The organism is Streptomyces sp. NPDC005485 (assembly GCF_040606085.1).
Taxonomy (GTDB): domain Bacteria; phylum Actinomycetota; class Actinomycetes; order Streptomycetales; family Streptomycetaceae; genus Streptomyces.
On sequence record NZ_JBEXDZ010000022.1, the window covers coordinates 1 to 57,671 of the forward strand.

Below are 57,671 nucleotides of genomic sequence, written 5' to 3' on the forward strand. Positions count from 1 at the left end.
GTGTTAGCGGGCGTCCGGCGGGGAGAGGGGTTTTTTGAAAGACCTGTGCGGGACTTTCAAAACACCCCCTGGGCCGCCCACGCCGCCCCCGTAAGCTCAGCTGCCCGCCAGCAGCTCGTCCGCGTCCATGATCCGGTAGGCGTAGCCCTGTTCGGCCAGGAAGCGCTGGCGATGGGCGGCGAAGTCCTGGTCGATGGTGTCGCGCGCGACGACGGAGTAGAAGTGCGCCTGGTGGCCGTCGGCCTTGGGCCGCAGCACCCGTCCCAGCCGCTGAGCCTCCTCCTGCCGCGACCCGAACGTGCCCGACACCTGGATGGCGACGGTCGCCTCCGGCAGGTCGATGGAGAAGTTCGCGACCTTGGACACGACCAGCACGCTGATCTCGCCCTCCCGGAACGCGTCGAAGAGCTTCTCGCGCTGGGCGTTGGGCGTCTCGCCCTTGATCACGGGTGCGTTCAGGTGCTCGCCCAGCTCGTCGAGCTGGTCGATGTACTGCCCGATGACAAGGGTCTGCTGCCCCGCGAACTTCTTCACCAGCGCCTCGGTCACCTTCCGCTTGGTCGCGGTGGTGGCGCAGAAGCGGTACTTCTCCTCGGTCTCGGCGGTGGCGTACGCGAGCCGCTCGGACTCGGTGAGATTCACCCGGACCTCGACACAGTCGGCGGGCGCGATATAGCCCTGCGCCTCGATCTCCTTCCACGGCGCGTCGAACCGCTTGGGTCCGATGAGCGAGAAGACGTCCGACTCGCGCCCGTCCTCGCGCACCAGCGTCGCCGTCAGCCCCAGCCGCCGCCGGGCCTGCAGATCGGCGGTGAACTTGAAGACCGGCGCGGGCAGCAGGTGCACCTCGTCGTAGACGATGAGCCCCCAGTCCCGGGAGTCGAACAGCTCCAGGTGCGGGTAGACGCCCTTCCGCCGGGTCGTCAGCACCTGGTACGTGGCGATGGTGACCGGGCGGATCTCCTTCTTCGTCCCGCTGTACTCGCCGATCTCCTCCTCGGTCAGCGACGTCCGCTTCACCAGCTCGTGCTTCCACTGACGGGCGGAGACGGTGTTGGTGACCAGGATGAGGGTGGTCGCCTTGGCCTGCGCCATGGACCCGGCGCCGACGAGGGTCTTCCCCGCGCCGCAGGGCAGCACCACGACCCCGGACCCGCCGTGCCAGAAGTTCTCCACGGCCTGCTTCTGGTAGGGACGCAGCGCCCAGCCGTCCTCGGCCAGCTCGATCGGGTGCGCCTCGCCGTCGACGTACCCCGCGAGGTCCTCGGCGGGCCAGCCCAGCTTGAGCAGCGTCTGCTTGATCTGCCCGCGCTCGGAGGGGTGCACGGCGACGGTGTCGGCGTCGATACGGGCCCCGACGAGCGGCGCGACCCGCTTGGAGCGCAGGATCTCCTCCAGCACGGGCCGGTCGGTGGTCGTCAGCACGAGGCCGTGCGTCGGGTGCTTGCTGAGGGTCAGCCGGCCGTAGCGGTCCATCGTCTCGGCGATGTCCACGAGGAGGGCGTGCGGTACGGGGTAGCGGCTGTACTGCACGAGCGCGTCCACGACCTGCTCCGCGTCGTGGCCCGCGGCGCGCGCGTTCCACAGCCCGAGCGGCGTCACCCGGTAGGTGTGGATGTGCTCCGGCGCCCGCTCCAGCTCGGCGAACGGCGCGATCACCCGACGGCACGCGTCGGCCTGCTCGTGGTCGACTTCCAGGAGCAGGGTCTTGTCCGACTGGACGATGAGCGGTCCGTTCACGTACGTATCCCTTCCGCACGGGCCAAACCTCCAGTGTGCCGTATCCGGGGGCGGGGCGGGGTCAGAGCTCCACGGGGGTCGTCTTCCACCAGGTGACCAGGGCCGAGGCGTCCGGGTCCTCGGCGACGACCGCGACGAGCTGGTCGTCGAAGGACCAGGCGATGCGGTAGACGCTGTCCGTCCAGTAGCAGGACACGTTGCCGGTCTCGACGCCGTCGTGGTTCCAGAGGTCCGAGTAGTTCTTGTACGTCTCGCAGGTGCCCGTCTCGGAGACCGTGAACTGCGACCTCGTCCCGACCACCCACTCACGCAGGCCGTCGGCGTCGTCGAAGGAGAGGATGAGCGGGTCCCTCTCCGGGCCCCCGGCCGAGGCGCAGTTGACGGCCACCGAGGCGTAGGCGCCGGGTGCGGCGTGGTAGCAGCCGGAGAGGTCGCCGCCGGTGACCCGGGCGGCCAGATCCTGTTCGGCGGTGCTCAGGCCGGAGTCGTCCGGTGAGTCGTCGTCGGCGGGTTGCGGAGCGGTCGACGTGGGGTGTTCCGGAGGCTTGCTCTTGGGTCCGGGGTCCGGCGCCGTGGTCCTCGGCCGGGAGGTCGTGACGCCCGGCACGGTCGGCGTGTGGGATGCGGCCGGGTCGTGCCTGAGCATCGGAGGCAGCGTCGCCGCCAGCACGGCGCCGACGGCGGTGATCAGCGCCGCCCAGATCGGAATCCACACCGCCCTCCGATGCCCGCCTCCGCCTCCGCCCCCGCCGCTGCCTCCGCCCCCGCCACTGCCCGGTCCCGGATCGCTCATCACGGCTCCGCCCCCTGCCGTCCCCCGATGACGCAAACGCATCCGTGCGTATGCGCTCAAACCGGGATAGCACAGGAAGCCGTGATCGATACAGCCGCTTTGTCTCTTTTCCGGTCCAGCCCGGAAACAGGCTCAGGCCCTAGTCGTCGGCGAGCTCCGCCACGCCCGTCACCCGGTGCAGCGGATACGTGCGGACCTCGTCCGCCGTGTGGTCGTACGCCGTCACGAAGCCGCCCTCGACGCGGATGGGGGCGATCACGCGCTGGCTGGCGGCGCCCTCGGCGTTGACGTAGCCGATCCAGACGGCCTCGCCGGTGAGGACGGCGGCCTGCATGGTGGCGAGGGTCTCGGCGGAGCTTGTGCGGGGGAGGTTGCCGTTGCCGGCGGGGGTCGCGTCGGCGGACGGCTTGCGCGGGGCCGTGGAGGCCAGGTCACCGGCGCGGATGGCGCGGAGCGCGGCGCTCAGGAGCGTGCCGTCGGGCGTCGGCGGGCCGTCCGGGACGGGCTCGGGGGCGGTGCGCGGCGGCGTGCGGTGGGCGTGCGCCCGGGTGATCAGTACGTCACCCTGCGCGGACTCGGCGGCGGGCGCGAACCCCATCGCGCGCAGACCGTCGAGCAGCGCACCCGGGTCGGCCTGGGCGGCGAGGACGGTGGGCGCGAGGCGGCGCAGGCGCAGCCCCTGGGAGCGCTTGTCGGCGAGGATCTCGTTCAGCAGGGAGTCGTCGTCGCAGCGGACGTACGCCGAGGCCGCCCCGATCCGCAGATGGCCGTGCTTGCGGGCCACGTCGTCGATCAGATAGGCGAGCGGCTGCGGGACGGGCGTGCGCGAGTGTGCGTTCAGGAAGGCGTGCAGGTCGGACGCCGAGCGCCCGGCGTCCAGCGCCCGCCGTACCGACCCCGGCGTGAACCGGTACACCGTCGCGCCCCCCTTCGACTCGACGTCCGCGAGCACGCCGAGGACCTCGGCGAGGGGCCGCTCCAGAGGGCCCGGCGCGACCGCGGTGAGGTCCGCCTGGAGGAGGACGTGGTCGAGGGGGTCGGGGAGAAGCGGGGCGAGCAGCCGGGCCGCCCGCGCGGCGGCCAGGGCCTGCTCGGCGGGGGTGCGGGGCACCTCGCCGGGGAGCGGGGCGGGGTGGTGGTGCCTGGGGACGGGGAGTTTGTCGCCGGGACCGGCGGCGGGGGCCGCCGGTCGGGGGTCGGGGCCGGGTGCTCCCAGCAGTGCCCGGCCGTGCGAGGACAGCGCGCCCCGGCCGGTCACGCCCAGCGACTCGGCCTCGGACAGGGTCCAGCGGGCGAGGCGGGCGCGCAGGTCGTCACCGGCGTCGGCGGTCGTGGCGGGGGACTGGCCGGGGCCGCGCAGGGGGTGTTCCCAGCGCAGCCGGGCCAGAACGGAGTTCGGGGTGGCGGCGGCGCCCTCCGGGAGGCTCGCCAGGAGCGCGAGGACACGGTGGCGGACCTCGGGAGCCGCCGAGCGGTCCAGACCCGGGCCGAGCGCCGACAACGTACGGTCCTTCGTGTCCCGCCCGCCGATCAGGCCCGCCGTGCGGGTCGCCGCCAGCCAGGCCGCGGCGAGCCGCGTCCAGCGCTCGGCGGGGGGCAGCTCCAGCCACTCGTCGTACGCGGGGGTCGCCGCGTACCGCTCGTCGGCGTCGCCGTCCGATGCCAACAGGCCTGCCGCGTAGGCGAGTTCGACCCAGAACGCGGCGACCGGCTCCGACACGTCCAGTGCCACCGCGGTCCGCTTCAGATCACGCACGCTGAGCCCGCCCGCGCGCAGCACGGCCGGACCGCCCTCGTGCCAGTCCTTCAGCAGCTCCTCGACCGTCGCGAGCGCCGTGTACGCCTGGCCGGCCGCCGACGCGTCCACAACCTGTGGACGGTACGTCGCCGCGGGCTCGACGGACGGCGCCACCGGCTCCGTCTCCCGGTGCGCGCGGCCCGCCCGCAGGTGCAGGGCGACCTCGCGGGGCAGTACGACCGTGCCGGGCGCGGTCGGCAGCAGCAGCCCGCGGTCGATCAGCCAGCGCAGATGGCGCGCCGGGTCCGCCGTCACCTGGCCGTACGGCGGCCCCCAGACCAGCCGCGCCAGCACGTCCACCGCCTCCGGGGGCGCGCCGTCCAGCAGCTTCGCCATCCGCCGACGGTCCCTGAACAGGCCGGTCAGCGACGCCACCGCCGACACCGCGTCGTGCGTCGTCGTCAGCCCGGCCGCGGCCACGATCTCCTGGATACGGCCCGGCGACATGCCCGCCGTCGCCTCCGCCACCGTCGGCCCGAGGCCCGTCGGGGACGGGTGCTGCGGCGACGGCGCCAGCAGCTCCCGGGCCGTGCGGACAAGGCGCAGACGGTCGTCCGCGCCCCAGACGAGGGCCTGCTCGCGGAGCGTGCCGAGAGCGCGGGGGAACGCCGCCCCCACCGCCGGGTCGGCGTCGTCGCCCGCCATCAGGCCGAGCAGTTCGCCGTACGTCGCCGGGTCCGCGGCCACGGCGAGCGCCTCCGCCGTCTGCAGGGCGAACCGGTCCAGCCGCTCCAGGGCCCGGACGACCGACGCGCGGGTACCCGCGCGGGTCGCGAGCTGCGTGAGGTCCGTGGGGACGGGGGTGATGAGGTCCGGGCGGCTGCGCAGAAGAGCCGACAGCGAGGCGTCGTCCCGCGCGCGGAGGGCTTCCGCCAGGGAACGCGGCGCGTTCCCCGCGCCCGCGGGATCCGTCGGGGCCTGCTCGTCGGTACTCATCCGCTCCACGGTAGCGGGTGGGGGGCCGCTGCCGGCCGCTGTGGGCAATCGTTCCGCCGGGCGGGACAGGTGGCCGCAGCCGTCGGCGCCGGGTGCCGTTCGTGACGAAGGTCCCCGCAAACGGGGCCGGACGGGGGCGGGTCGCGCAGCCCCGTGCCCCCGCCGCGAGGGGAGCCTCACGCGGTACCGTCAGGGAACGGGGGGAATCAACGTGGCGGCCCCGGAGGGGACTTCGTGGGGATTGAGAGCGATCAGCTCGTCTTCGACTATCTGAGCCGGGTCGGAGACCTCGCTCAGCAGCGGCAGCTGCCGTCCGCGACACGGATGCGGCTGGTGTCGGAGCTGCGCAACGAGATCGACCGGCGCCGGTCGAAGACACCCGTCGACAGCCCCGCCGCGGTCCGCCGTATCCTCGCCCGCCTCGGCTCGCCGGACGAGATCGTCACCGCCGCGGGCGGCACCGCCGGGCCCGCGTCGGAACCCCGGGCCACCGTGCCCACCCAGCGCGCCGACGAACCGGGCAGCCGGCCCAAGGGCTTGCGCCGCGTCGTCCCGAGGCCGCGCCCCGCGGAGGCGGACCCCGTGGAGTCCTCCCGTGACATCCCCTCCCCGCCGCACCTCGCGGGGACCCACGAACTCGGCGACAGCGCCGCGCAACCGGACTGGTGGCGGCTGGACGACAGCCCCTTCGGTGTCGGCGACAGCGTCCCCGGCTTCGTCGGAGGCGTCGAGATCCCCGAGATACTCAAACCGCCGCCCCCACCGGAGAAGGCCGAGCCGCCCGCCGACGAGGACGACCGGGACAGCCGCGTCGAACGCGGCGTCGCACCGGGCGTCGAAGCCGACGCCGAACCCGGGCTCCGAACCCGCCGTTTCCGCCTCCGGCTGCGCCCCGGCGCCGGCTGGAGCAACCCGCTCCTCCTGCTCGCCGCCGCGCTCCTGGTCGCGGGTGCCGTCCTCGGCAACCCGATCGCGCTCGGCTTCGGCTGGGTCATCGCCTACGCCTCGCGCCGGCTGAGCGTCGCCGAGTCGAAGTGGGCGGTGCTCGGTCTGCCCGGGCTGGCCGCGACGGCCGGGATCGTCTGGCTGTGGGGGAGGCAGGACGGCCGCTGGGGCGACCCCATCGCCGAGGGGCACATGAGCGACGCGATCTCCGAGACCTGGCCGTGGGTCCTGCGCGGCGCGGCGACCGCCTCCGCCCTGTACCTGATCTGGCGCTCCCAGCGGCAGCGCTGAGCGATCACCCCACGAGGGTCCGGATGCAGGAACAAGGGCCGGGATAGGTGCTGGGCACAATGAACCCATGACATCGCGCGCGCTGACCGTCGGCTTCGACCTCGACATGACCCTGATCGACTCCCGCCCCGGCATACACGCCTGTTACCAGGCGCTTTCCGCGCAGACCGGGACGTACATCGACTGCGACCTGGCGGTGACCCGGCTCGGGCCGCCGCTGGAGGAGGAGCTCGTGAACTGGTTCCCGGCCGAGCGGATCGCCGACATCGCCACCCTCTACCGTGCGATGTACCCCACACACGCCATCACCGGCACGCTCGCGCTGCCCGGCGCCCGCGAGGCCGTCGCGGCGGTGCAGGCGGCGGGCGGCCGCGCCGTCGTCGTCACCGCCAAGTACGAGCCGAACGCCAAACTGCACCTGGAACACCTGCGCATCGACGCCGACGCGGTCGTCGGCAACCTGTGGGCCGAGCGCAAGGCGGAGGCGCTGCGCGCGCACGGGGCGAGCGTCTACGTCGGCGACCACACCGGCGACGTACGCGGAGCCCGCACCGCCGAGGCGTACTCCGTCGCCGTGGCCACCGGCCCCTGCGACGCGGCGGAACTGCGCGCGGCGGGCGCGGACGTCGTCCTCACGGACCTGACCCAGTTCCCGGCGTGGCTGGAGGATTACACCCGCTAGGTGCGGGTCCCTAGGAACGGGCCGTCGTACGGGCGCGGCGGCGGCCCGCGGCGATCGACCGGAGCACCCCCGCCCCCGCGAGCAGGAAGCCGACGCCCATCAGCATGCTCAGTCCGAACATGTATGTCGGAAAGGGCGTCGCGTCGAGCAGCAGCGGGGCCACGGTGACCAGTGTGGCCACGGCGCCGAGGAAGAAGACGACGGCACCGGCACGGATCAGCCGGTCACCGGGTTCGACGGAATTCGCTTGGGTTTTGTCACGCACCCGACCAGGGTAGTTCCCTGCCCGAAGGAACAATCCGGCGACGCCTTGTCACCGGCCCCCGGACCATTAGCCTTGGTACCGGCGGGTCCGACGACCCGCTGCAGTGCTGTCCGGAGCCGTTTCCGGACAGTTCCTCCCGCAGTTTCAGAGCAGTTTCCGACGAGTACGAGGACGAGGACAGACGTGCCTACCGGCAAGGTCAAATGGTTCAACAGCGAGAAGGGCTTCGGCTTTCTCTCCCGCGACGACGGCGGCGACGTCTTCGTCCATTCCTCGGTCCTGCCCGCCGGAGTCGAAGTTCTCAAGCCCGGTCAGCGGGTGGAGTTCGGCGTGGTCGCCGGCCAACGCGGTGACCAGGCACTCTCGGTGGTCCTGCTGGACCCGACCCCCTCGGTGGCGGCCGCGCAGCGCCGCAAGCCGGACGAACTGGCGTCCATCGTCCAGGACTTGACGACGCTTCTCGAAAACATCACGCCAATGCTGGAGCGGGGCCGCTACCCCGAGAAGGCCTCCGGCAAGAAGATCGCGGGCCTGCTGCGCGCGGTCGCCGACCAGTTGGACGTCTAGCCGGGAAAACTACGGGAAATCGAGCGCATTCGGGCCGAGGGGCGGCACCAGCCCCTCGGCCGCCGCACGCGTGAGCAGTCCCCGGATGGCGGCGTAGCCGTCCACGCCCAGGTCGGCGGTGAACTCGTTGACGTACAGGCCGATGTGCTGGTCGGCGACGCTCGGGTCCATTTCCTGGGCGTGTTCGAGGACGTAGGGGCGCGAGGCCTCCGGGTCGTCCCACGCCATGCGCACCGACGTGCGGGCGGCCTCGGCCAGCGCCGTCAGCCGCTCCCGTCCCAGGGACCGCTTGGCGATGATCGCGCCGAGCGGAATGGGCAGCCCGGTCGTCCGCTCCCAGTGCTCGCCCAGGTCGGCGAGCTTGTGCAGCCCGTAGTTCTGGTACGTGAACCGGGCCTCGTGGATGACGAGTCCGGCGTCGACCTTCCCGTCCCGCACGGCCGGCATGATCTCGTGGAACGGCATGACCACGATCTCCCCGACCCCGCCGGGCACGGTGTCCGCGGCCCAGAGCCGGAAGAGCATGTAGGCGGTCGACCTCTCGCTCGGCACGGCGACCGTACGGCCGGCGAGGTCCGCGCCCGCCTCCCGCGTCAGCACCAGGGGGCCGCAGCCCCGCCCCAGCGCGCCGCCGCAGGGCAGCAGCGCGTAGGTGTCGAGGACGTACGGCAGCACGGCGTACGACACCTTCAGCACGTCGAACTCACCGCGCTCCGCCATGCCGTTGGTGATGTCGATGTCCGCGAACTCGACGTCCAGCGCGGGCGCGCCGGGCACCCGGCCGTGCGCCCACGCGTCGAAGACGAACGTGTCGTTGGGGCACGGCGAATACGCGATCCGCACGGGCTCGGTGTCAGTGAGGGGGCTCATATGGGTTCCAACTCTCCAGTACGGGCGCGAGCTTCCCGAATGCCTCGGTGAGTGCCGCGAAGGCCTCGCCGATGCGCCAGGCGGCGCGGTCACGCGGACCGACGGGGTTGGACACCGCGCGCAGTTCCAGCACGGGCACCCCGTGCGCGGCGGCCGCCTCGGCCACCCCGAACCCCTCCATCGCCTCCGCGACGGCGAGCGGATGGCGGGCCCGCAGTGCGGCGGCGCGCTCGGCGGTGCCGGTCACGGTGGAGACGGTCAGTACGGCGCCGGCACGCGCTCCGGTGGCGGCGGCGACCTCCCGTACGAGTGCATTCGGCGGACGGTGGCTGACGGTCCCGAACCCGAGCGCGGTCACGGGCACGAACCCGTCCGCGGTGTCGGCGCCGAGATCGGCCACGGTGATGTCGTCGGCGACCACGAGGGAGCCCACGGGCGCTTCGGGCGCGAAGCCGCCGGCGATCCCCGCGCACACCACGAGGCCGTACGGCGTGCCCGACAGGGCGGCCGCCGTGAGGGCGCCGGCGGTGGACGCGGCGGCGAGCGCGGGCCCCACTCCGGCGGCCAGCAGGTCCCAGCCGCCCGTCCGGTGCAGCGTGGTCCCGGGCAGCGGCACCTCGACGACCGGACCGGCGAACGCCCGAGCCACCGCGTCCCGTTCGGGCGGGACGGCGGTGGCTACGAGGATGCGCACGGGTACGGGCACAGGCACGGCAGGGACCGGGGGCGGATCAGGCGTCCGCGTTCTCGAGCTTGAAGTTCCACACGCCGTTGAACTTCGTGCCGGCCTTGTTCTGCTGGACGATGCTGATGTACAGCGTCTTCGGGGCGGCCTGGCCCTGCTGGTCGGCGAAGAGGTCGACGCCCTCGAAGGCGTAGTACGTCTTCTTGTACGGGTTGGTGGCCTGCTGCCCGTTGATCCACAGGGCCCAGCCGTCGTCCGCGATCTTCGGGTCGACACCGATGCGCAGCGTCTCGCCCTGCGAGACCTTGATCGTCTCGGACGCCTTCTTGCGGGCGCACGCGGTGGCCTTGGCACGGCCGAGGTCGTCGCCGTCGTCGTAGCACTTCGCCTCGGCGCTCACCGAGTTCTTGCCGACCGTCACCGTGGCGCGCGGGGTCGGCTTGTCGCAGGCCGACAGGACGAGGAGTCCGGCGCTGACGGCACCGGCGGCAGCCAAGGCGCGACGGCGGCGCGCAGAGACCCGGTTCGATAGCGCCTGCGGCGCGGGCTGTGAGGTCATGCGCGCAGGCTATCGGGCGCCCGCGGTGCCACCCCCACGTGGGGTACGGCGTGCCGTGAGGTCACGCCACCCGGGCGTGTCCCGTCCCCCCGTGGCGGGCCGCGGCGAGCAGCCCGCGGACCGTGGTGAGCCACCCCACGGCGACGATCGCGGCGGCCACCGAGAGGCCCAGCGGGCCGTTGAGGGGAAGCGCGATACCGATCCCGCCGCCCAGCACCCACGCCACCTGGAGCAGCGTCTCGGAGCGCGCGAAGGCCGACGTACGCACCAGTTCGGGCACGTCCCGCTGGATCAGGGCGTCCAGCGACAGCTTGGCGAGGGCCTGCGAGAACCCGGCGACCGCCGTCAGACAGGCCACCAGGAAAGCCCCGAAGAAGATCGCCGCCGTGATCGCCGCGCCCAGCACGAACGCCATCACCGTCACGACGATGATCTCCGGAGCGCGCGACTTCAGCGCCGCCCCCACCGCCGTGCCCAGCGCGTTGCCCACGCCCGCCGAGACGCCCACTATCCCGAGGGAGACCGCCGCGCTCGCGCCCGAGAGCGGGTGCTCGCGCAGCAGGAAGGCAAGGAAGAAGATCAGGAACCCGGACAGGCAGCGCAGGGCCGCGTTGGCGGCGAGCGTGTGCGTGACCGCCGTACCGACCGTCCGCAGCCCGGGGCGCTTCTGCGATTTCCGGTGCGGCCCGTGCAGATGCTCCTCGTCCGCGGCGAGCAGCGCCCGGTCCTCACCCTTGGCGGAGTCGACCTTCGGCGGCAGCGAGAACGACAGGAACATCCCCGCGACGAAGATCGCGAAGGCGCCGTAGAGCGGATAGCGCGGGCCGAGCGACTGCAGCCCCGCTCCGATCGGCGCCGCGATCCCGGTGGCCAGCAGCCCGCCGAGCGTCACTCTGGAGTTCGCCTTCACCAGAGAGAATTTGGGTGGCAGCAGCCGCGGTACGACCGCACTGCGCACGACGCCGTACGCCTTCGAGGCGACCAGCACCCCGAGCGCGGCCGGGTAGAGCTGGATGCTTCCCGTCACCACCGCGCTGGAGAGGATCAGCGCCAGCAGCGCCCGCGCCAGCATCGCGGCGGCCATCGCGGCCCGGCGGCCGTGCGGGAGGCGGTCGAGGAGCGGGCCGATGACGGGGGCCAGCAGTGTGAAGGGCGCCATCGTGATGCCGAGGTAGAGCGCGACGCGGCCGCGGGCCTCGTCGGTCGGCACGGAGAAGAACACCGTCGACGCGAGGGCGACGGTGATCATCACGTCCCCCGCGCCGTTCACCGCGTGCAGCTCGATCAGTTTCCCGAGCCCCGACTCACCCGCTCCGTGCGCATGTGTCGCCTTGCGGATGCCGCGCGCCGTGCCGGTCACCGGGAAGTGCAGGGCACGGCCGACCGCACGGACCGACCCGCTCATCCGGCCCGCTCCGCTGTTCCGGCTGTTCCCCTTGGCTCCACCGATTCCGGTGGCTCCCTGGGGCGACCTCGCGCCTGCCACTCCGCCATAGTGCCCCGATAACGGCGTAGGTAGTGCACTTACCGCGTGTCTAGGGGCCGAGTGGCGTCGCCGAGCGAGGGAAAACACGGCGCGAAGCGCCGAAACGTCCGCCTCCAGGCATCGGAAAGGCAACGGCAGCGCACGCCGGTGTGGGCCCAGGGGCCAGGAGAAGGTAGCGTGCGTAACGCGCCCGCGGCGGTTGTTCTCGGCCGCGCGCCTCTCGGCCATCCCGCAGAATGGATGGCGTAGGTGCGCCCGAGTGCGATCGGGGCGCGGACGTCGACGCGGCCCACCGGTCCGCTCCGTCCGCACCCCCGCCGAGGAATGGCGCACCCGTGAGACGGCGTAGGAGAGAAGCGATACCTGTGAGCGCAGCGACAACGCGAAGCCGCACCCCTGACCGCCTGTGTGCAGAGGCAGTCGACCTGGCGCGCACCGCAGCCGAGGAGGCTGCCGCACCCGGCGTGGTCGGCGAGCACGTGGGGCTGGTCTCCGAAGGGGACCGAGTTGTCACGCACTACTTCGAGTGCAAGGAACTCGGCTACCGGGGCTGGCGCTGGGCCGTGACGGTCGCCCGCGCCTCCCGCGCGAAGATCGTCACCCTCGACGAGACGGTGCTGCTGCCCGGCTCCGACGCCCTGCTCGCCCCCGAATGGGTGCCGTGGAGCGAGCGGCTGCGGCCCGGGGACATGGGACCCGGCGACCTGCTGCCGACCGACGCGGAGGATCTGCGGCTGGAGCCCGGGTACTCCGGAGAGGACGAGCCCGCGCCGAACTCCGCGGTCTCCGAGGACATGGCCGAGCTGGTGGAGGCGGAGGACGCGGAGGTCACCGCGGGGACGCCCGCGAGCCTGCCCATCGCGCCGCGCCGCGGTTCGATCGCGGCCGTCGCCGAGGAACTGGGCCTGCGCCGTGCCCGTGTGCTGTCCCGGTACGGGCTGCATGTGGCGGCCGACCGGTGGGAGGAGTCGTACGGCCCCAAGTCCGCGATGGCCCAGGCGGCGCCCGCGACGTGCGTCAGTTGTGGGTTCCTCAATCCGATCAGGGGCTCGCTCGGGCAGGCGTTCGGTGTCTGCGCGAACGAGTTCTCACCGGCGGACGGCCGGGTGGTCTCCCTCTCCTACGGCTGTGGCGGGCACTCGGAGGCAGCGGTCATGCCGACGCCTCCGCGGCCGGCCCCTCCGGTGATCGACGAAACCCGAGTGGACCCCTTCCCCCTCCGGCCCTCCCCGGACTCCGGCTCGGTCACGCTGACGGACGACTCCTCCGCGGAACTCGGGCACTCGTAGCCGGCGGAGCCTCGTCACTGCGGGCAATCGTGCCGCCAGGGGCGGCACGGGTGGGCGCAGCGGCACCCCGTGAACGCCGGGCTGCGTGACCCACCCCCGGCCGGCACCAACCCCGGGTGACAAGGAAACAAGGAGTCCCCGGGGTTTGCCCGCCCACCCCGGCGGGACTGTCCGCAATATCGCACCCCGCACGGGGAAGGCGACCCGAGGGTCGCTGGTGGCGCACGGTACCTTCATGCGGCGGCGCCCCGGCGGCAGCGAAGTCGCGGTCGCGCCACGCGAGAGGGAGAGTGAGTTGTGAGCAAGTTCGTGCGGCCGGCGGCCGAGGGCGCGGACCCGTTCGGGACGGCGCGTCTGCGACGTGGTGTGCTGGACGCCTGGGCCACCAGCCCGGCCCGCTTCCGCGAGGACGCCAACGCCGAGGAGGACCTCGTACTCGGCGGCTACCGGGACCGCCTGGTCGTCGAACTCGCCCAGAACGCCGCCGACGCCGCAGCCCGCGCTGGCGTCCCCGGACGCCTGCGCCTCACCCTCCGCGACGGCGTCCTGGCCGCCGCGAACACCGGCGCCCCCCTGGACGCGACCGGCGTCGAGTCCCTCTCCACCCTCCGCGCCTCCGCGAAACGGGACGCCCCCGAGGGCGCCGTCGGCCGCTTCGGCGTCGGCTTCGCCGCCGTACTCGCCGTGAGCGACGAACCCGCCGTGGTGGGCCGCCACGGCGGCGTCCGCTGGTCCCTCGCCGAAGCCCGCGCACTCGCTGCGGACACGGCCCGGCACAGCCCCGGGCTCGGCGACGAGGTCCGCCGCCGCGACGGCCATGTGCCGCTGCTCCGGCTGCCGTTCGCGGCCGAGGGCACCGCCCCGGACCCGTACGACACGGTCGTCATCCTGCCGCTGCGCGACACCGCCGCCGAGGATCTCGCCGAACGGCTCCTGGAGCGGATCGACGACGCCCTGCTGCTGGCGCTGCCCGGCCTCGAAGAGGTCGTCGTCGAGGTCGGGGACGCCGAACCCCGTACGCTGCGGCGCCACGAGGAGGGCGAAGGCAACGCCGTCCTCGTCGAGGACTCCCGCGACGGCGACACCCGCTGGCGCACCGTCTCCCGCCACGGCGCCCTCGACCCCGCCCTGCTCGCCGACCGCCCGGTCGAGGAGCGGCTGCGCCCGCACTGGTCGGTCACCTGGGCCGTACCGGTCGACTCCGACGGATCCCCGGCCCGGCCCCGCACCAGCCTGGTCGTGCACGCGCCCACGCCCAGCGACGAACCCCTCGGCGTCCCCGCGCTGCTCATCGCCTCCCTCCCGCTGGACACCACGCGCCGGCACGCCGCCCCCGGCCCGCTGACCGACTTCGTGGTGCAGCGCGCGGCCGACGCGTACGCCGAACTCCTGGCCGCCTGGCGGCCGGTGGGCACCGGGATCATCGACCTGGTGCCCGGGCCGCTGGGGCAGGGCGAGCTGGACGGCGCGCTGCGCCAGGCGATCCTGGACCGGCTGCCGCGCACCGAGTTCCTGCCGCCCGCCGTCGCCCCCGGCGACGACGCCGACCTGCCCGAGGTCCTGCGCCCCCGCGACGCGGAGGTCGTCGAGGGCGCAGGGGCCGACACCGTGCGCGTCCTCGCCGAGGTGCTGCCCAGCCTGCTGCCCGCCGGGCTCGAACGCCGGGTGGAACTGCGGACGTTGGGTGTCGCCCGGGTCCCGTTGACCGAGGCCGTCGACCGGCTGGCCGGTCTGGAGAAGGAGCCCGGCTGGTGGTGGCGGCTCTACGACAGCCTCGCCGGAGTCGACCCCGACCGGCTGACCGGGCTGCCCGTACCGCTCGCCGACGGGCGTACGACGATCGGGCCGCGGCAGGTCCTGCTGCCCACCGCCGACGACAGCCAGGCGGCCCCCGAGGCGCTCGCCCGGCTCGGTCTCAAGGTGGCCCACCCGGACGCCGCCCACCCGCTCCTGGAGAAGCTGGGCGCCCTTGCGGCCACTCCCCGCGCCGTCCTGACCACCCCGCAGGTGCGGGCCGCCGTGGCCGCCTCCCTCGACGACGAGGGTGCGAGCTGGGACCAGGACGGTCCGGACGCCGAGGAGTTGGCGGAGACCGTCCTCGCCCTCGTACGGGACGCCGGTCTCGATCCGGGTGACGAGCCCTGGCTCGGCGCTCTCGCCCTCCCGGACGAGGAGGGGGAGTTGGTGCCCGCCGGTGAACTCGTGCTGCCCGGCAGCCCCTTCGCCCAGGTCATGCGCGAGGACGAACTCGCCTTCGTGGAGAGGGAATGGGCCGAGCGCTGGGGCGAACAGCCCCTTGCCGCCTGTGGTGTTCTCGCCAATTTCACACTTGTTCGCGCCACCGACGTCGTCCTCGACCCGGACGAACTGGAGCCGCGCGACTCCGACTTCGCCGAACCCGACGACGCCGGGCTCCTCGACGCCGTCGACGTGTGGTGCGAGGACGTGCTCGACCGGCTGCCGGACACGCCCGTACCGCCCGTCGCCACCGAGATCGTCGCCGTACGGGATCTCGATCTCGTGGACGACGACCGCTGGCCGCAGGCCCTGGCGCTGCTCGGGCAGCCGCCGCTGCGGGACGCCCTCACCCAGCCGGTGCGCATCCTGCTGCCGGACGGGACCCATGAGGTCGTCCGGTCCTACACAGCCTGGTGGTTGCGCGATCACCCCGTGCTCGACGGGCGCCGTCCGGCGGGGCTGCGGGCCGCGGGCGGCGATCCGCTGCTGCACGGGCTGTACGACGCCGCCGACGCCTCCGGCTTCGACGACGAGCAGGTCCTGCGGGCGCTGGGCGTCCGCACCTCCGTGGCCGCCCTCCTCGACGAGCCCGGCGGCGCCGCCGAGCTGCTCGACCGGCTCGCCGACCCGGACCGTCCGGTGACCGCCGCCCAACTTCACGCCCTGTACGGCGCGTTGGCCGACCTCGACCCCGAACAGGTGACGCTGCCCGACGAGTTGCGGGCCGTCGTCGACGGGGAGATCGTGGTGGTGGACGCCCGCGACGCCGTGGTCGTGGACTCGCCCGACCTCCTCCCGTTCACGGCCGGCACGCCGCTGCTTCCCGTACGGCCCTCGCGGGCCGGCGATCTCGCCGAGCTGTTCCAGGTGCGGCGGCTGAGCGAGTCGGTGACCGGCGAGGTGACGTCGCAGGGCGCCGAGCACGACGTGCCGGAGTCGGTGCGGGTGCTGCTCGGGCCGTCGACGCCTTCGTCGTACGTCGAACACGAGGAACTCCTCGTCGACGGCACCGAACTCGACTGGCGCCGTACCCGGGACGGGGTCCTGCACGCCGCCACCCTGGAGGGCGTCGCCGCCGGACTCGCCTGGGCGGCCGGGCAGTGGCCCCGCCGCTTCGAGGTCGCCGCCCTGCTGGAGGACCCGTCCCGGACGGAGGAACTCGCGCGGGACCGCTGGTTCGACTGAGACTGAGACTGAGACTGAGACTGAGAGCGAGGGGGAGCGGGGTCGGTGCCCTGAGTGCTCTCGGGTCGGCCGGGTTCCCTCCGGCCGTCGGGTTTTACCAGGCTCGCACATTTTCTTTACCAGCCGTACAACCATTCGCATGCGTCATGAATCTGATCACCTGAGTCAACCGACTCCGCGATCACTTGTGCCCCGACGTGCACACGAGCCGCAGGGAACGACCACGGCCGGGGCCCCTTCCTCTTGGGGAACGCATGCGCATACGAGCCACCGTGGCCGTCGCCTCCGGCGCTCTGGCCCTCTCCGCCCTCGCCGTCCCGGCCGCGCAGGCCACCGGGTCGGACGGCGGGTCCGGCGACACCAGGATCACCAAGGTTGTCGTCGACGGTGACAACAAGGCCTCCGTGGGTGTCTCCGACCCCAGGACCATCAAGGTCAGCGTGACGGCCACCGACGACTCGGGCATCGCGGGCGCCGAGTCGTTCTCGATGACCGGCCCCGGCTACGGGTTCCTGGAGACCGGCAGGCCGACCTGCACGGCGTCCAGTTCGACCACCTCCACCTGCACCGCCTCGGTGCTCGTGGACCCGAAGACCGACTACCTCAGCAACGCCTCGGCGGGCACCTGGTACGTCGACGCGTGGATCGACGCCAACGACGGCGACTACATCTGGAAGGAGAAGGCCGGGTCCTTCAACTTCCAGCGTGCCTCGAAGCTCACGGTCAACGCCTCGCCGGAGCCGGTGGCCAAGGGCAAGACCCTCACGGTCACGGGCAAGCTGTCCCGCGCCAACTGGGAGACGCTCACCTACAAGGGCTACACCAACCAGCCGGTCAAGCTGCAGTTCCGCAAGGCGGGCACCAGCACCTACACGACCGTCAAGACCATCACGTCCAACTCCACGGGCGACCTGAAGACCACCACCACCGCCAACTCCGACGGCTACTGGCGCTTCAGCTTCGCGGGCACCACGACCACCCCGGCCGTCAGCGCCACGGGTGACTACGTCGACGTGCGCTGACCCGGGCGACGCGCGGATCGGTACCGGCCCCGGGATCTCCCGGGGCCGGGCGTTTCCCGGGAGCTCGTCAATGTTTCGTCATACACACATAAAATCTGCATCGTCCGTACAACCAGTCACATGCGTCACTGATCTGATCACGTGAGCCAACAGGCTCAACGATCACTTGGGCCCCCCGCCGATGACGAACCGTGAGGAACGACCAGCGCCGGGGCCCCTTTCTCCACTTGGGGAACGCATGCGTATACGTGCCACTGTGGCCGCCGTCTCCGGCGCCCTGGCTCTCTCCGCCTTCGTCGCTCCGGCCGCGCAGGCCGACAACGCCGCCCCGTCGTACAAGGCGGAGGCCTCGAAGGTGCTCGGCACCTCCGGCAGGACCACGTTCGGCGCCACCACCGCCGCGGACGACCTGGGCGTCACCTTCTCGAACTTCAAGATCGCGAGCGCGGTCAAGGTCGGTACGACCAACGACGTCTCCACCACGGTCACCTACACGCTGACCCACGGTGCCGACTACGTCCTCAACTCGGACGACTACGACAACGGCCCGCTCATCTACAAGGGTTCGTCCGACGACCCCGACAACATGCTGTTCGGCACCAAGCCGGCCACCTGCACCGCCACCTCGTCGACGACCGCCAGCTGCAAGGGCCTCGTCGACATCCACCCGGCCGACGGCGACCTGGTGAACTCCGACGCCGGCACCTGGTCGGGCGGCGCCGTGGCCATCCAGTACAGCAGCGACGACAGCTCGGTCTCGTTCGGCCTCGGCACCACCAAGGTCCAGCGCTACTCCAAGCTGACGGTCAACGCGGGCCCGGAGCCGGTCGTCAAGGGCAGGACCATCACCTCCACCGGCAAGCTCTCGCGCGCCAACTGGGAGGACAACAAGTACCACGGCTACACCAACCAGCCGGTCAAGCTGCAGTTCCGCAAGGCGGGCACCAGCACCTACACCACCATCAAGACGGTGACGTCGGACTCCACCGGCAACCTGAAGGCCACCGCCACCGCCGTCTCCGACGGTTACTGGCGCTTCAGCTTCGCGGGCACCACGACCACCCCGGCCGTCAGCGCCACGGGTGACTACGTCGACGTGCACTGACCTCGCCGGCAGGACTGGGCAGGTCCAGGCGGGACTAGGCAGGAAAGCGGCGGTCGACCCACTTCCACAGGAACTCCAGGGCGACCGCCGCCACCGCCGCGATGCCGACCGCGACCCACGGCATCGTCACGCCGACCAGCTTCAGCGCGAAGAAGTGCTGAAGCCCCGGCACCACCAGCACCACCAGGAACGCGGCGCCCATCGAGGCGACCAGCAGGACGCGCCACCAGGTGTACGGCCGCGCGATGATCGCCAGGACCCACATGGAGATCAGGAAGAGCGTGAGTGTCGCCGCGCTGGTCTCCGCGCCCAACGCGCCCTTGCCCGTGTAGGAGTGACGGGCGATCAGATATGTGACGAAGGTCGCGATCGCCGCCACGACGCCGCCCGGGATCGAGTAGCGCATCACCCGCCGTACGAAGTGGGGTTTGGCGCGCTCCTTGTTGGGGGCGAGGGCCAGGAAGAACGCCGGGATGCCGATCGTCAGGGTCGACAGCAGCGTCAGGTGGCGGGGCAGGAAGGGGTACTCGACCTGCCAGCACACCACCAGGACGGCCAGCAGCACCGAGTAGACCGTCTTCACCAGGAAGAGGGTCGCGACCCGGGTGATGTTGCCGATGACCCGGCGGCCCTCCGCGACCACCGAAGGCAGCGTCGCGAAGCTGTTGTTGAGCAGCACGATCTGCGCGACCGCCCGGGTGGCCTCCGAGCCCGAGCCCATCGAGACCCCGATGTCGGCGTCCTTCAGGGCCAGTACGTCGTTCACGCCGTCGCCCGTCATCGCCACCGTGTGGCCGTTCGACTGGAGCGCGCCGACCATGTCCCGCTTCTGCTGCGGGGTGACCCGCCCGAACACCGTGCCCTCGTCCAGCGCGAGCGCCATCTCCCGTTGCTCGGCGGGCAGCCGGCGGGCGTCGACCGTCTCGCCGACGAGCCCCAGCTTGCCCGCCACCGCGCCCACCGAGACCGCGTTGTCGCCGGAGATCACCTTGGCCTTGACGTCCTGCTCGGCGAAGTAGCGCAGGGTGTCCGCCGCGTCCGGGCGCAGCCGCTGCTCCAGCACGACCAGCGCGGTGGGCCGGGCGGCCGCCTTGACCTCGGGATCGTCGAGGTCCTTCGAGGTGCGGGCGAGCAGCAGCACCCGTAGTCCCGCCTCGTTGAGCCGCTCCGTCTCGGCGAGCGCCGTGTCCCCGGCGGCCAGCAGCACGTCGGGCGCGCCGAGGAGCCAGGTGCTGTTGTCCCCGTCGCCCTCGCTGAAGGACGCCCCGCTGTACTTGCGGGCCGAGGAGAAGGGCAGCGACTCGGTGCACCGCCACTCCTCGCTGTCCGGGTAGGCGTCGATGATCGCCTGGAGCGAGGCGTTCGGCCGCGGGTCGGACTCGCCGAGCGCGCCGAGGACCCTGCGTACGTAACTCTCGTCGGCGCCCTGGAGCGGCCGCAGCTCGGTGACGTCCATGCCGCCCTCGGTGAGCGTGCCCGTCTTGTCGAGGCAGACCGTGTCGATGCGGGCGAGGCCCTCGATGGCCGGCAGTTCCTGGACCAGGCACTGCTGGCGGCCGAGCCGGATCACCCCGATCGCGAAGGCGACGCTCGTCAGCAGCACGAGCCCCTCCGGGACCATCGGGACGATGCCGCCGACCGTCCGCGCCACCGCGTCCTTGAAGTCGTGTCCCTTGACCACCAGCTGGCTGATGACCAGGCCGATCGCGGTCGGGATCATCATCCACGTCACGTACTTGAGGATCGTGGAGATACCGGTCCGCAGCTCCGAGTGGACCAGCGTGAAGCGGGAGGCCTCCTCGGCGAGCTGCGCCGCGTACGCCTCCCGGCCCACCTTCGTCGCCGTGAACGCGCCGCCGCCCGCGACCACGAAGCTGCCCGACATCACCTGGTCCCCGGGATGCTTGACGACCGGGTCGGCCTCACCGGTCAGCAGCGACTCGTCGATCTCCAGCCCGTCGGCCTCGACGCACTCGCCGTCCACGACGATCTTGTCCCCTGGCCCGATCTCGATCAGGTCCCCGAGGACGATCTCCGAGGTGCTGATCGCCTGGGCGATCCCGGCCCTGCGCACGGTCGGCCTCGCCTCGCCGATCACCGCGAGCGAGTCCAGGGTCTGCTTGGCCCGCCACTCCTGGATGATGCCGATCCCGGTGTTGGCGATGATCACGTACCCGAACAGGCTGTCCTGGAACGGGGCCACGAACAGCATGATCAGCCAGAGCACCCCGATGATCGCGTTGAACCGGGTGAAGACGTTGGCGCGGACGATCTCCGACAGCGAGCGGCTGCTGCGCACGGGGACGTCGTTGACCTCGCCGCGCGCGACCCGCTCGGCCACCTCGGCGGCCGACAGGCCCGTGGCCGGCCCGGTGGCGGGGTCGGGCAGGGGTACGGGATGCACAGGATCGAGTTCGGCGCCCGCGTCTATGTGCGTCATGGAACTGACGGTACGTGCGGAAATACGGCTTCACCTGCCGAGTGCCCCAAAGATCCGACCAGGGGAGGAGGGGAGTCGGCGGATGTGATGCCGTAGGCGTAGGGGAAGGTGCCTAGTCCGCAGCAGGGGAGGAGTCGGCGTCCGCCGCGGCGGCGGCCCGCTTGAGCGCCGCGTCGCGTCCGCGGACGTACCAGACGCCGATCAGTCCGAGACCCCCGCCGGCCAGGCAGGTCCACAGCCACCAGGTGTGCCCGTGGTCGTCGAACCAGCCGTAGAACGGCAGCTGCACCAGAAAGAGGACGAACCAGAGGATGGTGCCGCCCGTGATGGTGGCGACGACGGGGCCCTCCAGGGGCTCCGGCGCCTCGTGCTTGGGGGATCCCGAAAAGAACACGGCCATGTGCACAGCTTACGAGGACGGCATCGATGCTCTCTCCGAGGCCCGCGCGGCTCTCCCCGAGGCCCGCGAGACCCCTGTACAGGCCCCGTATACCAACGGTCTACGCGCGGAGATAGCGAATTCCGACTCATATGTTCATACTGAAACGGTCTGAGTATGGCCACTTGTGTTCGTACGAAACACCAACGGAAACCCGGGGGAAACCTGTTGGTGACCGAACGGCAGCCAGAATCGATCAAGTTCCCGCCCGGTGCGCCGTCCCGCCCCGCGCCCGTACGGCCACCAAGGCCCCCGCACGTATGAGGTCCCGCATGTCCACCTCGGCCACCACCAAGGCCTCCGCCCCCGAGCAGCCGGATCCCCGGCCCGCACAGGGCGCGCTCGACCGCTACTTCAAGATCTCCGAGCGGGGCAGCACGCTGCCGCGCGAGATCCGCGGCGGCTTCGCCACCTTCTTCGCGATGGCCTACATCATCGTGCTCAACCCGATCATCCTGGGCAGCGCGAAGGACATGTACGGGCACCACCTCGACAACGGCCAGCTGGTCACCGCGACCGCGCTGACCGCGGCGTTCACCACGCTGCTCATGGGTGTCATCGGCAACGTGCCGATCGCGCTCGCCGCCGGACTGGGTGTGAACACGGTTGTCGCGCTCCAGCTCGCGCCGCGCATGTCCTGGCCGGACGCCATGGGCATGGTCGTCCTCGCCGGCTTCATCGTGATGCTCCTGGTCGCCACCGGTCTGCGCGAGCGCGTCATGAACGCCGTGCCGCTCGGCCTGCGCAAGGGCATCTCGATCGGTATCGGCCTGTTCATCATGCTGATCGGCCTCGTCGACTCCGGCTTCGTCTCCCGCATCCCGGACGCCGCGCAGACCACGGTCCCGCTGCAGCTCGGCGCCGACGGCCACCTCAACGGCTGGCCCGTCCTGGTCTTCGTCCTCGGCACGCTGCTCACGCTCGCGCTGATCGTCCGCAAGGTGCCGGGCGCGATCCTGATCTCCATCGTCACGATGACGGTGCTTGCGGTCGTCATCAACGCCGTCGCGACGATCCCGTCCTGGGGTCTGACGACCCCCAAGTGGCCCGGCAACCCGGTCGCCACCCCCGACTTCGGGCTCGTCGGCAAGGTCAGCCTCTTCGGCGGCTTCGACAAGGTCGGCGTCCTGACCGGCACCCTCTTCGTCTTTACCGTGCTGCTGTCGTGCTTCTTCGACGCGATGGGCACGATCATGGGCGTCAGCGACGAGGCCAAGCTGACGGACGCGCAGGGCAACATGCCCGGCATCAACAAGGTCCTCTTCGTCGACGGCATCGCGGTCGCCGCCGGCGGCGCGAGCTCCTCGTCCGCCACCACCTGCTTCGTGGAGTCCACGGCCGGTGTCGGCGAGGGCGCCCGCACCGGCTTCGCGAACGTCGTCACCGGCGGTCTCTTCGCGATCGCCCTCTTCCTGACCCCCGTCGCCACCATGGTCCCGTCCCAGGCCGCCACCCCCGCGCTGCTCGCGGTCGGCTTCCTGATCCTGTCCAACTCGGTCCGTGAGATCGACTGGGCCGACTACACCATCGCCATCCCGGCCTTCGTGACGATGGTGATGATGCCGTTCACCTACTCGATCACCAACGGCATCGGCATGGGCTTCATCACCTTCGTGGTGCTGCGCCTGGCCGCCGGCCGCGGCCGCGAGATCCCGGTCGCGATGTACGTCGTGGCCGCGGTGTTCGGCTTCTACTACCTGATGCCGGCGCTGGGTCTGACCTGAGCCGCACGGGGGCTGTGACCCGAGCCCCCCGGGGCCCCGGGCTCACGTGACCCCGTAGAACTTCTCCGTCTCCTCGACCGCGGTCTGGAACCGCTCGTCGAAGTCATCGCGAATGAGCGTCCGGACGACATAGTCCTGGACGCTCATTCCTCTTTTGGCGGCATGGTGTCGGAGCCGTTCGAGCAGCTCCCCGTCTATCCGCAGGCTGAGCACGCTGGTCCCCATGTCCTGAGGGTCGCCGGGCCCTGCCGGTCGGTGCGTCACTTTCTGCCATCGGATCACTCATACGGGTGACTGGGCGGTTCAGTGGTGCGAGTCACGGGCATTTCAGTGGTGTCGCGGTGGTCTTTAGTCAGAGTAATGAGTTAAGCTAAAGAACATGCCTGACCTCACCCATGGCGACGATGCTGCCGCCGTGAACTCTTTGCGCTCCGCAGTGATGCGCCTGTCGCGTCGACTCAAGCACCAGCGGGTCGACGAGTCGCTGAGCCCCACCGAGATGTCGGTGCTCGGCACCCTTGCCCGCTGCGGCACCGCCACGCCGGGCGAGCTCGCCCGCAAGGAGCACGTACAGCCGCCGTCGATGACCCGCATCGTGGCGCTGCTGGAGAGCAAGGGCCTGGTCAGCCTTGAGCCGCACCCCGAGGACCGACGCCAGAAGGTCGTCACGCAGACCGAGCGGGCCGAGGCGATGCTCGAGGAGAGCCGCCGCAAACGCAACGCGTGGCTGGCCGGCGTCGTCGAGGCCCTCGACGAGGACGAGTGGGCGAAGCTCCGCGAAGCCGCTCCCGTTCTGGAGAAGCTCGCGCACCTGTAGCCGCACGCGCGAATCGTCACGCGCGCCACTCGTGCACCCGTGGTCAGTCGGTCAGCCAGTCAGCACACGCAAGGAGGCGAGCCCTTTTGAGTACGGGACCCGGAGCAGACTCCGCCCCCGCACCAGCCACCCACGACTCCCCGCCCACCGGCGCCCGCGCCACGATGTTCAGCTCGCTGAAGATCCGTAACTACCGCCTGTTCTTCCTCGGCCAGGTCGTCTCCAACACCGGCACCTGGATGCAGCGCATCGCCCAGGACTGGCTGGTGCTGAGCCTCACCGGCTCGTCCGCCGCCGTCGGCATCACCACCGCCCTGCAGTTCCTGCCGATGCTGCTCTTCGGCCTCTACGGCGGTGTCCTCGTCGACCGGCTGCCCAAGCGGCCCACGCTGCTGGCCACCCAGACCGCCATGGGCGTCACGGGCCTCGCGCTCGCCGCCCTGACCCTCTCGGGCCACGTCCAGGTCTGGCACGTCTACGTCGCAGCCTTCGCCGTCGGCCTCGCCACGGTCGTCGACAACCCCGCCCGCCAGTCCTTCGTCGCCGAGATGGTCGGCCCCGGGCAGCTCCAGAACGCCGTCAGCCTCAACTCGGCCAACTTCCAGTCCGCACGCCTGGTCGGTCCCGCCGTCGCGGGCCTCATGATCACGGGCGTGGGGACCGGCTGGGCGTTCCTCTTCAACGGGCTGTCCTTCGTCGCCCCCATCGTCGGCCTGCTGCTCATGCGCGCCCGCGACCTGCAGGTCGTCCAGCGCGCCCCGCGCGGCAAGGGCCAGCTCCGCGAGGGCCTGCACTACGTGGCGAGCCGCCCCGAGCTGATCTGGCCGATCGTCCTCATCGGCTTCATCGGCACGTTCGGCTTCAACTTCCCGGTCTGGCTCTCGGCGTACGCGGACGACGTCTTCCACGTGGGCGCCGGCGGGTACAGCCTCTTCAACACGCTGATGGCGCTCGGCTCCCTGGCGGGCGCACTGCTCGCCGCCCGGCGCGGCACGGCCCGCCATCGCGTGCTGATCGCGGCGGCCCTGGCCTTCGGCGTCCTGGAGGTCGTCGCCGCCCTGGTCCCGTCCTTCTGGCTGTTCGCGCTGCTCATGGTGCCGATCGGCATGTTCGGCCTGACGGTCAACGTCACGGCGAACACCTCGGTCCAGATGACCACCGACCCCGCCATGCGCGGCCGCGTCATGGCCCTGTTCATGATGGTCTTCATGGGCGGTACGCCGCTGGGCGCACCCCTGGTCGGCTGGGTCACCGACACCTACGGCCCGCGCGTCGGCTTCATCCTCGGCGGCCTGGTGTCGGCGGCGGCCGCGGTCACCGTCGGCCTGGTCCTGGCCCGCGTCGGCGGCCTGCGTCTGGCGGTCGGCTGGAACCACGGACACCCGCGGGTCCGCTTCGTGCCGAAGGAACAGCGGGAGCAGCAGCAGCGGGAGCTGGCGACGGCGGTCTGACGTCGCGGAGGGCCTCACGGACGGCGTCACCCTCGCCCGGTGATCCAATCCCTGGAAGGGTGACGTCCCATGAGACTCTTCGCCGCCGTGCTGCCCCCGCAGGACGTGATCGCCGAACTCGCCCCGGTGGTCGCCGCGTTGCGGCGGCTGCCCGGCTCGGACGGGCTGCGCTGGACCGGCCTGCCCGGCTGGCACTTCACGCTCGCCTTCTACGGCGAGGTCGACGAGGAGGTCGTACCGGAACTGTCGCTGCGGCTGGAGCGGGCGGCCCGGCGCACGGAACCCTTCGCACTTGCCGTGCGGGGCGGTGGGCAGTTCGGTCACGGGCGGGCGCTGTGGGCGGGCGCCCGGGGCGACCTGGACGCGCTGCGGCTGCTTGCCGACCGGGCGGAGGCGGCGGCGCGCAAAGCGGGCGTGCCGATGGGTGAGCACCGGCGCTACAAGCCCCACCTGACGGTGGCCCGCAGCCGCGAGGCCCTCGACGCCCAGCCGTACGTCGAGGCCCTCGACGCCTTCGCCGGCCGCACCTGGACGGTGAGCGAGCTGTGCCTCGTCCGCAGCCGCCTGCCGAAGTCGGGGGTGCCGGGGGAGCAGCCCCGCTACGAGACGGTCGCCCGTCAGCCGCTCGGGGCGGCCGGTTAGGCTCGACCATGTGAACCCGAAGACCCGTAACCGGATCATGGCCGGTGTGCTCGTGCTGATGTTCGTCGTGGTGGCGCTGGCCGCGGCGGTCAAGTAACCGCCGACCGCCGCGCCCCGCCTGCCCGGTCCGGACTACCAGGCAAACGCTTCCGGGGGCGGCCCCGGACCCGGGCTGTGCTGTCCCGGGGCGATCCCCGGGCCCCCGGCCGGGCTACCAGGCAAACGCTTCCGGGGGCGGCCCCGGACCCGGGCTGTGCTGTCCTGGGGGCGACCCCCGGACCTCCGGCCGGGCTACCAGGCAAACGCTTCCGGGGACGGCCCCGGCCCCGGGCTGTGCTGTCCCGGGGGCAACCTCCGGACCCCCGGCCGAACTACCAGGCAAACGCCTCCGGAGACGGCCCCGGCCCCGGGAAGATCTCGTCCAGCCCCGTCAGCAGTTCCTCGGTCAGCTCCAGCTCGACGGCGCGCAGGGCGGAGTCGAGCTGCTCCGCGGTGCGCGGGCCGACGATGGGGCCCGTGACCCCGGGCCGGGTCAGCAGCCAGGCCAGGGCCGCCTCGCCGGGCTCGATGCCGTGCTTGTCGAGCAGGTCCTCGTAGGCCTGGACCTGCGCGCGTACGGCGGGGTCGGCGAGCGAGTCCGCGGTCCGGCCGGAGGAGCGGCGTCCGCCCGTGACCTCCTTCTTGATGACCCCGCCCAGCAGCCCGCCGTGCAGCGGCGACCAGGGGATGACCCCGAGGCCGTACTCCTGCGCGGCCGGGATGACCTCCATCTCGGCGCGCCGCTCGGAGAGGTTGTACAGGCACTGCTCGCTGACGAGCCCGATGGTGCCGCCGCGCCGGGCGGCGATCTCGTTGGCCTGGGCGATCTTGTAGCCGGGGAAGTTGGACGACCCGGCGTACAGGATCTTGCCCTGCTGGACGAGGGTGTCGATCGCCTGCCAGATCTCCTCGAAGGGAGTGCTCCGGTCGACGTGGTGGAACTGGTAGATGTCGATGTAGTCGGTCTGGAGGCGCTTGAGCGACGCGTCCACCGCCCGCCGGATGTTCAGCGCCGACAGCTTGTCGTGGTTGGGCCAGGCGGCACCGTCGCCGGCCATGTTGCCGTACACCTTCGTGGCAAGGACCACCTTGTCGCGGCGGTCACCGCCCTGGGCGAACCAGTTCCCGATGATCTCTTCGGTACGGCCCTTGTTGTCGCCCCAGCCGTACACGTTCGCGGTGTCGAAGTAGTTGATGCCGGAGGCCAGCGCCGCGTCCATGATGGCGTGGCTGTCGGCCTCGTCGGTCTGCGGACCGAAGTTCATGGTGCCGAGGACGAGTCGGCTGACCTTGAGTCCCGTGCGTCCGAGCTGCGTGTACTTCATGGTCCCCCAGCCAACGGCTTGGAGTGCGCTCCAGGCAAGGGCGGAGGGGATCAGTCGCGGGGGAAGTCAGCGGTCTTGAGGGTGAGACCGACGACTGTGTCGGTCAGGTCGATGTCCTTGCCGAAGTCGACCGTCGTCCTCGTGATGTAGTCCCCTTCCTTGGGCTGGGTGTATACGTAGCACGTGCCTTTGTAGGGATCGGCGATGACGTACACGGGGACTTCGGCGGTGGCGTAGGCCTTCTTCTTAGGGCCGTAATCGTTGGCCGCAGTGCCCTTGGAGATGACCTCGGCGACGAACTCGACGTCTTCGTGGCGCCAGCGGCCCTTCTCCGTCTTGGTCGCGCTCTCCCTGACGGCCGTCACGTCGGTGGCGAAGCCGTTGAGATGGCCCGGGTAGTCGATCCGGACGTCGGACTTCAGCCGCTTGCGGGGGTACTTGGTCCGCAGCTGCTCGATGATGTCCAGGATGATTTCCCAGTGAGTGTCCCGCTGTGGCGACATGTAGACGGTCCCCTCGACGATCTCGACCTTGTATCCCTCGGGGACGGGCATCTTCTCGAGCCGGTCGAACATCTCGTCGAGCGTGCTCTCGTTGTCGCTCTCGGCCATCGCGATCCTGTCTTCAAGGACGGTCACGGTCGCGCTCCTCCCCGGCTGCCCACGCACAGGTGCAGCCGCGCAGCACAACGATACGCACGGTGACCAGGAGACGCCGAGAACCGGTCAGGCCGTTTCGGCCGTGTACGGCTCGCCCAGGTCCCACGCCTGGTACATCGCCTCCGCGAACCCCTCCGCGATCTTGTGCTCGCCGCTCGCGTTCGGGTGCGTGCCGTCGTACGTGTCGAAAGCGGTGTCGTACGACGACGGAGGCGAGGCCAGCAGCAGCGGGGAGCGGGGTTCGTCGAGGTCGGCGACGGCTTTGGCGAGCAGCACGTTGAAGGCGGCGACCTCGGCGGCGAACGGGGCGTCCGACTCGGCGCGCACGTTCGGTATCACCGGGAGCACGACCATGCGCACGCGCGGGTTGGCCGCCCGGGCCTCGGCGACGAAGGTGCGCATGTTCTCCGCGGTCTGCACCGCGTTCGTGTAGAAGCCCAGGTCGATCAGGCCGAGGGCGACGAGCAGGACGTCCGCCCGCTGTGTGCGCACCGCCTCGCGGATCAGCGGCGCCATGTGGAGCCAGCCCTCGCCCCAGCCGGCGAGGTGGGCGCGCGGGAAGTCCGGGTCCGCGTACTCGTACGACGTCGGGGTCTCCAGCGCCTTGTCGTAGAGCGTCTCGCGCGGGCCGACGATCCGGAACGGGCCCCCGTGCGTCGCGCGCAGGTGCTGCCACATCCGGTAGCGCCATGTGTGTTCGCCCGCGCTCCCGATCGTCTGGGAGTCGCCGACGGGCATGAACCTGAGCATCCGCTCATCATCGTCGATCAGTGCCGGGGCCACGGGCGGGCGGGGTGTGAGGCTGGACACGCGGTCCGAACGCCGGTGCGGGATGGCAGGCTTGGGGCATGCGCATGCGTCGATCGTTTCCGTTCCTCGCCGGGGCCGCCCTCGTCGTCGCGTCGGCGGCACCCGCCGTCGCCTCCGACGGGGACGAGGGGTTCACCATCAAGGATTCCCGGATCACCGAGTCCAGCGGACTCGTCGCCTCGCATGCCCACCCCGGCATCTACTGGACGCACAACGACAGCGACGACGGCCCCTACCTGTACGCCGTCGACAGCAGCACCGGCGAGACCGTCGCCCGGTTCACGATGACCGGCGTCGGCGCGCCCCGCGACGTCGAGGCGATCTCCCTCGGCCCGGACGGCGACCTGTACGTCGGCGACATCGGCGACAACCTCGGCGGCACGTGGAAGTACGTGTGGGTCTACAAGCTGCCCGAGCCGAAGGTGCTCAAGGACCAGACGATCCGCGCCACGCAGTACGTCGTGAAGTACGCGGACGGGGCCCGGGACGCCGAGGCGCTGATGGTCCACCCGAAGACCGGGCGCGTCTACATCGTCTCCAAGAACGAGGACGGCGGCGGCCTGTACGAGGCACCGGCGAAGCTGACCACCTCCGGCACCAACGTCTTCAAGCGCATCGCCGACGTCGACCTGTGGACCACCGACGGGGCGTTCTCGCCCGACGGCAAGCAGCTTGTCGTACGCGGATACTTCGGCGGGATCGCGTACTCCTGGAACGACGGGAAGATCAAGAAGCAGGGCCGGCTGAACGTCCCGCTGCAGAGGCAGGGCGAGTCCGTCGCCTACACCGCCGACGGGTCCGAGCTGATGTACGGCACCGAGGGCGCGAACAGCGAGGTGAAGGCGGAGAGCGTGCCCGGGGGCGGCGAGGGCGGCTCGTCGTCCAAGGATGGTGGTTCGCACTCCGCGGGCGGCAGTGGGGGCGACAGCGACGGGCTGAACGCCAACTTCAAGGTCGGCGCGCTCGTCCTCGCCGCCGCTCTGGCCGTCGTGTTCGGACTGAAGAGGCTGCTGCGCCGGAACTGACGCGTGCCGCCGGGCAGTTGCGTCCTTCTGTACCGAAACCGATCGACGGGCTGCCACCCGTCCAAGTTCTTGACGCGTTCATGATCAGCCTCTTCCATGGGTGATGCGCGGCAAATGGGAGCGCTCCCATTCTGTTCCGGGCCCGCGCCTCCCCGAGAGGAACCCACCCCCATGTTCCGCAGACTGCGAAGAGCACTGTGCGTTGCCGCCGCAGCGCTCCTGATACCGCTGGCGGGGGCGCAGACCGCCCGTGCGGCGGACCCCGGCGCCGGTTACTGGCACACGAGCGGCCGGCAGATCCTCGATGCCGCGGGCCAGCCCGTACGCATCGCCGGGATCAACTGGTTCGGCTTCGAGACCGGCAACCACGTGGTCCACGGCCTCTGGTCGCGCGACTACAAGAGCATGATCGACCAGATGAAGTCGCTGGGCTACAACACCATCCGGCTGCCCTACAGTGACGACATCTTCAAGAGCGGGACCGTTCCCAACAGCATCGACTTCTCCAGCGGCAAGAACACCGACCTGCAGGGCCTGGACTCCCTTCAGGTCATGGACAAGATCGTCTCGTACGCCGGTCAGGACGGGCTCAAGGTGATCCTGGACCGGCACCGGCCCGACTCGGGCGGGCAGTCGGCCCTCTGGTACACCTCCGCCGTCCCGGAGTCGACGTGGATCGCCGACCTCAAGGCTCTCGCGGCCCGGTACGACGACAAGGGCACCGTCATCGGCATCGATCTGCACAACGAGCCGCACGATCCCGCCTGTTGGGGCTGCGGGGACACGGCGACGGACTGGCGGCTCGCCGCCCAGCGGGCCGGGAACGCCGTCCTGTCCGTCGACCCCGACCTGCTGATCTTCGTCGAGGGCGTGCAGACCTTCAACGGCACGTCCGGCTGGTGGGGCGGCAACCTGATGGGTGTCGCCCAGTACCCGGTCCAGCTGAACGTGGCGAACCGCGTCGTGTACTCGGCCCACGACTACGCCACCAGCGTCGCCCAGCAGAGCTGGTTCAACGACCCCTCGTTCCCCGCCAACATGCCGGGCGTGTGGGACAAGTACTGGGGCTACATCTTCAAGCAGAACATCGCCCCCGTCTGGGTCGGCGAGTTCGGCACCACGCTCACCTCGACCATCGACCAGAAGTGGCTGGCCGCGCTCGTGTCGTACATGCGGCCCACGTCCACGTACGGCGCCGACAGCATCTCCTGGACCTTCTGGTCGTGGAACCCCAACTCCGGTGACACCGGCGGCATCCTGAAGGACGACTGGACCTCCGTGGACACGGTGAAGGACGGCTACCTGGCCAGTGTCAAGGCGCCCGCGTTCCCGGGCACCGGCGGCGGTGGAGGGGGCGGAGGCGGCGGGAGCACGGCCGCGTGCAGCGCCGTCTACACCGTCAGCAGCGACTGGGGCGGCGGGTTCAACGCCGAGGTGAAGGTGACGAACACGGGCACCACGGCCCTCAAGTCCTGGAAGGTCACCTGGACCTGGAGCGGCGCCCAGAAGGTCACGAACATGTGGAACGCGTCGTACACCCAGACCGGAGCAACGGTGACCGCGGCCAACGCCGATCACAACGGAGCAGTGCCGACGGGCGGTTCGGCGAGCTTCGGCTTCGGGGGAGCCCCGGGCGGCGGGACCACGCCGACCGCGAGCTGCACGGCGACATGAGAGAAGGGCGCCCGGTGTTCGCCGGGCGCCCTTCAGCGGCGTACGGGGTGACCGACTGCTCCCCCGCAGGGGTCTGTCGCTGCAGGGCTCAACGCACATTCGTGTTGACCGCCCCCGGCAGGCAGTGCTGGAGTCGGCAGGTGGACAGCATCCCCGCCAACCGGCGGCTCTGGAACCGGATCAGCAGCGCCTACCAGCACGAGCACGACCCGCAGATCGGCGCCGCACCCCGGCTGTGGGGCATGTACTCCATCCCCGACGCGCACCTGCACGCCCTGGGCGACGTCACCGGCAAGCGCGTCCTCGAACTCGGCTGCGGCGCCGGCCAGTGGTCCAGGGCGCTCGCCGCCGAGGGCGCCACCGTGGTCGGGCTCGACCTGTCCGAAGCCCAACTCGCCGCAGCGGCCCGCGCGATGGGAGAAGCCCGCTACCCGCTGGTGCAGGGCGCCGCCGAACAACTCCCCTTCGCCGCCGACAGCTTCGACCTGGTGTTCTGCGACTTCGGCGGGCTCAGCTGGGCGCCCCCGCACCTGGCCGTCCCGCAGGCCGCACGCATTCTGCGCCGAGGCGGGCGCCTGGTGTTCAACGTCGCCGGCCCATGGTTCGAAGCGTGCTACGACGAGGCCGCCGGCCGCGTGACCACCACGCTGCAGCAGGACTACTTCGGGCTGAGCACCATCGCCGAAGACGACGGCGCGACCAGCTATCAGCTCACCTACGGCGACTGGGTCAAGGTCCTGCGCGGCGCGGGTCTCATCATCGACGACCTCATCGAGCCGCGGCCCGAACGCGGAACACCCAACGGCTACAACGAAACCGACCCACCCGACTGGGCACATCGCTGGCCGGCGGAACTGCTCTGGGTGACCCACAAGCCGTAAGTTCCGCCGCGCGGATACGAAGAAGGGCGCCCGGTGTTCGCCGGGCGCCCTCGTCGTCGTACGAGAGAAGGTCAGAGCTTCTCGATCACGTAGTCGATGCACTTCGTGAGGGCCTCGACGTCCGCCGGGTCGATTGCCGGGAACATGGCGACGCGGAGCTGGTTGCGGCCGAGCTTGCGGTAGGGCTCGGTGTCGACGATGCCGTTGGCGCGCAGCACCTTGGCCACGGCGGCGGCGTCGACCTCGTCGGAGAAGTCGATCGTGCCGATGACCTGCGAGCGCTTGGCCGGGTCCGTCACGAACGGGGTCGCGTGCTTGGAGTCCTCGGCCCAGGAGTACAGGCGCGAGGAGGAGTCCTTCGTACGGGCCGTCGACCAGGCCAGACCGCCCTGGCCGTTGATCCACTCCAGCTGCTCGTTGAGCAGGAAGAGGGTGGCGAGGGCCGGGGTGTTGTACGTCTGGTTCTTGCGGGAGTTGTCGATCGCCGTGGGGAGCGAGAAGAACTCCGGCACGTGGCGGCCGGACGCGTGGATGCGCTCGGCGCGCTCGATCGCGGCCGGGGAGAAGACGCCGATCCACAGGCCGCCGTCGGAGGCGAAGGACTTCTGCGGGGCGAAGTAGTAGACGTCCGTCTCGGTGATGTCGACCGGGAGGCCGCCCGCGCCGGAGGTGGCGTCCACGAGGACGAGGGCGCCCTCGTCGGCACCGGCCACGCGCTTGATGGGCGCGGCGACACCGGTGGAGGTCTCGTTGTGGGTGAAGGCGTACACATCCACGCCCGCCTCGGCCTGCGGCTCCGGGTGCGTGCCCGGGTCGGAGGCGATGACGGTCGGCTCGGCCAGCCACGGGGCGAGCTTCGAGGCCTTCGCGAACTTCGAGGAGAACTCACCGAAGTTCAGGTGCTGCGACTTGTTCTCGATCAGGCCGTGCGTCGCGACGTCCCAGAACGCGGTCGAGCCGCCGTTGCCGAGGACGACCTCGTACCCCTCGGGGAGGGAGAAGAGGCTGCTCACGCCCTCGATGACCTTGCCGACCAGGTTCTTGACCGGGGCCTGGCGGTGGGAGGTACCGAGGAGGGATGTGCCGGTGGCGGCCAGCGCGTCCAGCGCTTCCGTCCGCACCTTGGAGGGGCCCGCGCCGAAACGTCCGTCGGCGGGCTTGATGTCAGCGGGAATCTGGATCTCAGCCACGACGGGAGCCTAGCCGTTCCGGGAAACCTGGGCGAAACGTCGTCCGTCGGGTGAGACGCGCCCGTCCGGGGGCCACGGGGGCGCTGCCCCCGGACCCCCGCTCCTCAAACGCCGGAGAGGCTGGATTTCCCGCCGAACGGGCTGGACCTACGCCAGCCGCACCGGCAGCTCGAACAGGTCGTTCTGCGTCACCACCGGCTTGTTGCGGAGCTCGGCGGCGGGGACCGCCAGGTCGAGGCCCGGGAAGCGCTCGTACAGGGCGGGCAGCGCCACCCCCGCCTCCAGGCGGGACAGGGCCGCGCCGGGGCACACGTGCGGGCCGTGGCCGAAGGAGATGTGGCGGTTCTCCGTGGTGCGGGTGATGTCGAAGTCGCCCGCGCTCGCCCCGTGGGCCTTCTCGTCGCGGCCGATGGCGCCGTAGGAGACGATCAGCGCGTCGCCGGCCGGGATGACCTTGTCGCCGACGGGCACGTCCTCCGTCGCGAAGCGGATCAGGACGTGGGAGGTGGGGGTGGAGAAGCGGAGGGTCTCCTCGACCACCGCGGACCAGTCCGTCTCGCCCGAGAGGACCAGGGCGCGCTGCTCGGGGTGGGTGGAGAGGTTGACGACGGCGTTGGCGATGAGGGAGATCGTCGTCTCGTGTCCGGCCGCGACCATCAGCTGGAGGGTGGAGACGATCTCCTCGTCGGTGAGGTGGTCGCCGTCCTCGGAGGCGAGGATCAGGGCGCTGGTCAGGTCGTCGCCGGGCTCCGCGCGCTTCGCCGCGACCGTCTCCGCCATGATCCCGGCCAGCTCGGTCAGCGTGGCGATGACCTCGGCGGGCGGGGTCTGGGTGGAGAAGAACTTCTCGAAGAGTTCCTTGAGGCGGGGCAGGCGGGACTCGTCGATGCCCATCAGGTCGGCGATGACGAACATGGGCAGCGGGTAGGCGAAGTCGGCCTTCAGGTCGACGACGTCGCGCTCCACGGCGCCCAGGTCGTCGAGGAGGCCCTCCGTCAGCTTGGTGATCCGCTCGCGCATCTGCTCCACACGGCGCGGGGTGAGCGCCTGCGCCACGAGGGTCCGCATCCGGCGGTGGTCCGCGCCGTCCACGGTGAGCATGGAGCGGCCCGGGTTGGCGAGCCCGATCAGCGGCCAGTCGGCGGCTATCTCGCCGCGCTGCCAGGCGCCCCACACGTTGATGTCCTTCACCAGACGGGGGTCGGTGAGCAGCGCGCGCGCCTCGGCGTGGTGCGTGACCGCCCAGACCGGGACGCCGCCGGGCAGCTCCACGGCGGCGAGCGGTCCCGCCGCGCGCAGCCGGGCGCTCTCGCCGTCCAGGTCGGTGACGAAGGGGTCCAGGGGGATACGGGTCTCTTCGGTACCAGCGGTCATGCGGGGGTGCCTCCAAGGGCCGGGGTAGGCGTTGTTCGGTGTTCTCGCCGTGCGGGTGCTCGGCGCGCGGGTACCGGTGTCCGGTAGGGGGTGCTCGGGGTACGGGCGCCCGTGCTCAACGCACCGGCACGGGTGTGAACCGCACCGGGAGTTCGCTCAGCCCCCGCAGCCAAGGTGACGGCCGGCGCGTCAACGACTCGGCCGGTACGGCGAGGTCGATGTCCGGCAGCCGGTCGAGGACGACCTCGATGCCCGTACGCGCGATGACCTCCGCGACCTCCTGGGCCGGGAACGGGCAGCGGTGCTCGCCGTGGCCGAAGGAGAAGTGCGCGTTGTTGCCGCCGGTGAGGGCGGAGCCGTCGACACGGACCTGAGGGTCGGAGTTGGCGCCCTGCAGGCCCAGCAGCAGCAGGTCGCCGGCGCGGACGCGCAGGCCGCCGAGCTGGGTGTCGCGGGAGGCCCAGCGGCCGGCCACGTTCTGGGTCGGGGTGTCCTCCCAGAGGACCTCGTTCATGGCCTCGGCGACGCTGTGCCGGCCGCCGAAGAGGGAGGCGGCGAAGCGGTCGTCCGTGAGCATCAGGCGCAGCGAGTTGCCGATCCAGTCGGCGGTCGGCTGGTGGCCGGCCGCCATCATGACCATCAGGTCCTGGGTGATCTCCTCGTGCGTGAACCCGGCCGTGTCGGCCAGCATGCGGCTGACCACGTCGTCCGCGGGTTCGGCCGCCCGGTCCGCGAGCAGCTGGGCCATGGAGGACGCCACGTGCTGCTGTCCGGCCAGGGCGCCCTCCCGCCCGTTGATCATGTCGTTGAGTGCCGTGACCAGGCCCGGCCCCTGCTCGTCCGGGAAGCCGTACAGCCGCGCCAGTACGCGCACGGGCAGCAGTGCCGCGTAGTCACCGACGATGTCCGTCTCGCCCTTGGCGCAGACCGCGTCGATCAGTTCGTCGGCGAACTTCTCGGCGTGGGCGCGCAGTTCGAACGGGTCGACGGCCTCCAGCGCGTCGCTGATCATGCCGGCGCGCTCGCGGTGGCGTTCGCCGACCGTGTAGAGGATCGAGGGCTGCTTGCGGCCGATCATCGGCAGCAGCGGCCAGTCGGCGGGGATGTTGTCCCACTGGCTCCACAGGTCGGAGTCCCGGCTGAACAGCACGGGATCGCCGGTGACCTGGTGCAGTTCGCGGTAGCCGAGGACCAGCCAGGCGGGGATGTCGCCGTCGAGCACGACCGGCACCACGGAGCCGTGGTCGCGCCGCATCTCCCGGTACAGCTCGGTGGGTTCGGTCTGGAACCTGGGCCCGCTCAGGGGCACGGGGGCAGCGGTCACAGGGCCAACTCCGGTGATCTGGGCGCGTAGTGGGATTTGAGGTGCTCGACGAGCGTGATCAGCACCTGCTTGCTGGACGCGCGCGAGCGGGCGTCGCAGTCGAGCAGCGGGATGTGCGGGTCGAGGTCGAGGGCCTCGCGGATCTGCGCGGGGGTGTGGGCGGGCCCGCCGAAGTCGTTGCAGGCGACGATGAACGGGGTGCCGTGGTGCTCCAGGCGGTCGATGGCGTACCAGGAGTCGTCGATGCGCCGGGTGTCGACGAGGACGACCGCGCCGAGCGTGCCGGCGAAGAGCCGGTCCCACAGGAACCAGAAGCGCTCCTGCCCGGGCGCGCCGAAGAGGTACAGCACGTTGCGCGCGTCGAGCGTGATGCGGCCGAAGTCGAAGGCGACGGTGGTCGCGGTCTTGCCGCGGACCTCGCTGATGTCGTCGACCGCCTCGCCGGCGCGCGTCATCGTCTCCTCGGTGTTGAGGGGACGTATCTCGCTCACGGAGCGGACCAGGGTGGTCTTGCCGACGCCGAAGCCGCCGACGACCACGATCTTCAGACCGTTGTCGGCCGTCTCGCCCAGCGGGGTGCGCGCGTCGGAGGCAGCGGTCGTCGTCGCGGTCGTGGTCGCGTTCATGGTCGCGTCGGAGATCGCGTCAGAGGTTACGGAGTCCAACGAGCACCTGCTCCAGGATGTCGGGGTCGGGAAGAGCGGAGTGGTGCGGGTGGCGGGCGCTGACCCGGCCCGCGGCGAGGAGGTCGGAGAGCAGGATCCTCGTGATGCTCACCGGCAGTCGCAGCTCGGCGGCGATCTCCACCACGGCCGTGGGCCGCTGGGCGAGGCGCAGGATCGCGGCGTGCTCCGACTGCATGCCCACCACGGGATCGCACTCGGCGACGACGAGCGTCACCAGGTCGAACGGGGCGTCGGGGCCGGACCGGCTGCGCCCCCCGGTGAGGGTGTAGAGCCGGTCCGGCGCGTCGTCCCTGCCCGGCCGGCTCATGACGTACGGGGTTCCGCGCGCAGGTGTTCGCCCAACTGCTCGACCAGCTCGCTCATGTTGTGCCCGACGAGCCCGGCGTCGGCCTCCTCGGCCGTGACCACGGCGAGGTGCGCGCCCTCGCCCGCCTCGACGATGAACAGGACCCCGCCGTAGAACTCGGCCATCGCGGACCGCACGCCGCCGCTGCCGTCGCCGAACTCCATGGACGCCCCGTGGGAAAGCGACTGGATGCCGGCGGCGATCGCGGCGAGCTGGTCGGCCTGGTCGACGGAGAGTTCCGGCGTACGGCACAGCTTCAGGCCGTCGCGGGAGAGCACGAGGGCGTGCCGGGCGCCCGGGGTGCGCTCGAGCAGACCCTCGATGAGCCAGGTGAGCTTCTCGTCGGCGGTGGTGGTGCTGCCGGTCATGGGGTGGTGTCGCCTTCCGGGTGCTGGTGCGGCTGCGAGGGGGTGGCGGGGGCCGTGTCCCGTACGGCTTCGTCGCCTTGTACGGCTTCGTCGGGGGCTGTCTCTCCCACGGTGCTGTCGGGCGCCGTTCCCCGTACCGCCTGGCGGAAGCTGTTGAACCGGGCGGCCCTGGCCTTGGCGGCGTCGGCCGCGGGGGGCTCGCGGTCGCTGCGGTCGGCGGCGTGCGCGCGGCTGCGCTCGGCGTGGGCGAGGGTGCGGCCGCGGCGGCGCTTGGGGAGGCCGCCGGTGTCGGCGCCGACTCCGCTGTGGTCGGGCGACTCGTGGGTGGGGACCGGGTCCGGGTCGAGGTCCCCGGTGGAGCGTGCGGCGGCGTAGGACACGGGGGAGCTCTGGGGGCGCGGCTCGTCGGCGTGGTCCTGCGCGACCGCGGATGCCGCCGTCGCGGATGCTCCCGTCGCGGTGGCCTCCGGCGTGGTGGCCTCCGGGTCGCCGGGCAGCGGGGCGGACGGGCGCGTGAGGATGTCCTGCGGGATCAGGACGAGGACGCCGGTGCCGCCGCGTGCGGAGGGCCGGAAGGACACCTTCAGGCCGTGCTTGCGGGCGAGCCGCCCGACGACCGCGAGCCCGAGCCGGGTGCCGGAGAGCCCGCCCAGCGCGGCCGGGTTCTCGGCGTCCGCGGAGACGGCGCGTTCGGCACGGCGCAGCTGGACGTCGCCCATGACCAGGCCGCTGTCCTCCACGGACACGATGACGCCCGCGGGAACCTCTTCCACGTAGACGTGGACTTCGGCGGTCGGCGGCGAGAAGTTCGCGGCGTTGTCGAGGAGTTCGGCGAGCGCGTGCATCACGCCCTCGGCGGCGTGCCCGGCGACGGCGGCCTCGCTGGAGGAGTGCACGCGCACGCGCTGGTAGCCGCCGATACGGCCCATGGCGCCGCGCAGGATCGACTCCATGACGATGGGCCGCGCCCAGCGGCGGCCGGAGCGCGCGCCGGTGAGGACGGCGACGGAGTCGGCGAGGCGGCCCGCCTGGGCGGTGCGGTGGTCGAGGTGGAGGAGGTCGGCGAGGACTTCCTCGTCGGAGTGCTTCTCCTCCATGGCGCGCAGGTCGGCGAGCATGCCGGTGGACAGTGCCTGCATCCGGGCGGCCGCGTTGGCGGTGGCCGAGATCGCGGCGGCACGGTCGGCGGTGGCCTGCCGGACGCGCCGGGCCAGGCGGACGTTCTCCTCGGTGAGGCGGGTCTGCTCCCGGGTGAACTCCTCGGTGAGCCGCGCCCGTTCCCGGGTGAACCCGTCGGTCAGGCGGGCCCGTTCGCGGGCGGCCTCCTCCTTGAGGCGTGCCTGTTCCTGGGCGGACTCGTCGGCCAGCCGGGTCCGCTCCTGGTTGAACTCCGAGGCCAGCCTCGCCCGTTCCTGAAGGAGCCGTCCGGCGTCCTGGGTCACGGAGTCGAGCCGGCGGCGCACGAGACGCGACGTCTGCACGGCGTGGGAGGCGGAGGCGATGGCCGTGCACAGCAGCAGAAGGGCCGCGCCCGCGCCCCAGGCGAGGGGGGTTCGCACCGAGTCGGGTGCCAGCGCGACGGCCACGCCCGCGGCGGGGGCGGCCAGTACGGCGACGATCAGGGGAACGGGTGCCACGGCGCGGAAGGTGGGTCGTTCGCCGGAGCCGGAGGGGGTGGGCGGGGTCATGAATGTGTCCTCGGTCCTCGGTCGTGTCCTGGGCGAGAAGCGACACCTGATGCTCAACTGGCGGTCACTATATGAGAGTTCGTGATCGAATTGGGAAGGTTCCGTTTCCGGTCTTGGAATCCGTGTGCAATTCGGGACGGAACGGCACCCGGTTGCTGTGGGACGGCTGTACGGGACCGTGGCCCCTGCGGCGATGCGACCACGTAACGCTGCCTACGGGTCACTGTCAGTGGCGGGAGGCATCCTGGGGGCATGACGGATCTCGGGGCACTGCGGGCAGGGCTGGAGAAGGCCGTGCGCGGCGAGGTCGCCTTCGACGCGACCGCGCGGGCGCTGACGACCATGGACGCGTCCAACTACCGGCGGGTGCCACTAGGCGTCGTCGCCCCGCGGGACGCCGACGACGTGGCGGCGGCCCTGGCCGTCTGCCGCGGGCTGGGTGTACCGGTCGTGCCGCGCGGCGGCGGCACATCGATCGCCGGGCAGGCGACGGGTACGGGCGTGGTGCTGGACTTCACCCGTCACATGAACCGGATCGTGTCGCTGGACCCGGAGGCGCGCACGGCGGTGGTCCAGCCCGGTGTCGTCCTGGACCGCCTCCAGGAGGCCGCCGCCCCGCACGGCCTGCGCTTCGGCCCCGACCCCTCGACCCACAGCCGCTGCACGCTCGGCGGAATGATCGGGAACAACTCGTGCGGCTCGCACTCGGTCGCCTGGGGGACCACGGCGGACAGCGTGCGCGAGCTGTCGGTGATCGACGGTCACGGCACCCCCTCGGTGCTGGGCCAAGGCTGGGCGGGCGCCCCCGATGGTCTGCGGTCCCTGGTGGAGGGCGAGTTGGCGCGCCTGCGCACGGGCTTCCCGGACCTCCCCCGCCGTATCTCCGGTTACGCCCTGGACGCCCTCCTCCCCGAGAGGGGCGCGGATGTCGCCCGCGCCTTCTGCGGCTCCGAGGGCACCTGGGGGGTGCTGACCGAGGCGGTCGTACGACTGGTGGAGGCGCCCCGCGCGCGGGCGCTGGCGGTGCTGGCGTACGCGGACGAGAGCGCGGCGGCGGAGGCGGCGGCCGGTCTCCTGCCGTACGGGCCGCTGACGGTGGAGGGAATGGCGGCGGATCTCGTCCGCTCCGATGCCGGGCTCCCACAGGGCGGCGCCTGGCTGTTCGTGGAGACGGGCGGCTCCACGCCGGGGGAGGCACGCGCGCGCGGGGACGAGATCGTGCGCGCCGCCGACGTCACCGGCCCACGCGGCTCCCACGGCTCCCTGGTGGTCACCGACCCGGCCGGACAGCGCGCCCTGTGGCGGATCAGGGAGGACGCGAGCGGTACGGCGACCCGGATGCCGGACGGCAGCGAGGCCTGGCCCGGATGGGAGGACTGCGCGGTGCCACCGGCCCGGCTCGGCGCGTATCTCCGCGACTTCCGGGAGCTGTTGACCTCCCACGGCCTGCGCGGCACGCCCTACGGGCACTTCGGCGACGGCTGCATCCACGTCCGCATCGACTTCGATCTGCTGACGACTGACGGGATCGGCCGCTTCCGCCGCTTCTCCGAGGAGCTGGCACAGGTGGTGGTCTCCCACGGCGGCTCGCTCTCGGGCGAGCACGGGGACGGACAGGCGCGCGCGGAGCTTCTCCCCGTCATGTACGGCCAGGAGATGGTGAGCCTCTTCGAGCGCGCGAAAGGCCTCTGGGACCCCGGCGACCTCCTCAACCCCGGGATGCTCGTACGGCCGCACCGGCTGGACGAGAACCTGCGGTTCGCGGTGCTGCCGCGTGAGCCGGTGGACGTGGAGTTCGGGTATCCGGCGGACGGCGGGGACTTCTCGGCGGCGGTGCGCAGGTGTGTGGGGGTCGCCAAATGCCGTACACCATCCGGGGGTTCAGGCACCTCGGTGATGTGCCCGTCCTTCCGGGCGACCGGCGAGGAGGAGCACTCCACCCGCGGGCGGGCGCGACTGCTGCACGAGATGCTCGCGGGCGAGGTCGTCACCGACGGCTGGCGCTCGGCAGAGGTCCGCGACGCACTGGACCTCTGCCTGTCCTGCAAGGGCTGCCGGTCCGACTGCCCGGTCGGCGTCGACATGGCCACCTACAAGGCGGAGTTCCTCCACCACCACTACGCGGGCCGCCGCCGCCCGGCCGCGCACTACGCGATGGGCCGCCTCCCGGTGTGGCTCGCCGCCGTACGGCGAACCCACTCGGCCCGACTGGTCAACTCCCTCGCCTCCGTACGCCCGCTGGCGGCCATGGCGAAACACCTGGCCGGCATCGCGCCCGAACGGGAGATCCCGAGGCTGGCGCGGGAGACGTTCAGCCGGTGGTGGTCGCGACGGTTCCGCGACCGGGCACGGGCCTACGTCCGGGCCAGGAAACGGGGGCGGGCGCGCGGACCCTTCCCGGGCTTCGGCGGCTCGGGGGAGACCGTCGTCCTGTGGCCCGACACCTTCACCGAGCACCTCTCACCGAACGTCGGCCGCGCGGCGGTACGGGTCCTGGAGGCAGCAGGCGTGAACGTCCTGCTGCCACCGAGGGTGCGGATGGAATGGGGGCCAGTGCGTGATGTGGGGGACGGGGCGGGGGTTTCTGGGCCGGGGTCCGGCGGCGGGGTTTCGGGGGCGGTGGATTCGGAGGCGGAGGCGGAGGTCGAGTCGCGGTTCGGCGAGGGGGTTTCGGGGGCGGAGGCGGGGTTTGGTGACGGGGCTTCGGGGGCGGTGGATTCGAAGGCGGAGGTGGAGTCGCGGTTCGGTGAGGGGGTTTCGGGGGCGCCGATGGGCGGTGGTGGGTCGAGGGCGGCTGTCGGGGACGGGGTGTCGAAGGGGCTCCGTGGCTTCAACGTGTTCCTGCCGCGTCGCCAACGGCGGGTCTGCTGCGGCCTGACGTACGTCTCCACCGGTCAACTCGACCGCGCCCGCGCCGTGCTGCGCCGCACGCTCGACCTGATGGAACCGTTCATCGAGATGGGCACCCAGGTCGTAGTCCTGGAGCCGAGCTGCGCCGCCGCCCTGCGCACGGACCTCCCGGAGCTGCTGCACGACGACCCGCGGGCGGCCCGCCTGGCCTCAGCGGTGATGACCTTCGCCGAGGCCCTGGAACGCCACGCCCCGCACTGGACCCCACCCCGCCTCGACCGCCCCGTCGCCGGCCAGACCCACTGCCACCAGCACGCGGTCCTCGGCGACACGGCCGACCGCCGCCTGCGCGAGGCCGCGGGCCTGACCGGCGACCTCTCGGGCGGCTGCTGCGGCCTGGCAGGCAACTTCGGCTTCGAAAAAGGCCACTACGACGTCTCGACGTCCTGCGCAGAGGACCAACTGCTCCCGGCGGTACGGGCAGCGACACCCGACACGGCCATCCTGGCGGACGGCTTCTCATGCCGCACACAACTGGAACACCTGGCCGGGGTGAGGGCGCGGCACCTGGCGGAGGTGTTGGCGGAGGGGCTTGAGACGAGGCCGGAAGCAGGGTGGGACTGAGGCGCGGAACGCCTCGGTCGGCTCGCAGACCCAGCGGTACCGGCCTTGCCGGGGCGGACGCACCGCGACCACCGTCGTGTGACAGCTGCACCGGCTCCTGGTAGATCCTGATCCTCGTCGGCTTGAGTGCGCCGATTGCTGTCCAAGCCGCCCGGCCCCGCAGCTCCTCGGCCCAGCGGTCGAGGTCGTCCTCGGTGTCGTGGAAGAACCACGACTCGAAGGTCCCCAGGGCCTGCAGGGCAGGGGCAGGTGCGTATCGCAGTTCACAGTGCACCTGGACACAGCAGTCGTGATCACCCTCGCTGTCGAGGACCTCGAACTGCCGGATGAGATCCACCGCGGGTTCACTGCGCCCGGAGTTCCTCCTGCGCGGAGAGGAGTGCGCCCTCGTACGGCCCTGCCTCGCCGTCCACGAGCGCCATATGGAGGAGGAGCGTCTGCGATGCAAGCGACGCCGTGAGCTGTGGTTCGCGGTGCACGGTGTCGACGTGGGGCCGCGCATCATCCACGGCAGGGAGGTGGCCTGACGTGTCTGCAACATCACTGCGGCTGCTCCCCTGGACCGGCCCCGAAGGCAAGCCCTGTTACCTCGCCGGCGACGGCTGCGGCTACTTGTCGCGCATCGCCGACGGCATCGAGTCCGTGCAGCTGGGCAGGGCGGGGGAGTTGCTCGGCCATGCGGCCGACCTGCTCGCTGACCGAGAGACGGATGCTGGTGAACTTCGCTTCCTGGCCCATCGCTTGATCGAGGCGCTGCGGGATGTGAAGCGTGTCGCGGAGAGCCGTGGGGCACGGCTGCCGGAACCTGCCGATGACGGATCCGGCGCTTCGGATTCGTCCTGCGGGTGATCAGCAACCTGTCCGGCTCTGTCAGGCTCTTGTGGCGCCGCCGTTTCACGACCACCGAGCCCAGCGCGGCCGTGGGGTGCCGGCCGGAGCACACCCCCTAACTGATCGTTTCAGAATGAGGTCCGGAGTCGCCTCAAACACATGATGGTGCAGGCGAGTTGAAGCAGGCCGAGGTGGAGGTCGGCGCGTATCTCATAGCGGATGCGGAGCCGTTTGAACTGGTGGAGCCAGGCGAAGGTGCGCTCGACGACCCAACGAGTCTTGCCGAGTCCGGAGCCGTGCGAGGTGCCGCGGCGGGCGACCTTCGGGGTGATTCCACGGGCCCGGACGAGACGGCGGTACTTGTCGTAGTCGTAGCCGCGGTCGGCGAACAGCCGTCGGGGGCGACGGCGGGGCCTGCCGCGCAGGCCGCGGATTGGCGGGATGGCGTCCAGCAGCGGCATCAGCTGGGTGACATCGTGACGATTCCCGCTGGTCAGCGCTACGGCTAAAGGAGTGCCATGCCGGTCGACAATCAGATGGTGTTTGCTGCCGGGCCGGGCCCGGTCGACCGGCGAAGGTCCGGTGTGAGCCCCCCTTTGAGCGCCCGGACGTGCGAGCCGTCGATCGCAGCGTCGTCCATGTCCAGCAGGCCCGCAGCCCGCAGCTCGGCCAGCAGTACCTCGTGCAGCTGCGGCCAGACGCCCGCTTCAGTCCAGTCCCGTAGACGCCGCCAGGCTGTCACACCGCTGCATCCGACCTGTTCCGCGGGAACGTCCCGCCAGCTCACGCCCTTGCACAGCACATAGACGATGCCGCGCAGCGCAGCGCGGTCGTCTGCAGGCAATCGCCCGGGATACCGATACCGCCTGGGCGGACGAACCGGCAGCAGCGGGGCCACACGTTCCCACAAGTCATCAGGCACAAGATCAGCGGACACCCAACAGATCCTGCCGACACGACACCCAACTGCCAAGCCCCACAACGCATTTCATTCTGAAACGATCAGTAAGTGGCCGGGGCGCCCGCAAGGGATGGAACGTCGTCGTCGTCCAATTCGCCGCGGAGGGCGGCCTGGACGAAGGCCGTCATCGAGGCGAGGAGGAGCAGCGCGAGGGGTCCCCAGATTGCCGGGATCGACCACAGGGGCCAGTCGTTGGCCGCCTGCGCCCAGAGGGTCAGGATGGCCGTGGCGCCCATGCCGAGGCCGTGCCACCGCATCACGGTCGCTGCTTTCGCGTGGCGCCGGTTGCCGCGGGCGAAGAAGGGCCACAGTCCTCCGACGAGGGCGGTCAGGCCGAAGGAGAGACAGGCGAGCGCGCCGCCGAGGCGGTCCTCCGGCCACCCCACGGGCCCGGCGGACGTCTGCTGGCGCTGTCCGTGGGTGTCGCGTACCTCGACGACCTGACCGCGCCAGATCAGGCCGACCACCTTGTCGTCCGGCTCCATCCCCGACATCACCGGCTCGGTCTGCAGGAACGTCACATGCCACGGTTTACCGGACGGCAGCAGCAGGTCCGCCTCCGGCGACTCGCCCCGGTCCCCGTTGTGCATGTCGGCCCTGCGAACGGTGAACTCCTGCTTCCACACGCACCCCGACACCTTCACCGGGGCGGAGGCGCACGCAGGCGCGGCGTGAAACTCCCGCTCCCGCTCCAGCGCTCCGCGGATCTGGAAGGCCGACGCCACCCCGACACCGAGAGCCAGGACGGCGATCAGCACCCATGCCACGTTCCCTGTCGCCTTGTTCCTCGCCGCCCCCACCGTGCCCTCACCCTCACCTTTCCCACGAGTCCCCCGTCCGCGTATTTGAGCACGTCAGCCGCCGCCCGCCCCATGCCCGCCACCGGCAGCGCACGACCCGTCCGACTTGCCGGGTCAAGGCAACGAGCGGCAAGCCAGGAGCCAGGGATCAGGGGGTAAGGGTCAGGGACTGGTGTCGGTGGTGTTGGTGGTGGTGGGCGGTGCGGATGGCCGGGTGCCAGTGGCGTGGCCGGCGCCGATTCCGGCCCCGGCCCCGGTGGCGATCAGTACGGCGCCCGCCAGGAGCGTCCAGGCCCCCACGAGCAGGGGCGTGCCCCAGGCGCTGAAGGGGCCGCCGAGGCAGAGGATGGCGATCACGAAGCCCGTCCAGGTCAGCCAGGAGGGCAGGGCGTGGTTCCGCCAGACCGCGAAGAGCAGGACGCTCGCGCCGAGCATGGCGGCGATCGTGGCGCCGTACGCCACGTCCAGGAGGACCATCGACAGCAGGGCCGTGCCCGGGATCACCAAGAAGTCCTTCGAGTGGTTCGCGGTAATCGCGAAGACGTTGCCTGCCACGCCCGCGAGCATGATGCCGATCGTGAAGACCAGGCCCCCGGCCAGGACCAGCTTGGAGCGGGTGTCCGAACGGCGGGACAGCTCGGCCAGGAACCACAGGAAGAGCAGGCCCGCGCCCAGCAGGATCAGGGCGGTGGCCTCGGAGAGGTTCTGGTTGCCTTCGTCGCGGTAGTAGTGGACCAGTGTGACGAGCGCGCCGCGCTTGTCCGTCTCGGGCGTACGCCAGAACAGCAGCTGGCCGGTGATCAGCAAGCCGCCGGAGAGCACTCCGGCGATCGCGGGCCAGAGCACCTTGGGCCCGGCCTGTGGTGTGGGAGCCGACATTGTGGCCTCCTGGGAAGCCCCCCGAAGGGCAACCCCCCTCACTACCAGTGTGAACACTGACCGGTGAATGCGCTCTGCGGCCCCGTAAGCCGCAAAAGAGGTTCACAGGCCTGACGTAGTCCATTACTCTGGACTTGAGAGTTCATCTTGATGCACAAATGATCAAGCGAAGTCTCCAACGAATCCTGCAAGTCCTGCAAGTCCTGCGAATCCTGACGTGACCTACCTGGACGGCCTCTGTGAATCACCCCAGCGCTGACCTGCCCCCGTCCGCCCCCGCGGGTGCTGACCGGCGATGGGGCGCGCTCGGCCCCGTGGGTCTCGTCCTCGCCGGAGGCATCTCGGTGCAGTTCGGCGGCGCGCTCGCCGTGACGCTGATGCCGCGCGTCGGGGCGCTCGGGGTCGTGACCCTGCGGCTGTTCGTCGCCGCGATCGTGCTGCTCGTGGTGTGCCGGCCCAAGGTGCGGGGGTACACGCGCGCCGACTGGGTCACCATCGTCGTCTTCGGTGCCACCATGGCCGCGATGAACGGGCTCTTCTACCAGTCCGTCGACCGCATCCCGCTCGGCACGGCCGTCACGCTCGAAGTGCTCGGCCCGCTCGCCCTCTCCGTGATCGCCTCCCGCCGCGCGCTCAACCTCGTCTGGGCGGGGCTCGCCCTCGTCGGCGTGTTCCTGCTCGGCGGCGGAGGCTTCGGCAGTCTCGACCCGGTCGGCGTCGCCTTCGCCCTGTCGGCAGGCGCCATGTGGGCTGCGTACATCGTCTTCAGCGCCCGTACGGGCCGACGCTTCCCGCAGGCCGACGGGCTCGCGCTCGCCATGGTGGTCGCCGCGGTGCTGTTCATGCCGCTCGGCATCGTCGAGTCCGGCTCGAAGCTGCTCAATCCGACGACCTTCGCCCTGGGCGGTGCCGTCGCCATCCTGTCCTCGGTCCTGCCCTACACCCTCGAACTGCTCGCGCTACGACGGCTGCCCGCCTCCACCTTCGCGATCATGATGAGCCTCGAACCGGCCATCGCCGCGACTGCCGGCTTCCTCGTCCTCGACCAGGCCCTCTCCGCGACCGAGGCCCTCGCCATCGCCTTCGTCATCGCGGCGAGCATGGGCGCGGTTCGGACGCAGATCGGTCGGGGCAAGGTCAAGGACCTGCCTCAGCCCCCGGTTCAGGACCAGGCCCGGACCGAGACGCAGACCGAGACGCAGGCCGGGGCCCAGACCGAGGCCGGGGCCGAGAGCCTCAGCTGACGTTGCGGCGCAGCGGGCTCATGTAGTCCGACGGCTGCTCGTGCTCGCCGAACCAGAGCTGCGGGGCGCGGGCGTACGCGGCCCCGGCGAGCTCGCGGCCCCAGCGGCGGCTGGCGTACATCGGGATGGCAAGGCGATAGCGGCGCTCGGGCAGCCCCGGGCGCAGCGGCTGGGAGCGTACGGCGAGCGGCTTCAGCACGGGGTCGGCCTCGTTCACGTCGCCGTACGGGCACAGCTCCAGGCTCATGACCTTGCGGCCGGACTTCGCGTCGCCCTTGGACGCCCAGTACAGGCCGACCCCGGCCAGCGACTGCCACGGAAGTACAGCCTGCCGGTTCGCGCGGGGCCGCCACCACACGCCGTACGCGTCGAACGCGAGCAGCGCTCCGCGACCGGCCCACAGCGTCCACGCCATCAGCACCCCGAGGCCGCCCACGAGCAGCAGCCACAGGGCCCCGAAGACCCAGCTTCCGCCGCCCCCGCCCTTCGCCTCCGTCACGATCAGCGGCAGCGGCCCGGTGACGACCATGATCAGCGTCCCGGGCAGACCGGTCCGCAGTCGGCGCATACCGAGGCGGTAGACGGTCGCGTCGGGGGCGGGCTGCGGGGGAGTGGGGGTGGGGGAAGGGGCGGGGGTGAGCATGACCGGGGAGCTTAGTGGGGTGATCTGTGCATGGTGAAGCTGCGTCCCGGTTCAGTCGACCGGGTCCAGCCGACCGGGTCCAGTCGGTCCGGTTCGGTCCAGCCGATCCGGTTCAACCAATTCAGTTCAGCCGATCCGGTTCAGTCAATTAATGCAAGCACGCTTGATTGTTTCTTTGGCCGCTGCCATGCTCCGAGTGCACACCGCCGTGCCCCGAGGGGAGCGCCATCGTGTCCGATCCGTCGTCGTCCGTGATCGACGATCTGTGCCGGGAGAGTGCTGAACTCGACCGTCTGGTAGGGGAGTTGGGGAAGGAGCAGTGGGCGTTGCCCACGCCGGCCCCGGGGTGGACCATCGCCCACCAGATCGCGCACCTGCACTGGACGGACCACGCCGCACTGATCGCGGTGACGGACGCGGAGGCGTTCAAGGCGGAGGTGGAGAAGGCCCTCGCGGCGCCGGACACCTTCGTCGACGAAGGGGCGGAGGAGGTCGCGCGGCTGGCCCCCGACCGACTGCTCGGCGAGTGGCGAGCCGGTCGCAGGGCGCTGGAGGAGGCCCTGCGTGCGGTGCCCGCCGGGACGCGCTTCCCCTGGTACGGGCCACCCATGTCCGGCGCCTCCATGGCGACCGCACGACTTATGGAGACCTGGGCCCACGGGAACGACGTCGCCGAGACGCTGGGTGTGGTGCGAGCACCTACGGACCGGCTCCGGCATGTGGCCCGCATCGGTGTGCGGGCGCGTGACTACGCCTTCGCGGTGCACGGGCTCCCGGCGCCCGGCGAGGAGTTCCGGGTGGAACTCGTCAGTCCGGCGGGCGAGTTGTGGACGTACGGCCCTGAGGACGCGCCGCAGCGGATCACCGGCCCCGCGCTCGACTTCTGCCTGCTGGTCACCCGGCGGACGCACCGCGCCGACCTCGCCGTACGGGCGCAGGGCCCCGATGCCGACCGGTGGCTGGACATCGCGCAGGCCTTCGCGGGGCCGCCGGGGGCGGGGCGTGAGCCGAAGGGCGGCCGTCGGTGACGCGGACCCTGCGCATGGGCAACGCCTCAGGCTTCTACGGCGACCGCTTCGACGCCCTGCGCGAGATGCTCACCGGCGGCCCGCTGGACGTGCTCACCGGCGACTACCTCGCCGAACTGACCATGCTCATCCTGGGCCGCGACCGCCTGAAGGACCCGTCGGCCGGCTACGCCCGCACGTTCCTGCGGCAGTTGGAGGAGTGCCTCGGGCTCGCCCACGAGCGCGGCGTGCGCATCGTGACGAACGCCGGTGGACTCAACCCCGCCGGACTGGCCGACGCCGTACGGAAGTTGGCCGAGCGGCTCGGCATCCCGGCCGTCGTCGCCCACGTCGAGGGCGACGACCTGACACGGCACCGTCCGGGAAGTCTCGCCGCGCATGCCTACCTCGGCGGCGCCGGGATCGCCGCGTGTCTGCGGGCGGGCGCGGACATCGTCGTCACCGGCCGCGTCACCGACGCCGCGCTGGTCACCGGGCCCGCCGTGGCGCACTTCGGCTGGGGGCCCGAGGAGTACGACCGGCTCGCGGGCGCCGTCGTCGCGGGGCACGTACTGGAGTGCGGAACCCAGGCCACCGGCGGCAACTACGCCTTCTTCGCCGAACATCCCCTCGAACGGCTGCGCCACCCGGGCTTCCCGGTCGCCGAACTCCACGAGGACGGCAGCAGCGTCATCACCAAACACGACGGCACCGGCGGCCTCGTGGACGTCGGCACGGTCACCGCGCAGCTCCTCTACGAGACGTCCGGCGCCCGGTACGCGGGCCCCGACGTCACGGCCCGGCTCGACACCGTACGGCTGACGCAGGACGGGCCGGACCGCGTACGGATCGAGGGCGTGCGCGGGGAGGCGCCACCGCCGACCCTCAAGGTGGGGCTCAACCGGCTCGGCGGCTTCCGCAACGAGGTCGTCTTCGTCCTCACGGGCTTGGACATCGAACGCAAGGCCGCCCTCGTGCGGGAACAGCTGGAGGCCGCGCTCGACGCCGCCAAGTCCCGTCCGTCGCACGTCGGTTGGCAGCTCGCCCGCACCGACCATCCCGACGCCCCCACCGAGGAGACCGCGAGCGCCCTGCTCCGACTCGTCGTCCGGGACGCCGACCAGGACGCGGTCGGGCGAGCCCTCAGCGGCGCCGCGATCGAGCTGGCGCTCGCCAGCTACCCCGGATTCCATGTGGTCGCACCCCCTGGAAAGGGCGCGCCTTATGGGGTCTTCGAGGATGTGTACGTCGACCATGGGGCCGTCGACCATGTGGCGGTGCTCCATGACGGGCGGCGAATCCCTGTGTCCCCGCCCGCCGACACGCTCGTACTCCAGTCGCCGGAGGAGCCGCCTCTGCCGGAACCGCTGCCGGCTGCGGAGCCCGTCCGCCGCGCGCCCCTCGGCTTCGTCGCCGGTGCCCGCAGCGGCGACAAGGGCGGCAACGCGAACATCGGCGTCTGGGTCCGCACGGACGACGCCTGGCGGTGGCTCGCCCACACCCTCACCGTCGACCGGCTGCGCGAACTCCTCCCGGAGTGCGCCGACTTGACCGTCGTACGGCACGTACTGCCGAACCTGCGCGCCCTCAACTTCGTCGTCGAGGGGATCCTCGGCGAGGGGGTCGCCTCCCAGGCCCGCTTCGACCCGCAGGCCAAGGGCCTCGGTGAATGGCTCCGCTCCCGCCACCTGGACATCCCGGAGGTGCTCCTGTGACCGTCCTGGCGTCCGCCCTGGACCCCGCGTCCCCCGACCACACGGCGAACCGCGAGGCCATGCTCGCAAGGCTCGCCGCACTCGACGCCGAGCACGCGAAAGCCCTCGCGGGCGGCGGGGAGAAGTACGTCGAACGGCACCGCAAGCGCGGCAAGCTGCTCGCCCGCGAGCGCATCGAACTGCTCGTCGACCCGGACACCCCGTTCCTGGAGCTTTCGCCGCTCGCGGCCTGGGGCAGCGACTACGCGGTCGGGGCCTCCCTCGTCACCGGCATCGGTGTCGTCGAGGGCGTGGAGTGCCTGATCACCGCGAACGACCCCACCGTGCGCGGCGGCGCGAGCAACCCTTGGAGCCTGAAGAAGGCCCTGCGCGCGAACGACATCGCGCTCGCCAACCGGCTGCCGTGCATCAGCCTCGTCGAGTCGGGCGGCGCCGATCTGCCCTCCCAGAAGGAGATCTTCATCCCCGGAGGCGCGATCTTCCGGGACATCACGCGCCTGTCCGCCGCCGGAATCCCGACCATCGCCGTCGTCTTCGGCAACTCGACCGCCGGCGGCGCGTACATCCCCGGCATGTCCGACCACACGATCATGGTCAAGGAGCGGGCCAAGGTCTTCCTGGGCGGGCCGCCGCTGGTGAAGATGGCCACCGGCGAGGAGAGCGACGACGAGTCCCTGGGCGGCGCCGAGATGCACGCGCGCGTGTCGGGTCTCGCCGACCACTACGCCGTCGACGAGCACGACGCCCTGAGGCAGGCCCGCCGGGTCGTCGCCCGCCTCAACCACCGCAAGGCGTACGGCGACCCGGGCCCGGCCGAGCCCCCCAAGTACGACGAGGACGAGCTGCTGGGAATCGTCCCCGGCGACCTGAAGGTGCCCTTCGACCCGCGCGAGGTCATCGCACGCGTGGTCGACGGCTCCGACTTCGACGAGTTCAAGCCCCTCTACGGGACGAGCCTGACGACCGGATGGGCCACCCTGCACGGCTATCCCGTCGGCATCCTGGCGAACGCCCAAGGGGTCCTGTTCAGCGAGGAGTCCCAGAAGGCCGCCCAGTTCATCCAGCTCGCCAACCAGCGCGACATCCCGCTGCTCTTCCTGCACAACACCACCGGCTACATGGTCGGCAAGGAGTACGAGCAGGGCGGCATCATCAAGCACGGCGCGATGATGATCAACGCGGTCAGCAACTCCCGGGTCCCGCACCTGTCGGTGCTCATGGGCGCGTCGTACGGAGCCGGGCACTACGGCATGTGCGGGCGCGCGTACGACCCGCGCTTCCTCTTCGCCTGGCCCAGCGCCAAGTCGGCCGTCATGGGCCCGCAGCAGCTCGCCGGGGTGCTCTCCATCGTCGCCCGGCAGTCGGCGGTCGCGAAGGGGCAGCCGTACGACGACGAGGCGGACGCGGCGCTGCGCGCGATGGTGGAGCAGCAGATCGAGTCCGAGTCCCTTCCGATGTTCCTGTCCGGGCGGCTGTACGACGACGGGGTCATCGACCCGCGCGACACCCGCACCGTCCTCGGCCTGTGCCTGTCCGCGATCCACACGGCGCCCTACGAGGGCGCGCGCGGCGGCTTCGGCGTCTTCCGGATGTGAGGGTTTTCCAGTGATTGCTTCCGTCCTTGTCGCCAACCGGGGCGAGATCGCCTGCCGGGTCTTCCGCACCTGTGGTGAGTTGGGAATCCGGACCGTCGCCGTGTACTCGGACGCCGACGAGAACGCGCTTCACGCGCGCGTGGCCGACGCGGCGGTACGGCTGCCGGGGGCGGCGACCTCGGAGACGTATCTGCGCGGCGACCTGATCGTGAAGGCGGCGCTCGCGGCCGGCGCCGACGCCGTGCACCCGGGATACGGGTTCCTGTCCGAGAACGCCGACTTCGCGCGGGCCGTCACCGACGCGGGTCTCGTCTGGATCGGGCCGTCGCCGGAGGCGATCGAGGCGATGGCGTCCAAGACGCGCGCCAAGAAGCTGATGGGCCTGGAGCCGCTTGCCGCAGTCACCGCCGAGGACCTGCCCGTGCTGGTGAAGGCGGCGGCGGGCGGTGGCGGCCGCGGGATGCGCGTCGTACGCGAACTCGCCGACCTGGACGGCGAACTGGCCGCCGCCCGCGCCGAGGCCCTCAGCGCCTTCGGCGACGGCGAGGTCTTCGTCGAGCCCTACGTGGAGGGCGGCCGCCATGTCGAGGTGCAGATCCTCGCCGACACACACGGCACGGTGTGGGCGCTCGGCACCCGCGACTGCTCCCTCCAGCGCCGCCACCAGAAGGTGATCGAGGAGGCCCCGGCACCGGGTCTGGAAACCGGACTCACCGAGGAACTCCACGAGCTGGCCGTACGCGCCGCCCGCGCCGTCGACTACGTGGGCGCGGGCACCGTCGAGTTCCTCGTCGCGGACGGCCGGGCCCACTTCCTGGAGATGAACACCCGCCTCCAGGTCGAACACCCTGTGACGGAAGCCCTGTTCGGAGTGGACCTGGTGGCCCTCCAGATCCGTGTCGCCGAAGGGGCGGCCCTCGAAAACGACCCGCCACGCGCGCGTGGACACGCCGTGGAGGCCCGCCTGTACGCGGAGGACCCGGCACGCTCCTGGGCACCCCAGACCGGCACCCTGCACCGCCTCGCCGTGCCGGGCGTCCGCCTCGACACGGGCTACACCGACGGCGACCCCATCGGCGTCCACTACGACCCGATGCTCGCCAAGGCCGTCGCGTACGCCCCCACGCGCGCGGAGGCGGTGCGCAGGCTCGCGGGAGCCCTGGAGAGCGCCGCGATCCACGGCCCGGTCACCAACCGGGACCTGCTCGTACGGTCGCTCAGGCACCCGGAGTTCACCGGGGCCCGCATGGACACCGGGTTCTACGACCGGCACCTGGCGGAGCTGACCGGCGCCGCCCCCGACCCGTACGCGCCGCTGGCCGCCGCACTCGCGGACGCCCAGGGCCGCTCCCGCTTCGGCGGCTGGCGCAACGTCTCCTCCCAGCCGCAGGTCAAGCGGTACGTCATGGCCGACGAGGAACACGAGGTCCGCTACCACCACACCCGCGACGGCCTCACCGCCGAAGGAGTGCGGGTGGTGCGTGCCACGCCCGGCCTCGTCATCCTCGAAATCGACGGTGTGCAGCGGAAGTTCGAGGTCGCGAGGTACGGCGACCGCGTGCACGTGAACGCGACCGCCCTCACCGCCCTGCCCCGCTTCCCCGACCCCGCAGACCAGCGCGAACCCGGCTCGCTGCTCGCACCCATGCCCGGCACCGTCGTCCGCGTCGCCGAGGGACTGGCCGTGGGCGACGCCGTGAAGGCCGGACAGCCCCTGCTGTGGCTGGAGGCGATGAAGATGGAGCACAAGATCTCCGCGCCCGTCTCCGGCACGCTCAGCGCCCTGCACGCCGCCCCCGGCCACCAGGTCGAGGTCGGCGCCCTGCTCGCCGTCGTCGTCGCACAGGAGGAACAGCCCGCATGAGCGTCACCCCGGAATCCCAAGAGCACAAGGACCTGCGTGCCGCGGTCGCCGCCCTCGGCAAGCGCTACGGCCGCGAATACCTCACCCGGACCATCGCCGAAGGCGGCCACCCCGACGCACTCTGGTCCGAGGCGGGCAAGCTCGGCTACCTCGGCGTCAACCTGCCGGAGGCCTACGGCGGCGGAGGCGGCGGAATCGCCGAACTCTCCATCGTGCTGGAGGAGTTGGGCGCGGCCGGCTGTCCGCTGCTCATGCTCGTCGTCTCGCCCGCGATCTGCGGCACCGTCATCGCCCGCTTCGGCACCGACGCGCAGAAACAGCGGTGGCTGCCCGGGCTCGCCGACGGCACCCGCACCATGGCCTTCGGCATCACCGAACCCGACGCGGGCTCCAACTCCCACCGGATCACCACCACCGCCCGCCGTGACCCGGACACCGGCGACTGGCTGCTCACCGGCCGCAAGGTGTTCATCTCCGGCGTCGACATCGCGGATGCGACGTTGATCGTCGGCCGCACCGAGACCGTGTCATCCAAAGGCGGCCGCACCGGCAGCCTCAAGCCCTGCCTGTTCATCGTCCCGCGCGACGCCGAGGGCTTTCACCGGCGGCAGATCGACATGGAACTCCAGGGCGCCGAGAAGCAGTTCGAGCTCACCCTCGACGACGTACGGCTGCCCGCCGACGCGCTCGTCGGCGACGAGGACGCGGGCCTCCTCCAACTCTTCGCCGGGCTCAACCCCGAGCGCGTGATGACAGCCGCGTTCGCGATCGGCATGGGCCGCTACGCGCTGTCCCGGGCCGTCGCCTACGCCCGCGAGCGCACCGTCTGGAAGGAGCCCATCGGCGCCCACCAGGCCGTCGCGCACCCCCTGGCCCAGTCCCACATCGAACTCGAACTGGCCCGCCTGATGATGCAGAAGGCGGCCCACCTCTACGACGCCGGGGACGACGTCGCCGCGGGAGAGGCCGCCAACATGGCCAAGTACGCGGCCGCCGAGGCCTGCGTGAAGGCCGTCGACCAGGCAGTGCACACCCTCGGCGGCAACGGCCTCACCCGCGAGTTCGGGCTCGCCTCGTTGATAACAGCCGCCCGCGTGGCTCGTATTGCTCCGGTGAGCCGGGAGATGATTCTCAACTACGTCTCCCACCAGACGCTCGGTCTGCCCAAGTCGTACTGAGCCAGGCATACGGAGCCTGCCCGCAGTCGTGCCAGGAGGAATCGTGTTCCGCAGTGAGTACGCAGATGTCCCGGCCGTCGAGGAGCCCATTCACGACGCCGTCCTCGGCCGCGCCGCCGAGCGCGGCGACACGCCGGCGCTGATCGACGGCGTCGACGGCACCACGCTCGGCTACGCCCAACTCGACGACTTCCACCGCCGGGTGGCAGCCGCTTTTGCCGAGACGGGCGTGCGCAAGGGCGACGTGCTGGCGCTGCACAGCCCGAACACCATCGCCTTCCCGACGGCGTTCTTCGCCGCCGCGCGCGCGGGCGCGTCCGTCACCACCGTGCACCCCCTCGCCACGCCCGAGGAGTTCGCCAAGCAGCTGCGCGACAGCGCCGCCTCCTGGATCGTGACCGTCTCCCCCCTCCTGGAGACGGCACGCCAGGCCGCCGAACTCGCCGGCGGCGTACGGGAGATATTCGTCTGCGACAGCGCCCCCGGGCACCGCTCCCTGATCGACCTGCTCGCCACCACCGCGCCCGAGCCACGGATCGACATCGACCCCGTGACGGACGTGGCCGCCCTCCCGTACTCCTCCGGAACGACCGGCATCCCCAAGGGCGTGATGCTCACCCACCGGTCCATCGCCACCAACCTCGCGCAACTCGCGCCCACCCTGCCGATGGGCCCCGGCGACCGCGTCCTCGCCGTCCTGCCCTTCTTCCACATCTACGGGCTGACCGCCCTCATGAACGCGCCGCTGCGCCAGGGCGCCACCGTCGTCGTGCTGCCCCGCTTCGACCTCGACACGTTCCTCGCGGCCATCGAGAAGCACCGCATCAACCTCCTCTTCGTGGCCCCGCCGATCGTCCTCGCCCTCGCCAAGCACCCGGCCGTCGCCCAGTACGACCTGTCGTCCCTGCAGAACATCATCTGCTCGGCGGCGCCCCTGGACGCGGCCCTCGCGGCGGCCTGCTCACGGCGGCTGGGGCTGCCGCCCGTCGGCCAGGCGTACGGGATGACCGAGCTGTCACCCGGCACGCACGTGGTCCCCCTGGACGCCGAGAACCCGCCCCCGGGCACGGTCGGCAAACTCGTCGCGGGCACCGAGATGCGCATCGTCTCCCTCGACGACCCCGACAAGCACCTCGGCGTCGGGGAACCCGGCGAGATCGCCATCCGCGGCCCCCAGGTCATGAAGGGCTACCTCGGCCGCCCCGACGACACCGCCGCCATGATCGACCCCGAGGGCTGGCTGCGCACCGGAGACGTCGGCTACGTCGACGCCGACGGCTGGCTGTTCGTCGTCGACCGCGTCAAGGAACTCATCAAGTACAAGGGCTTCCAGGTCGCCCCCGCCGAACTCGAGGCTCTCCTGCTCACCCACCCCGGCATAGCCGACGCCGCCGTCATCGGCGTCTACAACGAGGACAACAACGAAGTACCGCACGCCTACGTAGTACGTCAGCCGTCCGCGAAGGACCTCTCCGAAGGAGAGGTCATGATGCACGTCGCCGAGCGCGTCGCCCCCTACAAACGGGTCCGCGGTGTCACCTTCATCGACGCCGTGCCCCGCGCGGCCTCCGGCAAGATCCTGCGCCGCGAACTGCGCGACCTGCGGGAGCGGGACCTCCGGGAAGCACAGGAGCGCCCGTGACCGTCGTGCACGCCGCCCCCGAGCGCGGCATCACCACCGTGACCCTCGACTCGCCGGGCAACCGCAACGCCCTGTCGGCCGCCCTCGTGGACGGGCTGACGAACGCCCTCACGGAGTGCGGCAAGGACAGTGACGTACGCGCCGTCGTCCTCACCCACACCGGGAACACCTTCAGCGCGGGCGCCGACCTGCGCGACCCGCCGCACCCCGACGCACTCGTCGGACTGCTGCGGCAGATCGTCGAACTGCCCAAGCCGGTCGTGGCCCGCGTCACCGGCCACGTCCGGGCCGGCGGGCTCGGCCTCCTCGGCGCCTGCGACATCGCGGCCGCCTCCCTGGACGCCACCTTCGCCTTCACGGAGGTACGCATCGGCGTCGCCCCCGCCGTCATCTCACTGCCCCTGCTGCCGCGCACCGACCCGCGTGCGCTCGCCCGCTACTACCTCACCGGCGAGCGCTTCAACACGGCGGAGGCGGTCC

49 protein-coding genes and 1 pseudogene (1 of these 50 running past the window's edge) are annotated in these 57,671 nt (G+C 71.5%); 25 read left to right on the plus strand and 25 right to left on the minus strand.

The features are described 5' to 3' along the window. Positions 1–96: 96 nt before the first annotated feature. The 3 genes from ABZS97_RS10415 to ABZS97_RS10425 all read right to left on the minus strand — a co-directional run bounded on the left by ABZS97_RS10415 (position 97) and on the right by ABZS97_RS10425 (position 5,267). On the minus strand, positions 97–1,740 hold the full coding sequence (locus tag ABZS97_RS10415) for a DNA repair helicase XPB (RefSeq protein ID WP_356135817.1): 1,644 nt from the start codon (positions 1,738–1,740) through the stop codon (positions 97–99). A 61-nt stretch (positions 1,741–1,801) separates the two neighbouring features. Continuing rightward, positions 1,802–2,533: a hypothetical protein gene (locus ABZS97_RS10420; protein ID WP_356135819.1), complete on the minus strand. Its 732-nt coding sequence runs from the start codon at positions 2,531–2,533 to the stop codon at positions 1,802–1,804. 139 nt (positions 2,534–2,672) lie between these two features. Beyond that, on the minus strand, positions 2,673–5,267 hold the full coding sequence (locus ABZS97_RS10425) for a helicase C-terminal domain-containing protein (RefSeq protein WP_356135821.1): 2,595 nt from the start codon (positions 5,265–5,267) through the stop codon (positions 2,673–2,675). 234 nt (positions 5,268–5,501) lie between these two features. Here ABZS97_RS10425 and ABZS97_RS10430 point away from each other — a divergent pair, with 234 nt between their 5' ends. Both ABZS97_RS10430 and ABZS97_RS10435 read left to right on the plus strand, forming a co-directional pair. Next, positions 5,502–6,503 (plus strand): hypothetical protein, encoded by a 1,002-nt coding sequence (locus ABZS97_RS10430; protein ID WP_356135823.1) that lies wholly within the window; start codon positions 5,502–5,504, stop codon positions 6,501–6,503. Positions 6,504–6,570: 67 nt separating this feature from the next. Next, entirely contained in the window at positions 6,571–7,185 is a 615-nt protein-coding gene (locus ABZS97_RS10435) for a haloacid dehalogenase-like hydrolase (protein ID WP_356135825.1), read from the plus strand. Positions 7,186–7,195: 10 nt separating this feature from the next. Here ABZS97_RS10435 and ABZS97_RS10440 read toward each other — a convergent pair whose 3' ends face one another. Next, entirely contained in the window at positions 7,196–7,450 is a 255-nt protein-coding gene (locus ABZS97_RS10440; RefSeq protein ID WP_356135827.1) for a hypothetical protein, read from the minus strand. Positions 7,451–7,633: 183 nt separating this feature from the next. Between ABZS97_RS10440 and ABZS97_RS10445 the strand changes: the two genes are divergently transcribed. Beyond that, a complete protein-coding gene (locus ABZS97_RS10445; protein WP_356135829.1) occupies positions 7,634–8,017 on the plus strand; it encodes a cold-shock protein in 384 nt (127 codons plus the stop codon). A 9-nt stretch (positions 8,018–8,026) separates the two neighbouring features. On the opposite strand, the gene ABZS97_RS10450 is transcribed toward ABZS97_RS10445, so the two are convergent. The 4 genes from ABZS97_RS10450 to ABZS97_RS10465 all read right to left on the minus strand — a co-directional run bounded on the left by ABZS97_RS10450 (position 8,027) and on the right by ABZS97_RS10465 (position 11,617). Next, positions 8,027–8,887, minus strand: coding sequence for a 1,4-dihydroxy-6-naphthoate synthase (locus tag ABZS97_RS10450; protein ID WP_356135831.1), 861 nt, complete (start codon positions 8,885–8,887; stop codon positions 8,027–8,029). Next, on the minus strand, positions 8,871–9,581 hold the full coding sequence (locus ABZS97_RS10455) for a futalosine hydrolase (RefSeq protein ID WP_356135953.1): 711 nt from the start codon (positions 9,579–9,581) through the stop codon (positions 8,871–8,873). The genes ABZS97_RS10450 and ABZS97_RS10455 overlap by 17 nt, the downstream gene beginning before the upstream one ends. A 37-nt stretch (positions 9,582–9,618) precedes the next feature. Next, on the minus strand, positions 9,619–10,131 hold the full coding sequence (locus tag ABZS97_RS10460) for a hypothetical protein (RefSeq protein ID WP_356135833.1): 513 nt from the start codon (positions 10,129–10,131) through the stop codon (positions 9,619–9,621). A 61-nt stretch (positions 10,132–10,192) separates the two neighbouring features. After that, the gene (locus ABZS97_RS10465; RefSeq protein ID WP_356135837.1) at positions 10,193–11,617 is read right to left on the minus strand and encodes an MFS transporter; all 1,425 of its coding nucleotides are present in this window, start codon (positions 11,615–11,617) and stop codon (positions 10,193–10,195) included. Between the two features lie 365 nt (positions 11,618–11,982). On the opposite strand from ABZS97_RS10465, the gene ABZS97_RS10470 reads away from it, so the two are divergent. The 4 genes from ABZS97_RS10470 to ABZS97_RS10485 all read left to right on the plus strand — a co-directional run bounded on the left by ABZS97_RS10470 (position 11,983) and on the right by ABZS97_RS10485 (position 18,456). Beyond that, entirely contained in the window at positions 11,983–12,906 is a 924-nt protein-coding gene (locus tag ABZS97_RS10470) for a DUF3027 domain-containing protein (protein ID WP_356135839.1), read from the plus strand. A gap of 297 nt (positions 12,907–13,203) precedes the next feature. Beyond that, positions 13,204–16,329 (plus strand): molecular chaperone Hsp90, encoded by a 3,126-nt coding sequence (locus ABZS97_RS10475; RefSeq protein ID WP_356135841.1) that lies wholly within the window; start codon positions 13,204–13,206, stop codon positions 16,327–16,329. Positions 16,330–16,583: 254 nt separating this feature from the next. Beyond that, the gene (locus ABZS97_RS10480) at positions 16,584–17,351 is read left to right on the plus strand and encodes a calcium-binding protein (protein WP_356135843.1); all 768 of its coding nucleotides are present in this window, start codon (positions 16,584–16,586) and stop codon (positions 17,349–17,351) included. A 238-nt stretch (positions 17,352–17,589) separates the two neighbouring features. After that, positions 17,590–18,456, plus strand: a complete 867-nt coding sequence (locus ABZS97_RS10485) for a hypothetical protein (protein ID WP_356135845.1) — start codon at positions 17,590–17,592, stop codon at positions 18,454–18,456. Between the two features lie 34 nt (positions 18,457–18,490). Here ABZS97_RS10485 and ABZS97_RS10490 read toward each other — a convergent pair whose 3' ends face one another. Next, the gene (locus ABZS97_RS10490) at positions 18,491–20,896 is read right to left on the minus strand and encodes an HAD-IC family P-type ATPase (RefSeq protein ID WP_356135847.1); all 2,406 of its coding nucleotides are present in this window, start codon (positions 20,894–20,896) and stop codon (positions 18,491–18,493) included. 112 nt (positions 20,897–21,008) lie between these two features. Next, positions 21,009–21,296, minus strand: coding sequence for a DUF2530 domain-containing protein (locus ABZS97_RS10495; RefSeq protein ID WP_356135849.1), 288 nt, complete (start codon positions 21,294–21,296; stop codon positions 21,009–21,011). Between the two features lie 311 nt (positions 21,297–21,607). Here ABZS97_RS10495 and ABZS97_RS10500 point away from each other — a divergent pair, with 311 nt between their 5' ends. Further along, positions 21,608–23,059 (plus strand): NCS2 family permease, encoded by a 1,452-nt coding sequence (locus ABZS97_RS10500; protein ID WP_356135851.1) that lies wholly within the window; start codon positions 21,608–21,610, stop codon positions 23,057–23,059. A gap of 42 nt (positions 23,060–23,101) precedes the next feature. On the opposite strand, the gene ABZS97_RS10505 is transcribed toward ABZS97_RS10500, so the two are convergent. Beyond that, entirely contained in the window at positions 23,102–23,284 is a 183-nt protein-coding gene (locus tag ABZS97_RS10505; RefSeq protein ID WP_015659639.1) for a ribbon-helix-helix protein, CopG family, read from the minus strand. Between the two features lie 154 nt (positions 23,285–23,438). Between ABZS97_RS10505 and ABZS97_RS10510 the strand changes: the two genes are divergently transcribed. The 3 genes from ABZS97_RS10510 to thpR all read left to right on the plus strand — a co-directional run bounded on the left by ABZS97_RS10510 (position 23,439) and on the right by thpR (position 25,969). Further along, complete coding sequence (locus tag ABZS97_RS10510; protein WP_356135854.1) at positions 23,439–23,876, plus strand: MarR family transcriptional regulator; 438 nt, start codon at positions 23,439–23,441, stop codon at positions 23,874–23,876. An 86-nt stretch (positions 23,877–23,962) separates the two neighbouring features. Next, entirely contained in the window at positions 23,963–25,327 is a 1,365-nt protein-coding gene (locus ABZS97_RS10515; RefSeq protein WP_356135856.1) for an MFS transporter, read from the plus strand. A gap of 69 nt (positions 25,328–25,396) precedes the next feature. Next, a complete protein-coding gene (gene thpR / locus ABZS97_RS10520; RefSeq protein WP_356135858.1) occupies positions 25,397–25,969 on the plus strand; it encodes an RNA 2',3'-cyclic phosphodiesterase in 573 nt (190 codons plus the stop codon). 371 nt (positions 25,970–26,340) lie between these two features. Here thpR and ABZS97_RS10525 read toward each other — a convergent pair whose 3' ends face one another. From ABZS97_RS10525 to ABZS97_RS10535, 3 genes are all read right to left on the minus strand, one after another. After that, on the minus strand, positions 26,341–27,333 hold the full coding sequence (locus tag ABZS97_RS10525; RefSeq protein ID WP_356135860.1) for an aldo/keto reductase: 993 nt from the start codon (positions 27,331–27,333) through the stop codon (positions 26,341–26,343). Between the two features lie 50 nt (positions 27,334–27,383). Next, entirely contained in the window at positions 27,384–27,971 is a 588-nt protein-coding gene (locus ABZS97_RS10530; protein WP_356135862.1) for a Uma2 family endonuclease, read from the minus strand. A gap of 87 nt (positions 27,972–28,058) precedes the next feature. After that, a complete protein-coding gene (locus ABZS97_RS10535; RefSeq protein WP_356135864.1) occupies positions 28,059–28,742 on the minus strand; it encodes an SGNH/GDSL hydrolase family protein in 684 nt (227 codons plus the stop codon). 104 nt (positions 28,743–28,846) lie between these two features. Between ABZS97_RS10535 and ABZS97_RS10540 the strand changes: the two genes are divergently transcribed. The 3 genes from ABZS97_RS10540 (at position 28,847) to ABZS97_RS10550 (ending at position 32,382) form a co-directional block, all read left to right on the plus strand. Next, positions 28,847–29,827 (plus strand): WD40 repeat domain-containing protein, encoded by a 981-nt coding sequence (locus ABZS97_RS10540; protein WP_356135955.1) that lies wholly within the window; start codon positions 28,847–28,849, stop codon positions 29,825–29,827. 171 nt (positions 29,828–29,998) lie between these two features. Further along, the gene (locus ABZS97_RS10545) at positions 29,999–31,501 is read left to right on the plus strand and encodes a cellulase family glycosylhydrolase (RefSeq protein WP_356135866.1); all 1,503 of its coding nucleotides are present in this window, start codon (positions 29,999–30,001) and stop codon (positions 31,499–31,501) included. A 140-nt stretch (positions 31,502–31,641) separates the two neighbouring features. Next, entirely contained in the window at positions 31,642–32,382 is a 741-nt protein-coding gene (locus ABZS97_RS10550; protein ID WP_356135868.1) for a methyltransferase domain-containing protein, read from the plus strand. 71 nt (positions 32,383–32,453) lie between these two features. Here ABZS97_RS10550 and serC read toward each other — a convergent pair whose 3' ends face one another. The 7 genes from serC to ABZS97_RS10585 form a co-directional block, all read right to left on the minus strand. Next, positions 32,454–33,572, minus strand: coding sequence for a phosphoserine transaminase (serC, locus tag ABZS97_RS10555; protein ID WP_356135870.1), 1,119 nt, complete (start codon positions 33,570–33,572; stop codon positions 32,454–32,456). Positions 33,573–33,719: 147 nt separating this feature from the next. Further along, positions 33,720–34,946, minus strand: a complete 1,227-nt coding sequence (locus ABZS97_RS10560; protein ID WP_356135872.1) for a cytochrome P450 — start codon at positions 34,944–34,946, stop codon at positions 33,720–33,722. 115 nt (positions 34,947–35,061) lie between these two features. Beyond that, the gene (locus ABZS97_RS10565; RefSeq protein ID WP_356135874.1) at positions 35,062–36,270 is read right to left on the minus strand and encodes a cytochrome P450; all 1,209 of its coding nucleotides are present in this window, start codon (positions 36,268–36,270) and stop codon (positions 35,062–35,064) included. After that, complete coding sequence (locus ABZS97_RS10570; RefSeq protein ID WP_356135876.1) at positions 36,267–36,896, minus strand: ATP/GTP-binding protein; 630 nt, start codon at positions 36,894–36,896, stop codon at positions 36,267–36,269. Before ABZS97_RS10570 ends, ABZS97_RS10565 begins: the two co-directional genes overlap by 4 nt. A 19-nt stretch (positions 36,897–36,915) precedes the next feature. Then, entirely contained in the window at positions 36,916–37,263 is a 348-nt protein-coding gene (locus tag ABZS97_RS10575) for a DUF742 domain-containing protein (RefSeq protein ID WP_356135880.1), read from the minus strand. After that, positions 37,260–37,670, minus strand: a complete 411-nt coding sequence (locus ABZS97_RS10580; protein ID WP_356135883.1) for a roadblock/LC7 domain-containing protein — start codon at positions 37,668–37,670, stop codon at positions 37,260–37,262. The genes ABZS97_RS10575 and ABZS97_RS10580 overlap by 4 nt, the downstream gene beginning before the upstream one ends. Then, the gene (locus ABZS97_RS10585) at positions 37,667–39,358 is read right to left on the minus strand and encodes an ATP-binding protein (protein WP_356135886.1); all 1,692 of its coding nucleotides are present in this window, start codon (positions 39,356–39,358) and stop codon (positions 37,667–37,669) included. Before ABZS97_RS10585 ends, ABZS97_RS10580 begins: the two co-directional genes overlap by 4 nt. 252 nt (positions 39,359–39,610) lie before the next feature. Here ABZS97_RS10585 and ABZS97_RS10590 point away from each other — a divergent pair, with 252 nt between their 5' ends. The 3 genes from ABZS97_RS10590 to ABZS97_RS10600 all read left to right on the plus strand — a co-directional run bounded on the left by ABZS97_RS10590 (position 39,611) and on the right by ABZS97_RS10600 (position 43,681). Further along, positions 39,611–42,832, plus strand: coding sequence for an FAD-linked oxidase C-terminal domain-containing protein (locus tag ABZS97_RS10590; RefSeq protein ID WP_356135889.1), 3,222 nt, complete (start codon positions 39,611–39,613; stop codon positions 42,830–42,832). Between the two features lie 326 nt (positions 42,833–43,158). Then, entirely contained in the window at positions 43,159–43,359 is a 201-nt protein-coding gene (locus tag ABZS97_RS10595) for a hypothetical protein (RefSeq protein WP_356135892.1), read from the plus strand. Between the two features lies 1 nt (position 43,360). After that, entirely contained in the window at positions 43,361–43,681 is a 321-nt protein-coding gene (locus tag ABZS97_RS10600) for a hypothetical protein (protein ID WP_356135894.1), read from the plus strand. 110 nt (positions 43,682–43,791) lie between these two features. Here ABZS97_RS10600 and ABZS97_RS10605 read toward each other — a convergent pair. The 3 genes from ABZS97_RS10605 to ABZS97_RS10615 form a co-directional block, all read right to left on the minus strand. After that, positions 43,792–44,600 (minus strand): IS5 family transposase gene (locus ABZS97_RS10605; RefSeq protein WP_356135896.1). Its coding sequence is split into 2 segments (ribosomal slippage): positions 43,792–44,261 and positions 44,261–44,600, totalling 810 coding nucleotides; the frame shifts between segments, so codons are not numbered across the junction. A gap of 65 nt (positions 44,601–44,665) precedes the next feature. Then, on the minus strand, positions 44,666–45,391 hold the full coding sequence (locus ABZS97_RS10610; RefSeq protein WP_356135898.1) for a hypothetical protein: 726 nt from the start codon (positions 45,389–45,391) through the stop codon (positions 44,666–44,668). A 195-nt stretch (positions 45,392–45,586) separates the two neighbouring features. Continuing rightward, positions 45,587–46,303: a hypothetical protein gene (locus tag ABZS97_RS10615; RefSeq protein WP_356135900.1), complete on the minus strand. Its 717-nt coding sequence runs from the start codon at positions 46,301–46,303 to the stop codon at positions 45,587–45,589. Between the two features lie 260 nt (positions 46,304–46,563). Here ABZS97_RS10615 and ABZS97_RS10620 point away from each other — a divergent pair. Continuing rightward, positions 46,564–47,439: pseudogene (locus ABZS97_RS10620) on the plus strand (EamA family transporter); the annotation flags it as partial. Positions 47,440–47,539: 100 nt separating this feature from the next. Here ABZS97_RS10620 and ABZS97_RS10625 read toward each other — a convergent pair. Further along, entirely contained in the window at positions 47,540–48,190 is a 651-nt protein-coding gene (locus ABZS97_RS10625; RefSeq protein WP_356135903.1) for a hypothetical protein, read from the minus strand. A gap of 230 nt (positions 48,191–48,420) precedes the next feature. Here ABZS97_RS10625 and ABZS97_RS10630 point away from each other — a divergent pair, with 230 nt between their 5' ends. The 7 genes in view from ABZS97_RS10630 to ABZS97_RS10660 are tightly spaced (at most 43 nt apart) and all read left to right on the plus strand, a layout consistent with a single transcriptional unit that may run on beyond the window. Beyond that, entirely contained in the window at positions 48,421–49,218 is a 798-nt protein-coding gene (locus tag ABZS97_RS10630) for a TIGR03084 family metal-binding protein (protein ID WP_356135905.1), read from the plus strand. A gap of 14 nt (positions 49,219–49,232) precedes the next feature. After that, positions 49,233–50,912 carry an acyclic terpene utilization AtuA family protein gene (locus ABZS97_RS10635; RefSeq protein ID WP_356135907.1) on the plus strand — a complete coding sequence of 560 codons (1,680 nt, stop codon included), beginning with the start codon at positions 49,233–49,235 and terminating at the stop codon, positions 50,910–50,912. Further along, positions 50,909–52,507 carry a carboxyl transferase domain-containing protein gene (locus tag ABZS97_RS10640; RefSeq protein ID WP_356135909.1) on the plus strand — a complete coding sequence of 533 codons (1,599 nt, stop codon included), beginning with the start codon at positions 50,909–50,911 and terminating at the stop codon, positions 52,505–52,507. Before ABZS97_RS10635 ends, ABZS97_RS10640 begins: the two co-directional genes overlap by 4 nt. A gap of 10 nt (positions 52,508–52,517) precedes the next feature. Further along, positions 52,518–54,371, plus strand: a complete 1,854-nt coding sequence (locus tag ABZS97_RS10645) for a biotin carboxylase N-terminal domain-containing protein (protein WP_356135911.1) — start codon at positions 52,518–52,520, stop codon at positions 54,369–54,371. Beyond that, positions 54,368–55,549 carry an acyl-CoA dehydrogenase family protein gene (locus ABZS97_RS10650; protein WP_356135913.1) on the plus strand — a complete coding sequence of 394 codons (1,182 nt, stop codon included), beginning with the start codon at positions 54,368–54,370 and terminating at the stop codon, positions 55,547–55,549. Before ABZS97_RS10645 ends, ABZS97_RS10650 begins: the two co-directional genes overlap by 4 nt. Positions 55,550–55,592: 43 nt before the next feature. Beyond that, a complete protein-coding gene (locus ABZS97_RS10655) occupies positions 55,593–57,191 on the plus strand; it encodes an AMP-binding protein (RefSeq protein ID WP_356135915.1) in 1,599 nt (532 codons plus the stop codon). Continuing rightward, positions 57,188–57,671, plus strand: partial view of an enoyl-CoA hydratase family protein gene (locus tag ABZS97_RS10660; RefSeq protein WP_356135917.1) — the 5' portion only. It continues 251 nt past the right edge of the window; only the first 484 of its 735 coding nucleotides appear in the window; it begins with the start codon at positions 57,188–57,190; the stop codon falls past the right edge of the window. Before ABZS97_RS10655 ends, ABZS97_RS10660 begins: the two co-directional genes overlap by 4 nt.

What these genes read in the sequence shown, in the direction of transcription:
- ABZS97_RS10420 (WP_356135819.1), bottom strand. Translation starts at nt 2,533, where the DNA reads ATGAGCGATCCGGGACCGGGCAGTGGCGGGGGCGGAGGCAGCGGCGGG.
- ABZS97_RS10425 (WP_356135821.1), bottom strand. Translation starts at nt 5,267, where the DNA reads ATGAGTACCGACGAGCAGGCCCCGACGGATCCCGCGGGCGCGGGGAAC.
- ABZS97_RS10435 (WP_356135825.1), top strand. Translation starts at nt 6,571, where the DNA reads ATGACATCGCGCGCGCTGACCGTCGGCTTCGACCTCGACATGACCCTG.
- ABZS97_RS10450 (WP_356135831.1), bottom strand. Translation starts at nt 8,887, where the DNA reads ATGAGCCCCCTCACTGACACCGAGCCCGTGCGGATCGCGTATTCGCCG.
- ABZS97_RS10460 (WP_356135833.1), bottom strand. Translation starts at nt 10,131, where the DNA reads ATGACCTCACAGCCCGCGCCGCAGGCGCTATCGAACCGGGTCTCTGCG.
- ABZS97_RS10480 (WP_356135843.1), top strand. Translation starts at nt 16,584, where the DNA reads ATGCGCATACGAGCCACCGTGGCCGTCGCCTCCGGCGCTCTGGCCCTC.
- ABZS97_RS10485 (WP_356135845.1), top strand. Translation starts at nt 17,590, where the DNA reads ATGCGTATACGTGCCACTGTGGCCGCCGTCTCCGGCGCCCTGGCTCTC.
- ABZS97_RS10490 (WP_356135847.1), bottom strand. Translation starts at nt 20,896, where the DNA reads ATGACGCACATAGACGCGGGCGCCGAACTCGATCCTGTGCATCCCGTA.
- ABZS97_RS10495 (WP_356135849.1), bottom strand. Translation starts at nt 21,296, where the DNA reads ATGGCCGTGTTCTTTTCGGGATCCCCCAAGCACGAGGCGCCGGAGCCC.
- ABZS97_RS10500 (WP_356135851.1), top strand. Translation starts at nt 21,608, where the DNA reads ATGTCCACCTCGGCCACCACCAAGGCCTCCGCCCCCGAGCAGCCGGAT.
- ABZS97_RS10505 (WP_015659639.1), bottom strand. Translation starts at nt 23,284, where the DNA reads ATGGGGACCAGCGTGCTCAGCCTGCGGATAGACGGGGAGCTGCTCGAA.
- ABZS97_RS10510 (WP_356135854.1), top strand. Translation starts at nt 23,439, where the DNA reads ATGCCTGACCTCACCCATGGCGACGATGCTGCCGCCGTGAACTCTTTG.
- thpR (WP_356135858.1), top strand. Translation starts at nt 25,397, where the DNA reads ATGAGACTCTTCGCCGCCGTGCTGCCCCCGCAGGACGTGATCGCCGAA.
- ABZS97_RS10525 (WP_356135860.1), bottom strand. Translation starts at nt 27,333, where the DNA reads ATGAAGTACACGCAGCTCGGACGCACGGGACTCAAGGTCAGCCGACTC.
- ABZS97_RS10535 (WP_356135864.1), bottom strand. Translation starts at nt 28,742, where the DNA reads ATGCTCAGGTTCATGCCCGTCGGCGACTCCCAGACGATCGGGAGCGCG.
- ABZS97_RS10540 (WP_356135955.1), top strand. Translation starts at nt 28,847, where the DNA reads ATGCGTCGATCGTTTCCGTTCCTCGCCGGGGCCGCCCTCGTCGTCGCG.
- ABZS97_RS10545 (WP_356135866.1), top strand. Translation starts at nt 29,999, where the DNA reads ATGTTCCGCAGACTGCGAAGAGCACTGTGCGTTGCCGCCGCAGCGCTC.
- ABZS97_RS10560 (WP_356135872.1), bottom strand. Translation starts at nt 34,946, where the DNA reads ATGACCGCTGGTACCGAAGAGACCCGTATCCCCCTGGACCCCTTCGTC.
- ABZS97_RS10570 (WP_356135876.1), bottom strand. Translation starts at nt 36,896, where the DNA reads ATGAACGCGACCACGACCGCGACGACGACCGCTGCCTCCGACGCGCGC.
- ABZS97_RS10575 (WP_356135880.1), bottom strand. Translation starts at nt 37,263, where the DNA reads ATGAGCCGGCCGGGCAGGGACGACGCGCCGGACCGGCTCTACACCCTC.
- ABZS97_RS10580 (WP_356135883.1), bottom strand. Translation starts at nt 37,670, where the DNA reads ATGACCGGCAGCACCACCACCGCCGACGAGAAGCTCACCTGGCTCATC.
- ABZS97_RS10585 (WP_356135886.1), bottom strand. Translation starts at nt 39,358, where the DNA reads ATGACCCCGCCCACCCCCTCCGGCTCCGGCGAACGACCCACCTTCCGC.
- ABZS97_RS10590 (WP_356135889.1), top strand. Translation starts at nt 39,611, where the DNA reads ATGACGGATCTCGGGGCACTGCGGGCAGGGCTGGAGAAGGCCGTGCGC.
- ABZS97_RS10595 (WP_356135892.1), top strand. Translation starts at nt 43,159, where the DNA reads ATGAGATCCACCGCGGGTTCACTGCGCCCGGAGTTCCTCCTGCGCGGA.
- ABZS97_RS10615 (WP_356135900.1), bottom strand. Translation starts at nt 46,303, where the DNA reads ATGTCGGCTCCCACACCACAGGCCGGGCCCAAGGTGCTCTGGCCCGCG.
- ABZS97_RS10625 (WP_356135903.1), bottom strand. Translation starts at nt 48,190, where the DNA reads ATGCTCACCCCCGCCCCTTCCCCCACCCCCACTCCCCCGCAGCCCGCC.
- ABZS97_RS10635 (WP_356135907.1), top strand. Translation starts at nt 49,233, where the DNA reads ATGGGCAACGCCTCAGGCTTCTACGGCGACCGCTTCGACGCCCTGCGC.
- ABZS97_RS10650 (WP_356135913.1), top strand. Translation starts at nt 54,368, where the DNA reads ATGAGCGTCACCCCGGAATCCCAAGAGCACAAGGACCTGCGTGCCGCG.